At 69.5% G+C, this 57,671-nt stretch carries 48 protein-coding genes, 1 tRNA gene and 5 pseudogenes (1 of these 54 running past the window's edge); 19 read left to right on the plus strand and 35 right to left on the minus strand.

Translation table 11 applies throughout. The features are described 5' to 3' along the window. Positions 1-487: 487 nt before the first annotated feature. Positions 488-2,707 carry a GTP-binding protein gene (locus tag AXW62_RS40880; protein ID WP_060944755.1) on the minus strand — a complete coding sequence of 740 codons (2,220 nt, stop codon included), beginning with the start codon at positions 2,705-2,707 and terminating at the stop codon, positions 488-490. A 431-nt stretch (positions 2,708-3,138) separates the two neighbouring features. Further along, positions 3,139-3,744 (minus strand): TetR/AcrR family transcriptional regulator, encoded by a 606-nt coding sequence (locus AXW62_RS13650; RefSeq protein WP_060944756.1) that lies wholly within the window; start codon positions 3,742-3,744, stop codon positions 3,139-3,141. A 162-nt stretch (positions 3,745-3,906) separates the two neighbouring features. Here AXW62_RS13650 and AXW62_RS13655 point away from each other — a divergent pair, with 162 nt between their 5' ends. Further along, on the plus strand, positions 3,907-4,728 hold the full coding sequence (locus AXW62_RS13655) for an NAD(P)H-binding protein (RefSeq protein ID WP_060944757.1): 822 nt from the start codon (positions 3,907-3,909) through the stop codon (positions 4,726-4,728). 464 nt (positions 4,729-5,192) lie between these two features. Here AXW62_RS13655 and ku read toward each other — a convergent pair whose 3' ends face one another. After that, positions 5,193-6,368: a non-homologous end joining protein Ku gene (gene ku / locus AXW62_RS13660; protein WP_060944758.1), complete on the minus strand. Its 1,176-nt coding sequence runs from the start codon at positions 6,366-6,368 to the stop codon at positions 5,193-5,195. Positions 6,369-6,398: 30 nt separating this feature from the next. On the opposite strand from ku, the pseudogene ligD reads away from it, so the two are divergent. Beyond that, positions 6,399-7,283: pseudogene (ligD, locus tag AXW62_RS13665) on the plus strand (non-homologous end-joining DNA ligase); the annotation flags it as partial. A gap of 233 nt (positions 7,284-7,516) precedes the next feature. Further along, complete coding sequence (locus AXW62_RS13670; protein ID WP_060944759.1) at positions 7,517-8,470, plus strand: ATP-dependent DNA ligase; 954 nt, start codon at positions 7,517-7,519, stop codon at positions 8,468-8,470. 114 nt (positions 8,471-8,584) lie between these two features. Here the strand turns inward: AXW62_RS13670 and AXW62_RS13675 are convergent, their stop codons facing one another. From AXW62_RS13675 to AXW62_RS13735, 14 genes are all read right to left on the minus strand, one after another. Then, positions 8,585-9,565, minus strand: a complete 981-nt coding sequence (locus AXW62_RS13675) for a 1-aminocyclopropane-1-carboxylate deaminase/D-cysteine desulfhydrase (RefSeq protein ID WP_252368595.1) — start codon at positions 9,563-9,565, stop codon at positions 8,585-8,587. Positions 9,566-9,613: 48 nt separating this feature from the next. Then, the gene (locus tag AXW62_RS13680; RefSeq protein WP_060944760.1) at positions 9,614-10,450 is read right to left on the minus strand and encodes a transporter substrate-binding domain-containing protein; all 837 of its coding nucleotides are present in this window, start codon (positions 10,448-10,450) and stop codon (positions 9,614-9,616) included. A 72-nt stretch (positions 10,451-10,522) separates the two neighbouring features. Further along, a complete protein-coding gene (locus AXW62_RS13685) occupies positions 10,523-11,263 on the minus strand; it encodes a cytochrome c oxidase subunit II (RefSeq protein WP_060944761.1) in 741 nt (246 codons plus the stop codon). Between the two features lie 325 nt (positions 11,264-11,588). Further along, the gene (locus tag AXW62_RS13690; RefSeq protein ID WP_060944762.1) at positions 11,589-12,437 is read right to left on the minus strand and encodes a class I SAM-dependent methyltransferase; all 849 of its coding nucleotides are present in this window, start codon (positions 12,435-12,437) and stop codon (positions 11,589-11,591) included. Between the two features lie 383 nt (positions 12,438-12,820). Continuing rightward, a complete protein-coding gene (locus AXW62_RS13695; RefSeq protein ID WP_030835274.1) occupies positions 12,821-13,294 on the minus strand; it encodes a thioesterase family protein in 474 nt (157 codons plus the stop codon). Continuing rightward, positions 13,291-14,304 carry a 3-hydroxyacyl-CoA dehydrogenase NAD-binding domain-containing protein gene (locus AXW62_RS13700; RefSeq protein ID WP_060944763.1) on the minus strand — a complete coding sequence of 338 codons (1,014 nt, stop codon included), beginning with the start codon at positions 14,302-14,304 and terminating at the stop codon, positions 13,291-13,293. Before AXW62_RS13700 ends, AXW62_RS13695 begins: the two co-directional genes overlap by 4 nt. 101 nt (positions 14,305-14,405) lie before the next feature. Continuing rightward, positions 14,406-15,293 (minus strand): beta-keto acid cleavage family enzyme, encoded by an 888-nt coding sequence (locus AXW62_RS13705; protein WP_060944804.1) that lies wholly within the window; start codon positions 15,291-15,293, stop codon positions 14,406-14,408. 65 nt (positions 15,294-15,358) lie between these two features. Continuing rightward, a complete protein-coding gene (locus AXW62_RS45760) occupies positions 15,359-16,486 on the minus strand; it encodes a TetR/AcrR family transcriptional regulator (protein WP_060944764.1) in 1,128 nt (375 codons plus the stop codon). Between the two features lie 129 nt (positions 16,487-16,615). Beyond that, entirely contained in the window at positions 16,616-16,771 is a 156-nt protein-coding gene (locus tag AXW62_RS43910; RefSeq protein WP_159060875.1) for a hypothetical protein, read from the minus strand. 96 nt (positions 16,772-16,867) lie between these two features. Beyond that, the gene (locus AXW62_RS13715) at positions 16,868-18,160 is read right to left on the minus strand and encodes a serine hydrolase domain-containing protein (RefSeq protein WP_174556388.1); all 1,293 of its coding nucleotides are present in this window, start codon (positions 18,158-18,160) and stop codon (positions 16,868-16,870) included. 329 nt (positions 18,161-18,489) lie between these two features. Continuing rightward, the gene (locus AXW62_RS13720; protein ID WP_060944765.1) at positions 18,490-19,161 is read right to left on the minus strand and encodes a response regulator; all 672 of its coding nucleotides are present in this window, start codon (positions 19,159-19,161) and stop codon (positions 18,490-18,492) included. After that, entirely contained in the window at positions 19,148-20,347 is a 1,200-nt protein-coding gene (locus AXW62_RS13725; protein WP_060944766.1) for a sensor histidine kinase, read from the minus strand. Before AXW62_RS13725 ends, AXW62_RS13720 begins: the two co-directional genes overlap by 14 nt. 156 nt (positions 20,348-20,503) lie before the next feature. Continuing rightward, positions 20,504-21,163, minus strand: coding sequence for an O-methyltransferase (locus AXW62_RS13730; RefSeq protein ID WP_060944767.1), 660 nt, complete (start codon positions 21,161-21,163; stop codon positions 20,504-20,506). Positions 21,164-21,714: 551 nt separating this feature from the next. After that, entirely contained in the window at positions 21,715-22,716 is a 1,002-nt protein-coding gene (locus AXW62_RS13735; protein WP_060944768.1) for an alpha/beta fold hydrolase, read from the minus strand. Positions 22,717-23,169: 453 nt separating this feature from the next. Here AXW62_RS13735 and AXW62_RS13740 point away from each other — a divergent pair, with 453 nt between their 5' ends. Next, a complete protein-coding gene (locus AXW62_RS13740) occupies positions 23,170-23,466 on the plus strand; it encodes a GYD domain-containing protein (RefSeq protein WP_060944769.1) in 297 nt (98 codons plus the stop codon). Positions 23,467-23,673: 207 nt separating this feature from the next. Here the strand turns inward: AXW62_RS13740 and AXW62_RS13745 are convergent, their stop codons facing one another. The 4 genes from AXW62_RS13745 to AXW62_RS45100 form a co-directional block, all read right to left on the minus strand. Further along, positions 23,674-26,460, minus strand: coding sequence for a SpoIIE family protein phosphatase (locus AXW62_RS13745; protein WP_252368596.1), 2,787 nt, complete (start codon positions 26,458-26,460; stop codon positions 23,674-23,676). A 451-nt stretch (positions 26,461-26,911) separates the two neighbouring features. After that, complete coding sequence (locus tag AXW62_RS13750) at positions 26,912-27,970, minus strand: 2,3-butanediol dehydrogenase (RefSeq protein ID WP_060944770.1); 1,059 nt, start codon at positions 27,968-27,970, stop codon at positions 26,912-26,914. A 78-nt stretch (positions 27,971-28,048) separates the two neighbouring features. Next, positions 28,049-28,249, minus strand: coding sequence for a hypothetical protein (locus AXW62_RS45095; protein WP_060944771.1), 201 nt, complete (start codon positions 28,247-28,249; stop codon positions 28,049-28,051). Then, entirely contained in the window at positions 28,246-28,686 is a 441-nt protein-coding gene (locus AXW62_RS45100) for a hypothetical protein (RefSeq protein ID WP_214516859.1), read from the minus strand. The genes AXW62_RS45095 and AXW62_RS45100 overlap by 4 nt, the downstream gene beginning before the upstream one ends. 470 nt (positions 28,687-29,156) lie before the next feature. Here AXW62_RS45100 and AXW62_RS13760 point away from each other — a divergent pair, with 470 nt between their 5' ends. From AXW62_RS13760 to AXW62_RS13785, 6 genes are all read left to right on the plus strand, one after another. Further along, positions 29,157-30,353 (plus strand): sigma-54-dependent transcriptional regulator family protein, encoded by a 1,197-nt coding sequence (locus AXW62_RS13760; RefSeq protein ID WP_211282376.1) that lies wholly within the window; start codon positions 29,157-29,159, stop codon positions 30,351-30,353. 577 nt (positions 30,354-30,930) lie between these two features. Beyond that, positions 30,931-31,971 carry an ATP-NAD kinase family protein gene (locus AXW62_RS13765; RefSeq protein ID WP_079115613.1) on the plus strand — a complete coding sequence of 347 codons (1,041 nt, stop codon included), beginning with the start codon at positions 30,931-30,933 and terminating at the stop codon, positions 31,969-31,971. Positions 31,972-32,016: 45 nt separating this feature from the next. Then, on the plus strand, positions 32,017-33,012 hold the full coding sequence (locus tag AXW62_RS13770; protein ID WP_060944773.1) for a thiamine pyrophosphate-dependent dehydrogenase E1 component subunit alpha: 996 nt from the start codon (positions 32,017-32,019) through the stop codon (positions 33,010-33,012). A 24-nt stretch (positions 33,013-33,036) separates the two neighbouring features. Beyond that, the gene (locus tag AXW62_RS13775; RefSeq protein ID WP_060944774.1) at positions 33,037-34,050 is read left to right on the plus strand and encodes an alpha-ketoacid dehydrogenase subunit beta; all 1,014 of its coding nucleotides are present in this window, start codon (positions 33,037-33,039) and stop codon (positions 34,048-34,050) included. Between the two features lie 8 nt (positions 34,051-34,058). Next, positions 34,059-35,180 (plus strand): acetoin dehydrogenase dihydrolipoyllysine-residue acetyltransferase subunit, encoded by a 1,122-nt coding sequence (locus AXW62_RS13780; protein ID WP_060944808.1) that lies wholly within the window; start codon positions 34,059-34,061, stop codon positions 35,178-35,180. Between the two features lie 384 nt (positions 35,181-35,564). Further along, entirely contained in the window at positions 35,565-36,212 is a 648-nt protein-coding gene (locus tag AXW62_RS13785; protein ID WP_252368597.1) for a DUF4352 domain-containing protein, read from the plus strand. Between the two features lie 232 nt (positions 36,213-36,444). Here AXW62_RS13785 and AXW62_RS13790 read toward each other — a convergent pair whose 3' ends face one another. Then, on the minus strand, positions 36,445-36,759 hold the full coding sequence (locus tag AXW62_RS13790; RefSeq protein WP_060944775.1) for a hypothetical protein: 315 nt from the start codon (positions 36,757-36,759) through the stop codon (positions 36,445-36,447). 40 nt (positions 36,760-36,799) lie between these two features. Further along, entirely contained in the window at positions 36,800-37,288 is a 489-nt protein-coding gene (locus AXW62_RS13795; protein WP_306305054.1) for an ATP-binding protein, read from the minus strand. A 202-nt stretch (positions 37,289-37,490) separates the two neighbouring features. Here AXW62_RS13795 and AXW62_RS13800 point away from each other — a divergent pair, with 202 nt between their 5' ends. Together AXW62_RS13800 and AXW62_RS40890 are read left to right on the plus strand one after the other, a co-directional pair. Next, a complete protein-coding gene (locus AXW62_RS13800; RefSeq protein ID WP_060944810.1) occupies positions 37,491-37,913 on the plus strand; it encodes an Hsp20/alpha crystallin family protein in 423 nt (140 codons plus the stop codon). 81 nt (positions 37,914-37,994) lie between these two features. Further along, positions 37,995-38,393: a DUF2267 domain-containing protein gene (locus AXW62_RS40890; RefSeq protein WP_079115615.1), complete on the plus strand. Its 399-nt coding sequence runs from the start codon at positions 37,995-37,997 to the stop codon at positions 38,391-38,393. On the opposite strand, the gene AXW62_RS13805 is transcribed toward AXW62_RS40890, so the two are convergent. The 3 genes and pseudogenes from AXW62_RS13805 to AXW62_RS13810 form a co-directional block, all read right to left on the minus strand. Beyond that, positions 38,361-38,903, minus strand: a complete 543-nt coding sequence (locus AXW62_RS13805) for a phage terminase large subunit family protein (protein ID WP_060944776.1) — start codon at positions 38,901-38,903, stop codon at positions 38,361-38,363. The genes AXW62_RS40890 and AXW62_RS13805 overlap by 33 nt on opposite strands. Positions 38,904-39,215: 312 nt before the next feature. Next, positions 39,216-40,203, minus strand: a pseudogene (locus tag AXW62_RS40895) (IS481 family transposase). Positions 40,204-40,290: 87 nt separating this feature from the next. Continuing rightward, positions 40,291-40,656, minus strand: coding sequence for a VOC family protein (locus AXW62_RS13810; RefSeq protein ID WP_060944777.1), 366 nt, complete (start codon positions 40,654-40,656; stop codon positions 40,291-40,293). 96 nt (positions 40,657-40,752) lie between these two features. Between AXW62_RS13810 and AXW62_RS13815 the strand changes: the two genes are divergently transcribed. The 4 genes from AXW62_RS13815 to AXW62_RS13830 all read left to right on the plus strand — a co-directional run bounded on the left by AXW62_RS13815 (position 40,753) and on the right by AXW62_RS13830 (position 45,228). Beyond that, complete coding sequence (locus AXW62_RS13815) at positions 40,753-41,718, plus strand: helix-turn-helix transcriptional regulator (RefSeq protein ID WP_060944778.1); 966 nt, start codon at positions 40,753-40,755, stop codon at positions 41,716-41,718. A gap of 120 nt (positions 41,719-41,838) precedes the next feature. Then, positions 41,839-42,450 carry a hypothetical protein gene (locus AXW62_RS13820; protein ID WP_060944779.1) on the plus strand — a complete coding sequence of 204 codons (612 nt, stop codon included), beginning with the start codon at positions 41,839-41,841 and terminating at the stop codon, positions 42,448-42,450. Beyond that, a complete protein-coding gene (locus AXW62_RS13825) occupies positions 42,447-43,769 on the plus strand; it encodes a 7-cyano-7-deazaguanine synthase (RefSeq protein WP_060944780.1) in 1,323 nt (440 codons plus the stop codon). The genes AXW62_RS13820 and AXW62_RS13825 overlap by 4 nt, the downstream gene beginning before the upstream one ends. A gap of 310 nt (positions 43,770-44,079) precedes the next feature. Next, the gene (locus AXW62_RS13830) at positions 44,080-45,228 is read left to right on the plus strand and encodes a PDDEXK family nuclease (RefSeq protein WP_060944781.1); all 1,149 of its coding nucleotides are present in this window, start codon (positions 44,080-44,082) and stop codon (positions 45,226-45,228) included. 262 nt (positions 45,229-45,490) lie between these two features. On the opposite strand, the gene AXW62_RS13835 is transcribed toward AXW62_RS13830, so the two are convergent. After that, on the minus strand, positions 45,491-46,657 hold the full coding sequence (locus AXW62_RS13835) for a hypothetical protein (protein ID WP_060944782.1): 1,167 nt from the start codon (positions 46,655-46,657) through the stop codon (positions 45,491-45,493). A gap of 207 nt (positions 46,658-46,864) precedes the next feature. Here AXW62_RS13835 and AXW62_RS45765 point away from each other — a divergent pair, with 207 nt between their 5' ends. Beyond that, positions 46,865-47,095 (plus strand): site-specific integrase, encoded by a 231-nt coding sequence (locus tag AXW62_RS45765; RefSeq protein WP_252368598.1) that lies wholly within the window; start codon positions 46,865-46,867, stop codon positions 47,093-47,095. On the opposite strand, the pseudogene AXW62_RS47105 reads toward AXW62_RS45765, so the two are convergent. Next, positions 47,096-47,356, minus strand: a pseudogene (locus tag AXW62_RS47105) (hypothetical protein); the annotation flags it as partial. It abuts the gene before it with no gap. Between the two features lie 625 nt (positions 47,357-47,981). Between AXW62_RS47105 and AXW62_RS40905 the strand changes: the two are divergent. Beyond that, positions 47,982-49,688, plus strand: a complete 1,707-nt coding sequence (locus tag AXW62_RS40905; protein ID WP_079115617.1) for an AIPR family protein — start codon at positions 47,982-47,984, stop codon at positions 49,686-49,688. 222 nt (positions 49,689-49,910) lie between these two features. After that, positions 49,911-50,063, plus strand: a pseudogene (locus tag AXW62_RS40910) (site-specific integrase); the annotation flags it as partial. A gap of 80 nt (positions 50,064-50,143) precedes the next feature. Here the strand turns inward: AXW62_RS40910 and AXW62_RS13840 are convergent. The 7 genes and pseudogenes from AXW62_RS13840 to AXW62_RS13875 form a co-directional block, all read right to left on the minus strand. Continuing rightward, positions 50,144-50,216, minus strand: a tRNA-Arg gene (locus AXW62_RS13840). Between the two features lie 149 nt (positions 50,217-50,365). After that, positions 50,366-52,174 carry an IucA/IucC family protein gene (locus tag AXW62_RS13845; protein ID WP_060944783.1) on the minus strand — a complete coding sequence of 603 codons (1,809 nt, stop codon included), beginning with the start codon at positions 52,172-52,174 and terminating at the stop codon, positions 50,366-50,368. 251 nt (positions 52,175-52,425) lie between these two features. Then, a pseudogene (locus AXW62_RS13850) lies at positions 52,426-52,995 on the minus strand (GNAT family N-acetyltransferase); the annotation flags it as partial. Then, the gene (locus AXW62_RS13855; RefSeq protein ID WP_102865555.1) at positions 52,992-54,299 is read right to left on the minus strand and encodes a lysine N(6)-hydroxylase/L-ornithine N(5)-oxygenase family protein; all 1,308 of its coding nucleotides are present in this window, start codon (positions 54,297-54,299) and stop codon (positions 52,992-52,994) included. The pseudogene AXW62_RS13850 and the gene AXW62_RS13855, both read right to left, overlap by 4 nt. A 26-nt stretch (positions 54,300-54,325) precedes the next feature. Further along, entirely contained in the window at positions 54,326-55,903 is a 1,578-nt protein-coding gene (locus AXW62_RS13860; RefSeq protein ID WP_289306005.1) for a pyridoxal phosphate-dependent decarboxylase family protein, read from the minus strand. A gap of 275 nt (positions 55,904-56,178) precedes the next feature. After that, on the minus strand, positions 56,179-57,069 hold the full coding sequence (locus tag AXW62_RS13870; RefSeq protein WP_060944786.1) for a siderophore-interacting protein: 891 nt from the start codon (positions 57,067-57,069) through the stop codon (positions 56,179-56,181). A gap of 61 nt (positions 57,070-57,130) precedes the next feature. Next, positions 57,131-57,671 carry the 3' portion of an ABC transporter substrate-binding protein gene (locus AXW62_RS13875; RefSeq protein WP_060944787.1) on the minus strand. Its footprint extends 485 nt past the window's final position, so only the last 541 of its 1,026 coding nucleotides appear in the window; its start codon lies beyond the right edge, outside the window; it ends in the stop codon at positions 57,131-57,133.

Here is a 57,671-nt window from a genome sequence, read left to right on the forward strand (position 1 = left end):
GCCAGAGGGAGGGCGTGCCGGGGTTGGGAGGGGCGTGCCGGGGGCGGGGCCGGGGTGCCGGGCTGGGGACGGTGTGGCGGGGGCGGAAACGGCGTGCCGGGGCTGAGAGGGCGTGCCGGGGGCCGGGTAGGGGCGAGGCGGCGGGCCCGGCGCACACGTTGCCCGGCCCCTCCGTCCCGCACGCCCGGCCATTCGGGTGACGTGGCGTCACCCTTCTTGTGGTGGCCTACGTCGGATGGATTACTGAAAGTGTGCGGTGGAGCCCCCGCCGGTTTCTTGCGGCGCTGGGGTCGCCGCGTCCTCGCCGGTGCCGGGCGCCAGGCGTACCGCGAGGAGGGCCGGGCGGGCGTTCCGATGCCCGTGGTCGCGCGCCGGACCGCCGTGAGCGCGAGCGGGTCCAGCCCGTCCGGTCCCGTCCGGGCCCATCCTCCTTTCCCGTCCTCCTTCCCGCGCAGGGTGCTTGTGCCCGCGTCGCCGCGCCGGGGAGCTAGGACCCGAGGGCCGGGGCCGCTCCGGCGCGCAGCGGCCGGTCGGCACACGGCCGGGACCACCACACGCCCTGGCCGTGCGTCAGCCGCGGCAGGACGCGCTCGAACCCGTGCACCCGGCGGACCGGGATCTCGCCCCGGAGCAGCCGGCCCGTGGCACCGTCCACGCTCTCGCCGATGTCCGCCTCGGCGGCGGCGAGACGGGCGGTGACCGCGGCGAGCGCCTCCGTCGGGATCTCCAGCTCGAAGGCGTGGTACGGCTCGTACACCCGCCACCCGGCCCGCTCCAGGGCCTGCCCGAGCACTCGTGGGGTGACCTCGCGGAAGTCGCCCGCGGTGCTCACGGGGCCGATGAACCCGGAGCGGACGAGCACGACCCGGCAGTCCGTCACCGAACGCCCGCGCGGCCCGCGGAACAGCGTCTCATGCACGGTCTCCTCGATCGCGGTGTGGAACGCGCGGGGCAGCGCGCCCAGTTCGGTCTCGTAGCCGAAGACCACCCCGGCGCCGCGTGCGGTGGGTTCGACGCGCAGTCCGACGGTCGCCCACGGCCCGGTGTGGCCGGTGCGGGCGATCTCGTGATGGGCCTCGCCGACCCCCGAGGGGCGTTCGACGAGCACCGGGCGGCTCGGTTCGAAGTCGGCCTCGATGCCGTAGTCCTGCACCAGCGTGGCCGCGATGATCTCCTTCTGGACCTCCCCGTACAGCAGCACCGAGGTGGCTCCGCCCGGCATCGCCCGCGCGTGGATCAGCGGGTCCTGATCGGCCAGGTCGAGCAGCGCGGTGTGCAGCCGGGACGCGGCGGCGGCGCCGGGCTCGCGGGCGTGGACGAGGGTCTGGAGGCTGGGCGCCGCGAAGTGCGGCTGCTGGGCGCCGTCCCTGTTGTCCCTGTGGGAGCTGTGGGCGCTGCCACCGCTGTCGTCTCCGATGGACCTCTGGGTGCTGTCATCCCTGCCGTCTCCGTTGAGCCTGTTGGCGCTGTTGGCCCTGGCGGCCCTGCCGTCTCCCTCGTCCCCCTCCTCTCCACCGGCGGACGGTCCCGGGGCGGCTCCCAGCCGGTCGCCGACCCGGACCCCGGGCAGCCCCTTGATCCTCGCGATGTTGCCGGCGGTCAGCGGTCCCCGTGCGGACTCCGCCCGCCCGATGACCTCCAGGGCGGTGATCTGCCCGGTGTGCTCGGTCACGGCGCCGCCGGGCTCGCGGCGGTACAGCGTCACCCGCTGCCTCAGCCGCACCTCACCGGAGAACAGCCGCAGATACGCCGTACGGCCGCCCCGGGCGCCGCCGCTGGGGTTCCCGCCGCGGTTGCCCTTCCCCTTGCCGTTCCCGCCGCCTTTGCCGTTTCCCCTGGCCGTGCCGTGTCCGCCGTGCCCGCTGTGCCCGCCGGGTCCGCCGCCCCCGTCGCGCTCGACGGCGAAGACCGTGCCCCGCGGCTCCGGCCCGCCCGGTGCGGGCGGCACCAGCCGCGCGACCCCCTCGACCAGCGCCCCGACACCCTGTCCGCTGAGCGCCGAGCCGAAGAAGACCGGATGCGCCAGCCCCTCCGCCGTACGGGCCGCCAGCGCGGCCCACACCTCCTCGGCCGAGGGGAGCGGACCGTCCACGACCCGCGCGAGCAGCGCGTCATCGGTCTCGGCCAGCACCTCGGCCGCCTCGGTACGCACCCCAGGATCGTCCAGGGAGCGCGGCCGGACGTGGGCGTTCCGTGTGCCCAGGTCCCGTACCTCCGTCAGGGGGACGAGATGCGGTGCCAGGGTGCGCCGGATGTCGGCCAGCAGCCCTTCGTCACGGGCGCCCGCACGGTCGATCTTGTTGATGAAGAGCAGCACCGGAAGCCGCAGCCGCCGCAGCGTCTTCATCAGCACGCGGGTCTGCGCCTGGACGCCCTCGACGGCGGACAGCACGAGGACCGCGCCGTCGAGCACCCCGAGGGCGCGTTCGACCTCGGCGATGAAGTCGGAGTGCCCGGGGGTGTCGATCAGGTTGATCTGGGTGTCCCCGGTGGTGAAGGACGCGACCGCGCTCCGCACGGTGATCCCGCGCTGCCGCTCGATCTCGCCCGTGTCGGTCTGGGTGTCCCCGGCGTCGACGCTGCCGAGCCGGTCGATCACCCCGGCGTCGTAGAGCAGCCGCTCGGTGAGGCTGGTCTTACCGGCGTCGACATGGGCGAGCACGCCGATGTTGAGGGTCGTCCGTGAGACCCGTGGAGAGCTGTGCATGGATGCTGATGTCCTCGAAAACGGTCGTCCGGTGGGGGAGTTGAGTCGTTCCGAGGAATCGGCGCATCTGATGCTCTCCTGCTCGTGGGGTTCCTGGTCGCCGGACATCCTGGACAGGAGGGCGGGCGGAGGCAACCGATTTTTCACCCGTGGGCGGCCCGTCGGCAGGCGGGACGGAATCACCAGCCCTGTGGCCAGGTCACCGGGGGGTACCGGCGGGCCGGTGCCGCGCTGGTCCACCCGGACCTCGGGCACCCTCGGGCACCGGCGACCTCCGCACCGCGCGTCAGGGCGCGGCGCTCGACGGCATGCGGCTGACTGAGTGTTGCCGTTCACCGAAAGGCCGGTGCAGACGTTCCAGATGGTGGGGCGACGGCGTGATGGCGTGACGAGGTGAGGGGGGAGCGCGGGCGCGTCGGGGGAGGGTGGCGCTAGGAGGCGAGGCGGCGGACGATCCGGCGCAGTTGGTCGGCGTAGTGCTCGCGGAACTCCGGTGAGTCCGGGTCGGCGCCGAAGAACCGGCGCACGGCGTGCGGCATCGTCGCGGGTGCCGCGACCATGCTGACGCACAGCAACATCGCCATAGCGGGGTCGATCTCCTCCGCGATCTCTCCTTCCGCCTGGCGGCGGCGCAGGTCGGAGAGGTCTTCGGGGTCCTCCTCCGGTACGGCTCCGGCCAGACCGCACCAGGCGTTGAGGCGGGTCCCCCGGGGGTCGGCGAAGGCTTCCTCCAGGTAGCGGGCGACGAGCTGATCGAGGGGGAGCGCCGGATCGTTGAACGCCGCCTCGCGCCGCAGCCACTGGCGGCCCAGCTCCTTGTAGAGCCCTTCCTTGCCGCCGAAGTGGTAGGTGATGAGCTGCTTGTTGAGGCCCGCCCGGTCCGCGATGTCCTGGACGCGGGCGCCCGCGTAGCCCTTCTCGGAGAACTCGTCCATGGCCGCCTCCAGCAGCAGCCGCCGGGAGCGCTCGGGGTCCAGTTTGCGCTCCTCGGGGGCGGGGGCGGGGGCGCGGCGGGGCCTCTTCGGCGTCCCCTGCATCGTGGTCAGCTCCTCTTCTCCTGCTCGGTCCGGACAGGCTAGCCGGGGGCGTCCGGGCGGCCCCCCACCATGGTCTCATCTATGCGTTTGACAAGATCATCCAGTTGGATGAAGTCTGCCTCCGGGTATCGACGGAACGCAGGAGAAACGAGGAGGCACAACATGTTCGTGGTGACCGGAGCCACCGGGAACGTCGGCGGCCATGTGGTGAAGGAGCTGGTCGAGGCGGGCGCCGAGGTGGTCGGGCTCACCCGCGACCCCGAGACGGCCCGGCTGCCGGAGGGCGTCCGGGCGGCCAGGACCGAGGAACTGCCCCTGGAGGGCGCCACCGGGCTGTTCCTCAACCCGGCGGTGGTGTGGCAGCTGGGCGCGGACCCGCTGCTGACGCGGGCCAGGGAGTGCGGGGTGCGGCGGATCGTGATGCTGTCGTCCTCGTCCGTCCTGGACGCGGGCCCGGACAACCCCATCGGCACCCGCCACCTCGGGCTGGAGCGCGCGATCGAGGGTTCGGGGCTGGAGTGGACGTTCGTCCGGCCGGGCGCGTTCGCCGCCAACGCGATGCAGTGGGCGGATCAGATCAAGGCCGGGGATGTGGTGTACGGACCGTACGCCGAGGCCCAGACCGCCCCGATCCACGAGGCCGACATGGGCGCGGTCGCGGCCCGCGCGCTGCTCGACGACGCGCTGGTCGGCCAGGCGCCCGTGCTGTCCGGACCCGAGTCGCTGACCTTCGCCGACCAGGTGCGCATCATCGGCGAGGCCATCGGACGGCCGCTGCGGTACGAGGAGCTTCCCCGGGAGGTGGCGCGGGAACGGATGCTGGGCGGGCACCTGACCCCGGACATCGCGGACTCGCTGCTGAACATGTTCGCGGAGTGCGTCGGCCGCCCCGCCGAGATCTCCCAGGAGACCGAGCGCGTCACGGGCCGCCCCGGGCGTACCTTCGCGCAGTGGGCGGAGGACCACGTGGCCGCGTTCCGCTGAGGCGCTCCGGCGCCGACACCCCAGCCCCGGGCGCGCGCTGGGGCTGGGGTGTGTTCGGGGGCTGGGGTGCGCCCTGGGGCTGGGGCGTGTTCGGGTCGGGGGTGCGCATTGGGTCTGGGGTGGTCCGTGGCTGGGGTGTGCCGGTGGGCCTGGGATGGTCCGGGGCTGGGTTGCGCATCGGGTCTGGGTGCGCTCGGGTCTGGGGTGGTCCCGGGCTGGGGCGTGCCGGTGGGCCCGGGGGCATGCCGGTGGGTGCTGACGTTCCGTTCCCCTGGGAGCCGCCCGGGGGAGCGCCGGGGGGAGCGACCAGGGAGCGTGGGGAAAGGGCTGGACGCGGGGCGCGTACGGCGGGTGTGGCGGGTGTGGCGGGTGCGGGTATCGCGGGGGCGGGGCGGGGGCGGTCGTGGGGCTGGGTACGGGCATACGGCTAACCCGGCGGGGCGGAACAGGCCCGTGCGTCCGTGTCAGGAGGCGGTGCGGGTGCCCCGCTTGCCCGGCTGCTTCTTCGCGGTGGTCTTCTTGGCCGCGGTCTTCTTCCCGGCCCCGGTCTTTGCCCCGGTCTTCTTCCCGGCGGCTTTCTCCGCGGTCTTCTCCGTAGGCTCCTGTGCCGCCTCCTCCGCGGACTTCGTCCCGCTCTTCCTCGCCCCCGCCGTCTTCTTCCCGCCCGCGGGGGGCTTCTTCGCGGCGGCGGCCTTCTTCGCCGGGGCCTTCTTGGCGGCGGCTTTCTTCTCCGGCTTCTCCGCCTTCTCTGGCTTCTCCGGCTTTTCCGGGGCTTGCTTCGCGGCGGCCTTCTTACGGCCGCGCAGATGGGTGACCGTCGCCTTCTCGCGCTCCGCGCCCTCCTCCCCGGCCTCCTCCTCGCCCCGGGCCCGCCGGGCGCTGCGGACGCTCTCCTGCAGCGCCGCCACCAGGTCGACCACCTGCGCGCCCGCGGGCTGCTCGCCGGGCTCGGCGACTGGGACGGCGCCGGACATCTTCGCCGCCACCAGTTCCTCCAGCGCCTCGTGGTACTCGTCGCGCAGGTCGCCCAGGTCCACCTCGCCGAGCGTCTCCATCAGAGTGTCGGCGAGGTCCAGTTCGGCCGGTTTGACGGTCACCTTCTCCTTGGGGGCCACCCCCGTGGACTCGCGCACCTCGTCCGGCCAGACCAGCCGGTGCAGCGCGAGGGTGTCGTCCACGACGCGGAGCACCCCGAGCCGCTCGCGGCCACGGTGGGCGTATTTGGCGATGGCGACCTTCTGGCTGCGCTTGAGCGCCTCGCGCAGCAGGGTGTACGGCTTGGCCGCGGCGGCGCCACCGGTGCCCAGGTAGTAGGCGTCGCCCATCTGGAGCGGATCGATCTCCGAGGCGGAGACGAACGCCTCGATCTCCAGGGTGTGGGTGGTGGGCAGCGCCAGCGCCGCCATGTCCTCGTCAGTGATGGGGATCAGCGCGCCGTCCGCGTCCTCGTACGCCCGCCCGATCTCGCTCGTCTCGACCGGCTCGTCCTCCAGCTCACAGACCTTGCGGTAGCGGATGCGACCGCTGTCGCGGGTGTGGATCTGCCGGAACGAGATGGAGTGATCCTCGGTCGCCGGATACATCTTGATCGGAATGCTCACCAGACCGAACGAAATGTTCCCGTTCCAGATAGATCGCATACTTGATCCCTTTCATGAGATTCTTATCGTATGTCCCCGATCGCGGAGGTGGAGGGGCGGCGGATCGCGCTCAAGAACCTCGACAAGGTCATCCATCCGGCCACCGGCACCACGAAGGGCGAGCTGCTGCACTACCTGGCGTCGGCCGCGGACCCGCTCCTCGGCCATCTGCGGGGACGGCCGCTGGCGTTCCTGCGCTACCCGGACGGGCCCGACGGACAGAAGTTCTTCACCAAGAACCCGCCTCCGGGCACCCCCTCCTGGGTGACGACCGCCGAGGTCACCCGCCATGAGGGGGAGACCGCGCGGCAGGTGCTGGTGCAGGACCTGCCCTCGCTGATGTGGGCGGCCAACCTGGTGGTCGAGTTCCACGCCCCGATGTGGCGCGACGACCTGGGCGTGGGCATCGCCGACCGGCTCGTCTTCGACCTCGACCCCGGACCGCCCGCCACGATCGTGGACTGCCGCGCCGTCGCCGTCTGGCTGCGCGAACGGCTGCGCGCCGACGGCCTTACGGCTTACGCCAAGACCAGCGGCTCCAAGGGGCTGCATCTGCTGGTGCCGGTGGAGCCGACCGCTTCCCGGCGGACCACCGCCTACGCCAGACGGCTGGCCCAGGAAGCCGCGGTCGCCCTGCCGGACCTGGTCGCCCGCAAGATGACCCGTTCGCTGCGGCCGGGGAAGGTGTACGTGGACTTCAGCCAGAACGCGGCCGCGAAGACCACCGCCGCGCCGTACACCCCCCGCGCCCGCCCCGAACCGGCCGTCTCCACGCCCGTCACCTGGGAGGAGGTGGAGGAGTGCCGCACTCCCGAGGCGCTGTCCTTCCTGATCGACGACATCCCCGGGCGGCTCGACCGCCACGGGGATCTGCTCGCCCCGCTCCTTGACCCCGCGCGGGCGCGCCCGCTGCCGACGGGCGGCGGGAGGGGTGCCGACTTCGGGGGCGGCGGCGAGGAGATCGACGACGAGGACAGCGGAGAGGGCTGGGACGAGAACGGCGCGGACAGCGGAGAGGGAAACGAGGAGGGCGGCGGCGCGGAAAGCGGCGAGAACAGCGGCGGCGAGAACAGCGGCGGTGACGACAATGGCGAGGCCAGCGGTAAGGACAGCGGCGGTAAGGACAGTGGCGAGGGCGCGGCCGGCCGATGACCCCCCGTGAACTGCCTCTCCAGCCGCCCGTGGACGTGGCGCTGGCCCGCGCCGTTCCCACCCTGCCGACCGCCCCGCCCGGACGGCGGCTGGCGTACGAGCCGAAGTTCGACGGCCATCGGCTGCTGATCTTCCGGCTGGAGGACGCCGTAAGGATGCAGGCCCGCTCCGGCCGCATCATCACCCGCGCCTTCCCCGATCTGGAGACCGCCGCCCGGCCGCTTCCGCCCGGCACCGTCCTCGACGGTGAGGTGGTGGTGTGGGCCGGCGGCCGTACGGACTTCGCCGCCGTCCAGAAGCGTGCCTTCGCCGCCTCCGGGTCCCGGGCGAGCCGGCTCGCCCGGGAACTGCCCGCCTCCTACGCCGCCTTCGACCTGCTCGCGACCGGTGCGGAGGATCTGCGGCCGCTTCCGTACGCACAGCGCCGCGCCCGGTTGATGGCGCTCCTCGAACCGCTCGGCCCGCCGTTGCAGGCCGTCCCGATGACCACCGATCCGGGCCTCGCCGCCACGTGGTACGAGGCGCTTCCGGAGATCGGCGTGGAGGGCCTGGTCATCAAGGACCTCGACCAGCCCTACCGGCCGGGCCGCCACTGGCGGAAGGTGCGCCATTCGGAGACCCGGGACGCCGTCGTCGTCGGCGTCGTCGGCCCCCGGCTCCGCCCGCGCGCCCTCGCGCTGGTGCTCCCCGGCGACGACCAGCCCGTGATCTCCGCCCCGCTCTCCCCGGGCGTCCGCGCCCAGCTCACCACGGCCCTGCGGGAACGGCCTGACCGGCCTGACCGGCCCGCACCCCAGCCCCCGCCCGGCGAACTCCCCACCGCACCGGACCGGGTCGGCGCCGAGATCGCCTACCTCCCGATCGCCCCGGACCTGACGGTCGAGGTCCGCCAGGAGAGCACGGTCCGCCACGCGGCGACGACGGTCATCCGCCTCCGTGTCCCCGACTGACATCCCCGCTCCGCGCTGCCGCCCCGGGCCGAGCGGCGGGTCGGGTCCCGGGCCGAAAAGGCGACCCGGGCGGCGGGCCGGGCCTCGGGCCGAGGTGGCGACCCGGGCGGTGGGTCAGGGGCCGGGCCGGGTACCGGCCGCCGAAGCCTCCGGTCCTTCCGGGTCCGGCGGCCCGGTGACCACCGCCGTCACCCGGCTGCCCGGGGCCAGTTCACCCCGCTCCACCAGCCCGTGGACCCCCCACAGCATCTTCGCCACGTACCGCCGCTCCAGCCGCACCCCGTGCCGCTCCTCGAACCGGGCCGCGAACGCCTCCAGCTCCGGCGGGACCCGCCCGTAGCCGCCACCGTGGTAGCCGTGCTCGATCCGCCAGGTGCCGAACGCCCGCCCCCACCCGCGCCGGTGCAGCTCGGCCACCTCGCCGTCCAGATACCCCTCCGCCCCCTTCAGCACGGCGAACCCCACCGCCCGCGCACCGGTCGGGAGCGCGGCCGCGATACCGGCCAGCGTGCCCCCGGTGCCCACCGCGCAGCACACCACATCGCCCGGCCCCAGGTCGGGCAGTTCCGCGACGAGCTGCGCCGTGCCCTGTGCGGCGAGCACGTTCGTACCGCCCTCGGGGAGGACGTAAGCGCGCCCCCACCGCTCTTCCAGCCCCCGCAGGAGGTCAGGATCACCCTCGCTCAGGCCGCGCAGCGTCTCGCGGTAGGCGGAGCGGGTGACGAAGGCCAGCTCCATACCGTGTTCCTCGGCCCGCGCCAGCGACCAGTTGCGCGGCGCGTCGGCCAGCTCGTCCCCCCGGATGACCCCGACCGTCGACAGCCCGTACGCGGCTCCCGCCGCCGCCACCGCTCGGATGTGGTGGGAATACGCACCGCCGAAGGTGAGCAGCCGGGTGTGGCCCCGCTCGACGGCCGCGCGCAGATTCGGCGCGAGCTTGCGCCATTTGTTGCCGGGCACCAGCGGGTGGATGAGATCGTCACGTTTCAGCCGCAGCTCCACGCCCCGGTCGGCGAGCCACGGGTCGGGCACGTCCCAAACCGGGGACGGCAGCCGGGGCCGCAGCGGGGCGGCGGTGTCTATCGGACGTCTCACCTGTCCATTCTCACCGCTGCGCTCGTTCACCGGCCCGCTCGGGGGCGATCAGGTCTCGCACGAGGAGTAGCGGTTCAGGTCCTCGGGGTCGGGCCGGAACCGGTTCTCCCAGTCACCGGGATAGGCGTGGACCAGCGCCTGCAGCTGGACCTTGACGTCGGCGGCCCACTCCTCGGTGAGGTAGGTGCGCAGGGCCCGCAAGAGCTTCTTGCAGTCGGCCGTGTGGCCCTTCCGCAGTCCGATGCCGTAGCGGTTGATCTGGCCCGAGGTGATGCCGGGGGCGACTTTGAGCGGGACCTTGCTGTTCTTCTGCTGCTCCACGAAGCCGTAGAGCAGCGCCTCGTCGGTGAACACCGCGTCGACCGCCTCGGCTTGGAGCTTGCGGACGCAGGTCGAGTAGTCCGTTTCGATGTGGCGGGTCGTACCACGGGGCAGCTGCGCCACGGCCGATGTCGATCCCTCGGCGGTACAGATGACCTTGCCCGCGACGTCCTTCTCGGTCTTGAGGCCCTGATAGTCCTCGCGGATCAGGAAGCCCTGTCCGGTGACCAGGTAGGGCCCGACGAAGTCGACCTGCCTCTCCCGGTCCGGGGTGATGGAGTAGGTCGCGATGACCAGGGTCGAGGATCTTTCCTTGAGCTCCTGCTCCCGCTTGGCGGAGACGATGTCGTGGAACTTGGGATTGAAGTCGAGTTCCCTGCCCAGGTAGTTGGCCAGGTCGACCTCGAGGCCGCGGTCGGTGTGCGCGGCGTGCAGATTGAACCCCGGCTGGTCGGTCTTCCCGCCGATGAAGACCGTGTCGTGCAGGACGGACTTCTCGTCCTTCCCGTCCGAGCTTCCGCTCGGGCCGCATGCCGTCACGGTGGCCAGCAGTAAGGCGGCCACCGTCCGTACGGGTCGTCGAACACCGGGCCGTCTGGAGTCCCGGGCGTACGTCGTGTGTATCAATGGGCGTTCCTATCCATCCAGATGAGCCGAGACGACCGAGAGGTCCAGTGCGCAGTTCTGTTCCGCGGTCAACCGGACGCTGAGCTTGATTTCCTTCTTGCCCTCTCCCAGGTCGAGCACGAACCTCTCGCCGGCCGCCCGAGTCTGCGGGAGGTCCTGCCCGGCGCCGGTCGGGAGGGTCACGGTGAGTTTGCTGCCGGGTGTGCACAACGGATCGGCGCGGTTGTGCTGGGTCAGGCCGAAGGTGATCGTGAGCCGCGGTTGCGGATCGTCGGTATGGGCCAAGGCGACAACGGTGTCCCCGTTCTCCAGCGGGCGGGCCGAGGAGAGGGTGAAGCGGATGTCCACCGGGCGGCTGTCCAGGTACATCCATACGCCCCAGGCAGGCAGGCCGACGATCAATATCGCCAGAGGGATCACGACCAGGATGAGCGGCGGCCACAGGGGCCGCTCCCCCTCCGCGTCCCGGTGCCTGATGAGCGGCAGCATCGCGGCGACGAAAGCCAGGAGTGCCCCGGCGGTCACCCCGACCACTCCGGCGTCCCCGCCGAGCGCGAGCCAGATCGAGGCCGATGCGAGAAGGGTGACGAGATCGACGAGGATCAGCAGGGCGAGCAACCGATCGTCGGTGAGGGCGTCGCGAAACCGGATCGCCCTGCCCGACAGCCACGCCGGGAGCCGCCGGCCGGCGCCGGAAGCGGTCGCATCTCCCGGCGGGTCCGGCGGGGCAATGTTCGTATCGTCGGTCACGCGAACAGATTACGGTCGGGGCATACCGGACAACAGGCTTCCGCCGTAACCGGGTTGGGCGCCCACGGGGCGGGCGTACACTGCGCGGCGCCCGGGCCTGGCGACCCCGTCACGATGTGATCCCGTCAGGGGTGACTCCGTCAGGAGTGACCCAGTAAGGATGGGGGCGCGGACGCCGACGGGTATGACGGTGCCGATGCCGATGCCGATGCCGATCGCGTCCGGGGCATCGGGGCCCTGGGCCGCCTCGCGAGGGCGCTCGCCGAGCCCGCCGCCCGACGGCGGGGGCCGACGATCAGGGGGTGAGCCCGCGACCGCGGGGTCCTCAGGAGAAGCGGGCGATCGCCGTCATCGTCGGCCGCAGGTTCCGTACGGCGGGCAGCCACCGCATCAGGGGCGCCACCGCCCCGTAGTAGAAGCCCCGCCCGCGCGGCGGCGGCACCTCGCGCACGTCCGTGATCGCCGGATGGGCCGTCCGCACCTTCGGCAGCTCGCCCGCGTCCATGCCCCACGGCATCGGCGGGGTGCGATAGCCCTGCGCGGTGCGCATCTCGCCGCGCATCGTGCGGGCGCTGAACCACCGCGGCACCGCGTCGAACACCAGCGCCCCGCCCCGGAACCGCTCGGCGCACCCCGCGATCAGGTCCCGCACCTCGGCCGGCCGCAGATACATCAGCAGTCCCTGGGCGGTGATCAGCACCCCGTGCGCCGGATCGACCTCGTCCCGCCAGGACAGGTCGAGCGCCGAGCGGGCCAGCGTGCGCCGCCGCTCCTCGTCCGGCAGCAGCGCCCGCCGCACCTCGGCGGTCTCCGGCAGCTCCACGCCCAGCCAGCGCGCCCGCCCGTTGTCCACCCGCCAGAACTGCGTCTCCAGTCCCTCGGCGAGCGTGACGACCGTGCCGTCCGGATGCTCGGCGAGGAAGGCCCGTACGGCGGCGTCGAAGGTGCGGACCCGCAGCGCATGGCCCTGCGCCAGCAGCGGGCCGGGCGCCCCGAAGGTCTCCTCGAAGGGGTAGTCGATACGGTCGACCAGCTCCACGGCCTTGGGATCGTCGAGCACGGTCCGCGGCCGGCGGGCCTCGGCGGCCCGCATGTAGAGGTTCCACAGCAGGGTCTCGGGCACCCCGCTCAGCTCGACACGCCGACCCTGGCCGTCCGGCCCGGCGTCCGCCATGGCGTCGTCACTCCTCGCACGTGCGTCCCTCGGCGTTTCGTCCACCGCTCTCCCACCGCCATTCAACCTCACCCGGCGCCTCGGCCGGTACGACGAGATGCCCCGACCCGTTCGAGGTGCCTCAGCCGGTACGAGGAGGTGCCCCGCCCGTACGGAAATGCCCCGCCCGGTACGGAACGGTGAACGTCTCGGACGGCGAACGCCTCGAACGGCGGCGCCCCCGGACGGTGAACGCCCCGAACGGCGAACGCCTCGAACGGCGACGCCCCGGACGGTGAACGCCCCGAACGGCGGACGCCCCGAACGGCGGACGCCCCGGACGGCGAACGCCCCGGCCCCCGGACGGTTCCGGGGCCGGGGCGTTCAGGAGGGGCGGCGGTCGTTCAACCCGCCTCGGCCGGGACCGGGCCGATCGCCCGGCCCGCCCACTCGGGGGCCTTCTCGACCAGGTCCGTCAGCCGCTCCCGCACCTCCTCCGGGAACGGCGCCGAGCGGCCCTCCTTCTGGTCGATGTGGAGCGCGAGCAGCTCCGTCGTGGCCACGGGGGCGCCGTCCGGCTCTCCCACGTGCATCTCGTGGGCGAACCGCACCTTCTTCTCGTCCACGCCGAGCACCCGCGTACGGATGGTGAGTTCGGCGCCCTCGTCGACCTCGTGCAGATACCGGATGTGCGACTCCACGGTGTAGAGGGAGCAGCCGGTCTTCTCGCGGTAGGCGGAGTCCAGCCCGGTCTCCACCATCATCTCGTCGGTGCTGTGGCCGAAGACGAGGACGTAGAACGCCTCGCTCATATGGCCGTTGTAGTCGATCCACTCGGGACGTACGGTCTGCCGGTAGTCGGGGAGCGTGGTGCTCACTTCTCGTCTCCCATGCTGCTGGTGGTGCTTGCGTTGCCGTCCGTCCCCTCGGTGCGCTGCCGCGGCAGCCGGCCGGTCGCCCGCAGGACGTCGATGACGCCCTGGTCGCGCTCCGCGACGAGCTGCGCGATGGTACGGCCGCCCGCCGCCTCGTCACAGCCGTCGACCATGGCCGTACGCAGCGTGTCGTCCAGCTCAGGCGCCTCGAGGCGGGTCCACGGAGACTTCAACGAGGGTCCGAAGTGGTCGAGCATATGTGCCATGCCTCCCTCGCCGCCCGCCAGGGCGAAGGTGAGGCAGGGGCCCATGAACGCCCACCGCAGCCCCGGCCCCTCGGTGATCGAGTCGTCGATCTCCTTCACCGTGGCCTCACCGTTCGCGACCATGTGCAGCGCCTCGCGCCACAGCGCTTCCTGGAGCCGGTTGGCGATGAAACCGGGCAGCTCGCGCTCCATGGTGATGACGGACTTGCCCGCCGCCTCGTAGAAGTGCGAGGCCCACTCGACCGCCGCGGCGTCGGTCTGCTTCCCGCCGACGACCTCGACCAGCGGAATCAGGTACGGCGGGTTGAAGGGGTGGCCGACGACGAGCCGGCCGGGGTCGGCGGCCTCGGTCTGCATATCGGTCATCGGATAGCCGGAGGTGGAGGACGCAATGATGACGCCGGGCGGGGCCGCCGCGTCCAGCTGGGCCAGCAGCGACCGCTTGAGCTCCAGCTTCTCGGGGGCGCTCTCCTGGACGAACTGGGCGTCGGCCACGGCCTCCGCGACGGTCGCGGCGACGGTCAGCCGGTCGGGGGAGGCGCCGTCGGCGAGGCCGATCTGCTCCAGGGCGGGCCAGGCGGCGGCCACGAGGCGGCGCAGCTTCTCCTCGGCGTCGGGGGCGGGGTCCCAGGCGGTGACGTCATAGCCACGCGCCAGGAAGTGGGCGACCCAGCCGCCGCCGATGACTCCGGCGCCGACACAGGCGACGCGGCGGACATGGTCGGGGGCGCAAGGGGACGAGGGCATACCGGTCCTCAGAGTGGGAGTGGGAGTGGGGATGGGGAACGAAGAGGGGGTGGGAGTGGGGATGGGGAACGAAGAAGGGTGGGGCGAAGGGGGACGCGGGCTCATCCGCGGGGCTTGAGGCCGAGCCGCTGCCGGGCCTCGTCGGGCGTGGCCACCTTCGCGCCCAGCAACTCGGTGATCTGGACCGCGCGCTCGACCAACTGGCCGTTGGTGGCCTTGACGCCCCTGCTGAGGTAGAGGTTGTCCTCCAGCCCGACCCGTACGTTGCCGCCGAGCAGAATGGACTGCGCCACCCACGGCATCTGCATCCGGCCCAGCGCGAAGCTGGCCCACTGGGCGCCCTCGGGCAGCATGCCGACCATCGCCTGGAGCACACCCGGGTCGGCCGGGGCGCCCCACGGGATACCCATGCAGAGCTGGAAGACGGTGGGGTCGTCGAGCAGCCCCTCGGCCAGCAGCTGCTTGGCGAACCACAGCTGCCCGGTGTCGAAGATCTCCAGCTCGGGGCGTACGCCCAGCTCCTGGATGCGCCTGGCGCCGGTGCGCAGCATGTCGGGGGTGGAGACGTAGAGGTTGCTGCCGTCGCCGAAGTTGAGCGACCCGCAGTCCAGGGTGCAGATGTCGGGGAGCAGCTCCTCGACGTGGGGGAGCCGGTCCAGGCCGCTGACCAGGTCGGTGCCGGGGAGGTGGGTGAGCGGGTGCTCGGGGTCGATGACCAGGTCGCCGCCCATGCCCGCGGTGAGGTTGATGACGACGTCGGTGCCCGTCTCCTTGACCCGCTCCACGACCTCCCGGTAGAGCCGCGGATCGCGGGCGGGGGCGCCGGTCTCGGGATCGCGCACGTGGATGTGGACCACGGCCGCCCCGGCCTCCGCGGCCTCGACGGCGGAGCGGGCTATCTGCTCGGGGGTGATGGGTACGTGGGGGCTGCGGCCCACCGTGTCACCGGCGCCGGTGAGGGCGCAGGTGATGATGACGCTGTCGTTCATGGGCATGGGCGTGTCTCCCTCTCTCGCGGTGCGCAACCTCTCTCGCGGTGCGCAACGGCCCGGGCTCAAGGCTCGGGCCGGTCGGACGGCCCGGCCTGATCGGTCCGGGGCCGCCGTGCGGTCAATTCGGTGTCCACGTAGGCGTTGCAGGCGATGTCCATGTCCTCGGGGCTCGTCCCGCGCTCGCCGGGCGCGGTGGCCAGCACCTGGGTGGCCAGCCCGTCGATCAGGGCGGTCAGGCGCAGCGCGCTGAACTCCGGGTCGACGGTGCGGAAGACCCCCTGCTCGATCCCGCGCCGGATCACCTCGGCGACGGTCTGCCGCCACTGCCGGTAGAAGTCGGCGTGCAGCCGCCCGATGGCCGTGGACCGCGCGGCCTCGGCCCACAGGTCGAGCCACACCAGCCACTGCTGCCGCTGCCGTTCGCTGTACGGCACCTGGAGCGCGATCAGCTGCCGCAGCTCCTCCCGCGCGTCGTCGGCCTCGGCGATCCGGGCGGCGCGGCGCACGGTGTCCTCGTCCATGCACCAGCGCACGGCGGCTTCGAGCAGTTCGGCGCGGCCCGGGAAGTGGTAGTGGATGGTGGCGGTGCTGGTGTCGCAGGCGGCGGCGATGTCGGCGACGCGTACGGCGTGGAAGCCGTGCTCGGCGATGAGCCGCACCGTCTCCCGCACGATCTGGAGCGGCCGCCCGCCTTCGGGCGGCGCGGTGGCCGGGGCGGGCGGCCGGGGCGCACCGGCCGCCGCGTGAGCTCCCCCGCCGGCTCTGCTGGCTCCGTCGGTCCCGCTGGCCCGGCTGGCCCCGTCGGCCCCGCCGTCGGTCGCGCTGGTCCCGTCTGGCCCGTCGGCCCCGTCTGCCCCGCCGTCGGTCGCGCTGGTCCCGTCGGTCGCGCTGGTCCCGTCGGCCCCGTCGGTCGCGCCGCCGCCGACCGTGGTGTCGGTCGTCGTGGTGCCGACCGAGCCGCCGCCGGTCGTGCTGTCGGTCGCCGTGGTGCCGAGCAGCCACCCGGCGTCCACGTTCCCGGCATCGGCGATCCGCGCCAGCTCGGCCACGGTGAAGCGTCGGCTCCCGCTGAGCGAACGCGAGAGCTTGGACGGGTCCATCACGACCCGCCGGGCGAATTCGCGCTGGGTGCAACCGGCTTTCCCGATCACCTGGCGTACGCGTTCCGCCACGTCGAACTGTTGCCGCATGGCCGCCACCGTACGGAGACGTTGAGATAAGCGCAATGAGTGCGGGGAATGAAAAGCCCGGTTCGTCTGCATTTATTCAGCATTCGCACCGGAATTTCACCGGAGTAATACCCCCGGCTGACTGACTCGTCAGTTGAGATCGACGGTTCGACGCAGCGCGCGGGCCGGACCGCGCACGGCCTCGGTGAGCCGTTCGTTCAGCGCCCTGATCCGGCCTGAGCGCGTACGGCGGATCCGCCGCCGGACCGCGACGTACGGGGTCCCGTCGGCCACCCGCTGGGCCACGACTCCTCGCCTTCCCGTCGGCGAAACGGTCCGGGCGGGGGCGCCCGCGGGCCCACCGGCCCGGTCCTCTGGTACTCGACTGGTACTCGACGGCGGTCACTCGCCGGAGCGCTCCGCGGGCAGCGGCTTGCCCAGCATGCGGCAGGTCGCCGCTTCGACGAGGGCCTTGTTCGCGGTCGCGGCCGTCTTCTCCTTGATGCCGAAGTTCGTGCTGGTCAGGACCGCGACGCTGCGGTGTCCGCCGGCGTCGGTGTAGATCTCGCTGGAGTAGCCGGGCAGCCCGCCGGTGTGCCCCCAGACGGTGCCGCAGGACGTGTTGACCTTCATCAGGCCGAGTCCGTAACCGCCGCCTTCCTCGGGGGCGGCGACGGTGGTGCGCATCTGCTTCATCTGGGCCTTGGGCAGCAGCTCGCCGGACATCAGCGCGGTCAGGAAGCGCTGCCAGTCCTGTGCGGTGGAGACCATGGCTCCCGCCGCCCAGGCCCAGCTCGGGTCGATGGCGGTGGTGTCGATGTTGCCCTCGGGGCGTTCGGGGCCCTTGAATCCGACGCCTTCGGGCAGCTCCACGGTCGGGGAAAGGATGTCCTTCAGGCGCTTCGCGTCCGGCTCGTAGCCGGTCACATGCTGCTTCCCGGTGGGCCAGTCGGCGTTCGTGGCCAGGAACGAGTCCTTCATCCCCAACGGCTTGGTGATCTTCTGCTCGATCAGCTCGGCCATGCTGCTCCCGGTGGCCTTCTCCAGGATCAGGCCGAGGGCCGCGTAGTTGGCGTTGCTGTAGGAGTACTTCCTCCCGGGCTCGGCCGGCGGATCCTGCTCGGGAGTGATGGCCAGGAGGTCCTCCGGCCGCCAGGTGCGCTGCTCCTGGCCGGTGAGGGAGGGCAGGAACTCCGGCGTCAACAGGAAGTCGCCCAGACCGCTGGTGTGGTTGAGCAGCATCCGGACGGTGATGTTCTCACCGCCCTTGACCAGTCCGGGCAGCCACTTCTCCACCGAGTCGGCCAGGCTGATCCTGCCCTCGGCGACCTGCTGCAGGACGAGGGTCGCGGTGACCGTCTTGGTGTTGGACCCGACTCTGAACTGGTCGGTGGCGGCGATGCGGTGGTCGTCCTTCGTCCAGGCGGCCTGCCGAGCGATCTCCACGGGCGTCCCCTTGCCGCGGTCGACCCGGACGATCACCCCCAGGGAACCCCCGTCCGCCGCCTTCTGCGCGAGGTCGGCCAGCCGCTCGTCAGCCGAGGCGCCCTGCTCGACCGACGTCTTCGCCGCGCTCGACTCCGCCTCCGACTCCGCGTCCGAGCAGCCCATGAGGGCCGCGCTCATACCGGTCGCCAACGCCACGGTGAGCGCCGCGCGCAGGATCCGGTGGCGGGACGACGTGTGTGCGGACATGGCAGTTCCCTTCGGCACATGACGGTTGCTTCGCGCGGCGGGACCCGGGTGTTCTTCCCGCTGCCTGGCCTGGTGGCGGCCCGTCCGCACACCAACCATTCAGCCAGCGGCAGCCACCTGGTACATCGCTCGATGGCGGGCTTCCCGCGGGCGCCGGGTCACTCCTAGGAATGACGAGACATGGCAAGGAGTGACGTGGCCGGGCGCGGCATCGTGCACGCCCCGTCCACCGGGCAGGGTCAGGAGCGTGCGGACGCGTGAGGACGGGGCCTGATCCGGCAGGAAGCGGGTCAGGAAGGTCAGGGCGCCCCGAAATCTGTCAGAACGCGTCAGGACAGCGTGTTCCTGGCCAGCACCGCCGCCTGCGCCCGGCTCTGGCACCCGGTCTTCGCGAGTATGCGGCTGACGTGCGTCTTCACCGTGTGCAGGCTCACCACGAGCCGGTCGGCGATCTCGGCGTTGCTCAGCCCGTCCCCGACCAGCCGCAGCACATCGCGCTCCCGCTCGGTGAGGTCCCTCAGCCGGGCCAGTTCCTGGTCACTGGGTCGCTGCCGGCCGCTCAGATGCCCCTCGATGATCCGGCGGGTCACCGCCGGGCTCAGCGCGCTGTGTCCGGCCGCCGCCGCCCGCACCGCCCCGGTCAGCTCCTCGTACGAACTGTTCTTCAGCAGGAATCCGGACGCCCCGGCCGCCAGCGCCTCGTCGACGTACTCATCCAGGTCGAACGTCGTCAGCATGAGCACCTGGCTCCGCCCCGGTCCGAGGAGCCCCCGGCGGCCCAGCTCGGCCAGCGCCCACAGCCCGTTCCGGCGCGGCATGCGGATGTCCACCAGCAGGACGTCCGGCCGCAGCCGCGCGCACGCCTCGACGGCCTCCTCGCCGTCCCCGGCGGTACCGGTCACGGTGAGGTCGGCCTGACTGTCCAGGATCGCGCTCAGACCGGCGCGGATGATCGGCTCGTCGTCCACCACGAGCACGCTGATCTGCTCAGGCACCGGCATGCTCCCACGGCATCGTGGCCACGACGCGGAAGCCGCCGTCGCCGGTCGGTCCAGCGGTCAGTTCGCCGCCCAGCGCGTCCACCCGCTCACGCATGCTGACCAGGCCGAGCCCGATCCCCGCACCGGCCGTGCCGCGCCGCACCCCGCGGCTGTTCTCCACCTCGCACCGCAGTCGGCCGGCTGTGCCGTCGACGGTGAGCCGGACCGGCGCGCCGGGCGCGTGACGGCGGGCGTTGGCCAGCGCTTCCTGCACGATGCGGTACCCCGCCGTCTGCACCGGAGTCGGCAACGACTCCAGCGCGGTCTCCGCCGTCCCCATCCGCACCTCGACCGTTCCCCCCGCGGCGCGGTGGCTGTCCAGCAGGGCACCCAGCTCACCGAGTCCGGGCACCGGTTGCAAGGGGGCCGCCTCCGCGGGATCGCGCAGCATACGCAGCAGGTCACGCAGCTCGCCACTGCTCTGCCGACCCGCCGCCGCCAGCCCGTCGACCTGGGCACGGGCCCAGTCGGGCAGCTCGTCGCCGCGGGCCCGCAGGGTCTCGGCGTGCACGACGAGCAGGGTGAGCGAGTGGGCGACCACGTCGTGCATCTCGCGGGCGATCCGCGCCCGCTCCCGCTGCGTGGCCTGCGCCGCCTCCAGGCGCTGGGCGCGCCTGGCCTCGACCGCCCGCTGCTCGGCCGCGACGAGCAGCGCCCGCCGGGAACGTGCGGCGAAACCCATCGCCCACGCCAGTGGCATCGGAGCCAGGGCGGCGAAGACGTCCAGACCGCCCCGGAGCTCACTGGCGCCGACCGTCATCCAGTTCACCCACAGGCCGACCAGGACCATCACCCCACCGCCGAGCAGCGCCGACCCGGTGCGCAGCCAGCTGGTGTAGCGGCTGCCCAGGTTGTAGAGCAGCGCGGCGAGCGGCACGAAGACCAGCGGGGTCAGCTTGCCCCCCTCGCCGGCACTCGTCACCAGCGCCGCCACGAGCGCACCGAGCCCGGCGACGAAGGCCGTCACCGGCACCCGCCGTCGCAAGCCCAGAACCACCACGGCCACCGCCTCGTAGCCGATGAGGGACGCCCACGCCGGCCCCGACGTGTCGACGTACGGCTGCGACAGCAGCGGCGGCAGCAACGCCAGGGCAGCCAGTCCGGCATCAGCGCTCCACCTTGGCCACTTGCCGTCAACCACATTCATCCGCCCGACACTATGCGCCCGCGCGTCGCTCTTCATCGCTCCTAAGAGCGACTCGCGCGGTCCCGGGCCGGTGTGCGGGCTGGGTGGCGTCGCGCCGCTCGGTGGGCCCGGCCGCGCGGCCGCGATGGGTGCGGCCGCGATGGGTGCGGCCGCGGCTCAGAGGCGGCAGCTGATCTCCATGCCGTCCTCGATGGGGAAGGTCACGTTGTGGTAGCCGTTCGCGGGGTCGCGGACGTACTCGAGATACGGCCGCAGTGCGCCCTGGCACTGGTCGACGTCGTCGGCCACGACGAGCGTGCCGGGCCGCAGGCGCGGTTCGAGCAGCCGCAGCACCGGCCGGCACAGGTCCTTCCAGCCGTCGAGCAGGACGAAGTCCACCGGGCCTTCGAGGTCGGCGAGGGTCTCCTGGGCGTCCCCCTCGAGCACGGTGATCAGGTCGTCCAGCCCGGTTTCGGCGAAGGTCTTGCGGGCCGCGGCGATCTTGTCCTTGCTCATCTCCGTGGTGAAAACGTGCCCGGTGCCGTTGTCCCGTACGGCGGCGGCCAGGTGGAGCGTGGAGATCCCGAAGGACATGCCGAACTCGACGACCGTGGCCGGGCGGACGGCGCGGACGAGGTTGTAGAGCAGCTTCCCGCCTTCGGCGGAGATCGGCATGTAGATCTCGGACGCGGCGTCGGCGAGTTCCTGGTGGGCCCCCGACCCGGGCGTCACACCCCCGAGGCGCGAGGCGACGTCCCCGTCCTGCTCGGCCAGTTCGAACATGCGGGTGATGGCCGCCGCGACCCGCGGATCGGCAAGCGTGCTGGTGTGTGTCATGAGCGCCAGAGTAGACGCGACGTTGAGTCTTGTCTAGCGAGCAGACGTAGGCCGGGAGACGCATGCGTTGTTCTGGGGGAGGCGAGATGACAGGCCGCGACAGACGACACCGGGGCCGTCTCCAAGGCGCTGATCGCCCGGGCACGGCACGACTCGGTGTCCGCCCGGGACTTCCCGCCACCTCGACGGGCAGCGCCACCGCGACCGTCGTCCGTCGTCCGCCGGACTCTGGACGCCGCCCGCGCCGTGGGCCGGGGGAGCCGCCGAGACCGGGGCACCGACGGCCAAGACCTGGGTCTGCCAGTCGGCCGGGACCCGGGTCTGCCAGCCGACCGAGACCTACCTGCCGGCCGGGCAAGACCTGAGCCTGCCAGCCAGTCGGCCGGGACCCGGGCCTGACGGCCGAGACCGGGGCCGGCTCATGGGCCCCCGTCTGCTTCCGTGCGCTGATGACCGAAGAGCCGGTCGGTGAGGAGCTAGCTCACCGACCGGCTCTTGGTGACATGCGCCCCGGGGCGTACGCGCAGCGCCCCGGCCGTACGCGTAAAACGTCAGGCGGCGGAACTGGGCCGGGCGGGGAGCGAGACCAGCCAGTCGACCAGCAGCCGGTTGATCTCCTCCGGGTGCTCCTGCTGGATCCAGTGGCCGCAGTCCTCGAGGATGTGCGAGCCGACGAGACCGGGCAGCGTGCTGGGGTACGCCTTGATCGCGTCACCCATCCAGGTGGTGGAGGCGTCCTGGGCGCCACCGATGAACAGCGACGGCTGGGTGATGGGCGCCCCGTCGAACGCGGCCATGTCCTCCCAGTCCCGGTCCATGTTCCGGTACCGGCTCAGCGCCCCGCGCATCCCGGTCCGCTCGAACTCGCCGGCGTAGACATCGAGGTCCCGCTCGCTCAGCCAGCCCGGCAGCCGCCCGGCGGGGAACCGCTCGCGCAGCGTGCCGCCGCGCGCCAGGAAATGCGGGTCGGGCAGGTCGGGCCCGGGCATGGTGTCGGCGGACAGTGCCGCGTAGATGCCCGCGAGCCAGCCGCGGACATCGGGCTCGATCTCCGCCTCGGCCCGGCCCGGCTCCTGGAAGTAGGAGACGTAGAACTCCTCCTCGCCGCCCATCTGGGTGAAGATCTCACTGGGCCTGGGGCCACCGCGCGGGGCGTACGGCACGCTCAGCAGCCCGACCGCCCGGAACACGTCCGGCCGCAGCAGGGCGGAGGCGGCGGCGATGTTCGCCCCCCAGTCGTGACCGATCACCACGGCGGATTCCTCGCCCAGCGCCTCCACCACGGCGGCGTTGTCCGACACCAGCTCGCTCATCCGGTACGCGTCCACCGCCTCGGGCTTGGACGAACGCCCGTACCCGCGGACGTCGACGGCGGCCACCCGGTACCCGGCCGCGGCCAGCACCGGCAGCTGATGGCGCCACGAGTACCAGGATTCCGGAAAGCCGTGGACGAGCAGCACCAGTGGCCCCGTGCCCTGCTCCACGAGGTGGATCCGCCCGGCGGGCGAGGGGACCAGGCGATGGGTGAGGTCGGTCATGGGCGTCTGCGGCATGGATGCCTCCGGGAGCACTGTGCTGGGTGGCCACGCGGCGGCGGCCGTCCGCACCGATCATGCCGCGCGCTCCGCCGTGCGGGCGACGCATGTTGCCGGTTCGGCAAACGGTCGACGGCCGGTCAATCGGCGCGCAGCCGAGAGCGCGGCTCGCGGGAGCCTGGTCTTCCCCGCTCCCCGCCGTAGACACCGGCCACCGGCGGCGCGGGGCTCGGCCACCGCCGGCGCGGGGCTCGGCCGCGTCAGGACCTCGTCCGCCGGTCACGGCCCGTGGCGCCCACGGAAGACCCAAGCGGGGTAAGCGCACGACGTCGCAGGCTCCTTGCGGGCACCGACCGAAGCCCGCCCCTCGTGGCCGTAGCCGACCCGTTCCCCTCCGTGCATATAGTGCGCTTTCTATCCAAACCCCACAAAATCGTCCTGACGGGATTCCTCTCATGGAGGTGAGGCGCCGTGGCGACCTACATCACGCTGCTCAACTGGACCGAGCAAGGGGTTCGCGCCTACAAGGACACCGCGAAGCGCACCGAGGACTTCTCCGCGGCACTGAACAAACTCGGCGCGCGGCTCGTGGACATCTACTGGACGATCGGGCCGTACGACCTCGTGTGCGTCATCGAAGCCCCCGACGACGAAACCGCCACCGCGGCGTCCTTGCAGCTCAGCGGCCTGGGCAACGTCCGCACCGCGACTCTGCGGGCCTTTGGCCGCGAGGAAATGGGGCGCATCATCGCCAAGACCGGCGACTGAGACGGCGCGATCATCGTCAGCGTCTCGCACACCCCTCTCGCTCGGTGCCCTCCTCTCGCACACCCCTCTCGCTCGGTGACCCCCTCTCACCACCCCCGAGCCTCGCCAGCCCGCCGCATGCGTACTCGCACATGGGTCAGCCGACTTCCGACCGAGGGCGAGCCCGCTCGTCATTCCCGTCCAGCAAGGCTTGTCCCGATTGACCGTTCAGGGCGGGATGTCCTGCTCGGTCCAGATGATTTTGCCGTTGGCGGTGTACCGGGTGCCCCATCGCTGGGCGAGCTGGGCCACGAGGAACAGGCCGCGTCCGCCTTCGTCGGTGGTGGCGGCATGGCGTAGGTGGGGCGAGGTGCTGCTGCCGTCGGAGACTTCGCAGATCAGGCTGTCGGCGCGGAGCATGCGTACCTGTAGGGGGCCGGTCGCGTAGCGAATGGCGTTGGTGAGCAGTTCGCTGAGGATCAGCTCGGTGGTGAACTGCAGCTCTTCCAGGTCCCAGTCAGCCAGTTGCCGGGTGACGGCGGTGCGCAGAGTGGAGACGACTTCCGGGGCGGAAGGCAGCTTCCAGGTGGCGATCTGCCGGGTGTCGAGTCTGCGGGTGCGGGTGACCAGCAGGGTGACGTCGTCTTGCGGAAAAGCGGGGAGCATGGCGTCCATGACTGCCTGACAGGTCGCTTCCGGCGGTCGCTGCGGATGAGCCAGGGCCTGGCGCAGGCGCTCGACTCCGGCGTCGATGTCACGGCGGTGGTCCTGGAGCAGGCCGTCACTGTAGAGCACCAGTTGGCTGCCGGTGGGCAGTTCGAGTTCGGCTACTTGGAAGGGCAGCCCGCCAAGGCCCAGGGGTGGTCCGGGGGGCAAGTCGGCGAGAGTGACGTGTCCGTCGGGGGTGACCAGGGCGGGAGGGGGATGGCCGGCACGGGCCATGGTGCACTGGCCTGAACTGGGGTCGTAGATGGCGTACAGGCAGCTGCTGCCGGTGATGCCGTGGCCGCCGCCTGAGGCGAGTGCGTCGTTGTCGAGGCGGATGACCAGATCGTCGAGATGGCTGAGCAGTTCGTCCGGGAGCAGGTCCAGAGCGGCGAAGTTGTGGATGGCGGTGCGCAGCCGGCCCATGGTGGCGGCCGCCTGGATGCCGTGGCCGACGACGTCGCCGACAACCAGCGCGACACGGGCACCGGACAGGGGGATGACGTCGAACCAGTCGCCGCTGACGCCCGCGAGTGCCGGCAGGTAGCGGTACGCGGCCTCGACCGCGCCCTGCTGGGGGAGCCCTTGGGGGAGCAGGCTGCGCTGCAGGGCAACGGCCATGGTGTGTTCGCGGGTGTAGCGGCGGGCATTGTCGATGCATACCGCGGCGTGGGCGACGAGTTCCTCCGCGAGCGACAGGTCGTCGTTCTCGAACGGGTCCGGTTTCTCCGACCGGTAGAACGTGACCACGCCCAAAACGATGCCCGAGGACCGGAGCAGAACCGTCATCAGGGAGTGGATGCCCTGCTCGACCAGCAGCTTCTCGGTGCGGACCGGATCCTGGGCCAGCCAGCCGGGGGCGAGGGTGAGGTCCGGTTCGAGGATCGACTGCCCCGTGGCGAGGCATCGCGCCTGGGGAGTCGTCGGGACGAACTCGAACTGTGTGTCCATGTGGTAGAAGGGGCAGTCCGCCCGGATACTGCCCACGGCCATGCGGTGCAGTGGTCCGCCGGTCTCGGCGGCTTCTTCCCAGCTCAGCACCGACTGCAGCAGGTCCACCGTGACGAAGTCGGCGAGTTGCGGCACTGCCACGTCAGCCAGTTCCGCAGCGGTTTGAGCGACGTCCAGGGTGGTGCCGATGCGCACACCGCCTTCGCTCAGCAGTTGCAGCCGCCGCCGCGTCTGCATGGCGAATCGACCCACCGTCGGCTCCCCGACGAGCAGCAGACGTCCCGCTTCGCCGCTGCCCGGGTCCGATGTCTCGGCGGCCTTGGGTGCCTTGGTTGCCTTGGGCGCCTTGGGTGTTCCGGCAGGCTCGGGTTCGGGGCGCTGGGGACTCCAGCGCGCGGGCTCGGCCGTTTCCGGCTCCGCGGGGCGTGGAAGCCGCGTGCTGTGCCCGGACGTAGAAGGCAGGAGAGCCTCGACGGCGGCTCCGCTGATTCCCGAAGGGGTGGTCACCGGTCGGCACAACAGCATCGCTGTCCGGCCGGTGGACAGCATCACCTCGGCAGCGGCGACCGCGCCGGAGCAGAGCAGCTCGGTGGCCTTTTCCTGCAGGACCTCCTGGTCGCGCCGGCTCAGACCGGTGTCGCCCAGTGCTTCCACGCTTGCCGCGCCCTCGCCGGTGACCGCGACGGCCGTGCAGCCACGACGTCTGGCCTGCACGTATGCCTGAAGCACGGTGCGTTCCCGCTGTGAGCAGGTGTCGAGGATCTGCTGCTCGATGGAGTTGCGTGCCTTCTGGATGAAGGACTCCATCGCCGGACGCGCGTCCGACGCCCGGCATGTGAGGTTGACGGCGCCGTCGATGCGGCCGCTGAGCGGGTTGAGCACGGGAGCGGCGAAGCACGCGAACCCCTGCAGGCACTCCGCGAAGTGCTCCGGCCCTCGCACGTGGTGCAGCCTGCGTTCGGCGAGTGCGGTCCCCAAGCCGCAGGTGCCCGCCAGCCGCTCGGCGTACCGGAAACCAGGGAGGAGCTGGATGGCGTCGAGGAGTGGGTCGAGTGAGCGGTCTCCGGTTCGCCGGACGAGCACCGTTCCGTCACTGTCCGTGATGATCAGGCTCACCGGGCCCAGGAACGCGGGCTCGACCCGGCCCAGGACGGGCAGGGCCGCGCGCACGAGAGGGGACTCGAGATCGAGGTTCGCGTCATAGGGCAGCTCAAAACGATCCGGGCGGAGCCCGAGGTCGCGGCAGCGCTGCCACGACTGCAGGATCGGCGCCCTCACGCCTTCGACCCGGTCGCCCGAGGCGAAGCGCTCACGCGCCCGTGCCATGGGATCGTTCCGCTGTGCCCAGAACTCGACCACCCCCGACTACCTCCTCGCCCAGGACCCCCAATCTGGGCCAGTCTAACTTTTGGTGCTTTTCTCCGTAAAGAGACATTTCATGGGAAATGTGCTTGAGGGGCTGCTGACGGCCACGGCGGGGGGCTGTCCAGCGTCGTCGGGGCGGCCCCGGCCGGCCGACCGGGGCCGGGGCGCGGGGAGAGAGGGGACTCCTCCGGTGGATCTCGACAGCGGGCGAGGGGCGGACGGCGGGATCAGGCGGCAACTGTGACCGGATCGGGTGGCGGGAGCTGGGCGGGCACCGTGCGATGACGGCCTCGGACGCGCCGGGCGACCGACCCCCCTTCGGTGTGCTCGGCCGGGCGACCGACCCCCCCTTCGGTGTGCTCGGCCGGGCGACCGACTCCCCTGCGGTGTGCTTGGCGGGGCGGCCGGCACCGGCTCGTGGCCTGGGCTCGGACCCGGTCGGTCCTCACCGCGGGCGCACCAGGATCTTGACGTTCTCCTCCTTGTTGTTCACCAGTTCGTCGAAGCCGCTCGTGACAATGTCATCGAGACCGATGCGGCCGGTGATGAACTGGTGCGGGTCGACCCGGCCGCCCGCGACCAGCGCGATGGTCGCCGGGTGGTCGTTCGCGTAGGCGAGGCTGCCGACCACCTTGACCTCGCGGAACACCAGGTCGTTCAGCGCGACCTTGGCCTCGTGTCCCCAGATGGCGACGTTCACGCAGGTGCCGCCCGCCCGCGTGGACCGGATCGCGGACTTGAGGACGGCGTCGATGCCGGCGCATTCGAAGGTCACATCGGCATTGCGGCCCTTGGTCAGTTCTGACACCGCCGTGGCGATGTCCGTAGTGGTGGGATCGAGTACGTGGTCGGCGCCGGCCGCGACCGCTTTGGCCTTGCGTACGTCCGCCGGCTCCACAACGATGATCGACTCGATGCCGACCGCGCGCAGCACACCCGTGGTCACCAGGCCGATCGGTCCCGCACCGAACACGATGGCGGTGTCGCCGGGGCGGGCGCCGGACAGCCGTACGGCGTGGTAGGCGACCGCGAGTGGCTCGATGAGCGCGCCCACGTCGGTGCCGAGCTCACCGAGCGGATGGATCCAGCGCCGCTCCGCGACGACGAATTGCGAGAATCCGCCCCCTCCGCCGGAGAGGCCGACGAATCCCAGCGACTGGCAGACGTTGTACATGCCACGCCGGCAGGGGTCGCACCGGCCGCATACGAGGTAGGGCTCGACCACGACCCGGTCGCCTACGCGCAGGTCTTCGACACCGTCACCGAGTTCCCGGACCACTCCCGCGAACTCGTGACCGAGAGTAATGGGTACGGTCTCGCCCGTGAGGGGGTGCGGCGCGCCTTTGGCCGGCGCGAAGATGGGCCCCTCGAGATACTCATGGAGATCGGTGCCGCAGATGCCGCACCATTCGACCTCGACCTTGACGGTGCCCGGCCGTGTCGCCGGTTCCGTGACATCGTCGATCCGGATATCGCCCGGACCGTAGAAGCGTGCTGCCTTCATTCTCGGCTCCCTTGCCGGCGGATAGCAGTGGTACAGCGGGGGACGTCCTATGGGGCGGTCGTGGTTTTGGTCGTCGCATCAGCCGGCTCCGGCAGGCCATCGGCAGGCCATCGGCAGGCCATAGGAGCGGAACCCGACGACGTACAGCGGCGTCACGAGGGCGAATCGGTCCATGAACCCGAGCGCGCTGCCGAGCGCGTTGTCGTGCGGGTTTCCGGCTGCGACCGGTTCATGGAGCAGCGTGCCCGCCGCGAACCGGTAGTAGGTGAGAAAAGTCAAGATGCCAAGGGCCAAGGGCCAAGGCGACGGCGACACGCGCTGCCGGATTGGCGGCAAGGCCGATATTCGTATTCGTGGGCTTGTTGCCGAAGGTGTCGGCCCATGCAATCAGCCACGCGACAGTCCGACCAGCCTATCACCGCGAGCACCCAGGCCGAGAAGACGAAAAGCACGAAGAGCGCAGCCGCGAAGTAGCCGAGACCGCCTTTCCATGAGGCCGTGAAGTCGGCGCCGAGGTGCCCGAAACCCGCCGCGAAAGCGTAGGTGACCCCCACCGCGAACACCGCGGTCGATGCCGTTTTCGCTGCTCCTCTGAGCGGCCGGCGCAGTAGGCCGAATCCGAAGAACTCGTGGTTGGCCCCCGACCGGACGACGAATAGCAACGCCCAGAACAAGGCGGCATCGAAGGACGGCGGGTAAAGCTCGAACGGGCTCACCCGCGGGTCGCCGAGCAGGTAACCAGCCGCCGAACGTGCCGCCGAACGTGATGACGAGCACTACGGCCAGATCGCCGATGCCGTGCATCAGCGAACTCACGGTTCGCCTGGTGGGGAGGGGCTCGGACATGGCCGCACTGAGCTTTCTATGAGCGGAGGAGGAAGGACCCGGTGCGCCGCGGAACTCCCGCCCGGTGGAGTAACACGAGCCCCCGCACCCGCTGCCGTCCGTACGCGGGTGCCGGGCTCTCCGCGGAGCGCACCTTCATTGCAGGGACCGCCGGAATCCTCTGAGACCGCCTTCGCGGAGTCGCGGATCACCGCGCAGTCGCGCTGATTACACGCCCTTCCGGACGAGCGCGACAGGGTTGCACGGAATTGCATGGAGTTGTTGCACGGCGGTAGCGCGTGGTTCATACGGCGGATACGCTCCCCCCGACTGGCGCGAAGGTGCGGGAGGTGCGGTGAGCATGCACAGTGCGATCCCTCAGGGCCGGAGCTTGCCTGATTACGCCCGCGACCTGGTCCGGATGCATGAAGCCGTCATCGGCGGAAGCCGCCCCCCGCTGACGCCCCGCCCCCTCGTCTCCCGCTCCTGGACGCGCATGCTGCGGATGGGCCTGGCGGTGCAGGGCGGGAACCCGCGCGTTTCCGTGACGGAAGAAGAGATCGCACGCCGGCGGTACGCATCGCCCATGCGGAGCGCTGCCCAAGAATTCATGCACGTATTCGCGGCGAATCCGGACGCCTCACACATGCTTTTGGTGGTCGCGGACGCAGAGGGTGTCGTCCTCTGGCGAGCAGGTGCGGCATCGGTGCGGCGCCGTGCCGACGCGCTCGGTTTCACCGAGGGCGCGGTCTGGACGGAGGCGCAGGTGGGCACCAATGCGATCGGCACCGCGCTCGCCGAGGCCGCACCGGTGGAGTTGCTCTCCGGTGAACACTTCGAGCAGGACCAGCACGCGTGGTACTGCACCGCCTGCCCGGTCCACGACCCCCGCACCGGGGATCTGCTGGGCGTCGTCGATATCAGCGGCCCTGCCCTCACGCTGCACCCGGCGATCGGCGCATTGGCCGAGACCGGGCGCCGTCTCATGGAGGCCCGGATCTGGCGGTGTCACCAGGAGCACCTTGAGCGGCTTCGGCAGTCGGCCGAACCGCTGCTGGCCGCCACTTCGGGTCCGGCGCTGGTGGTCGACGATCACGGGTGGGTTGCGCACAGCTCCGGCGTCGCCGTGGGCGCGCGGATTCCCGCACCGGCTGCCAGGCAGACCCTCGCTGTGCCCGGTTATGGCGCCTGTGTGCCCGAGCGTCTGCCGAACGGCTGGCTCGTCCGGCCATCCAGCGGCGGCCGGAAGGTGCTGCTCGAACTCGATCTGTCCAGCACCCCGTCGCTGCAGGTGCACGCCGGTGACACGGCATGGCGCCGGCTCATCACCAAACGGCACGCCGAAATACTGGCGCTCCTGCACCGTGCGGGTCCCGCCGGCATGTCGGCCGAAGCGCTCAGCCAGGCATTGTTCGGCGATGCGGGACACCTCGTGGCGGCGCGGGCCGAGGTGTCGCGCCTTCGCCGCCGGCTCGGCGGGATCGTGGCGACCCGGCCCTACCGTCTCACCGACGGCGTCCACCTGACCGTCACGCACGGCGACCACGGTGAGCCCTGACACCGGGACCAGAGCGGGAGCGGCATGCATCTGCGGTTGGTGACGCCACCGCCCACCGCGCTGCGCAGGTACCGGTCCGATCACCTGCGACGCGACTGATCTGCTCGCCGCGCCGCGGTTAGCGGCTGATCTGCTCGCCGCGCCGCAGTGAGGCGCACGGCACCGGCCGTGCGCCGGTACCGGTGTGCGGTCGCCTGTGGCGCACGAGTTCCCGCGGCTCGGTGCATTCCGTCCCCGGCCGTATGCGGGCCGGTGATCCAGGGAGGCTTTCGCTCGACCGGGACCGACGAGGTCGCGATGCTGACCGTCCATGAACACGCGTTCGCGGAGGCGGCCCTCATTGACGAAGCCATCGCGGACGTCCCGCCGCGGGAGCCGCCGTGGCGTCCGGCCGCGCACGTGTCATGGGCCCACGGTCGGATCACCGCGCTGTCCACACAAGGCGTTGCGCCCGATTGCGTTCACCGCTGTGTGCAATGTCGTGCAACCCTGTCCCGCCGATCCGGTTCCGCAGTCCCATGACATCCGTGGCCGGAGGACGCCGGCCACACATCGGATCGTGAAGGGGCCCTGCGGCATGACTGCGGTGGGCATTGTGGCCAACCCTGCCTCCGGCCGGGACATCCGGCGGCTGGTATCCGGCGCATCGGTTTTCCCGACGGCCGAGAAGGCCAGCATGGTGCGGCGCATGCTCACGGCGCTGGGCTCGGTCGGCGTCGAGACGGTACTGGTATCCGTCGATCTCGGAGGGATCTCCGCGGCCGTCCTGAGAGGCGTGCGGAACCGGGCGGCGAAGGAGACGCCATGGCCGCACGTCCGCTTCGTCGATGACGATGCCGTCACCGACAGCGCCCAGGACACGGCCAACGCGGTCCGCCGCATGGTCGCGGCCGGCGCGAAGGTGATCATCTGCCTCGGTGGCGATGGAACCGCTCGCGTGGCCACGGCGGCGTTGCTCGCCGGCCCCGGGTGCGACGTGCCGTTGTTGTCCCTGTCCACCGGTACCAACAACGCCTTCCCGCAGATGCGTGAGGCCACCGTCGCCGGCCTGGCGGCCGGACTGGTGGCCACCGGCGCCGTCGACCACGGCATCGCCACCACCCGGGCTCACGCACTCGAGGTACGCACCGGGCAGCGGACCGCGCTCGGACTGGTCGACGTCGCGGTGTCCACAGAGCCCTATGTCGGCTCCCGCGCACTCTGGCACCCCGACGCCCTCACCGAGCTGTACTGCACCTTCGCCGAGCCGGACGCGACCGGCTTGTCCTCCATCGCGGGCCTGCTCTGCCCCAGCCCGCGGGACGAACCCGGGGGTGTCGCGGTGCGTCTGTGCCCGGCGGAGCAAGCACCCACCGTGATCAACGCGCCGATCGCCCCGGGTCTGGTGCTGCCCGTCGGGGTGGTCGCCTGGCGGCCCCTGCGCACCGGCGAGCTGGTGGAGATCGGCACCACCCGCGGCGTGGTGTCCTTCGACGGCGAGCGCGAACTGGAACTGGTGGGCACGACGGGTGCCACGGTGCGGCTCGCAGAAGACGGGCCGCTCTGTGTCGACGTCACCGCGGTGATGAGCCAGGCGGCACGAGCCGGCCTGTTCCGCAGCGATCGCCCCGTGGTCTGAGGACGACCGGACCGACAAGAGCCCTCGAAGAAAGGACCGTCAACGATGACACCCACTCAACCGGCCAAGGCCACGTCGGGGCTCGACCAGAAGGCACTGCTGGAGGCGTATCGCACCATGCGCACCATCCGCGAGTTCGAGGAGCGGCTGCACCTCGAGTTCGCCACGGGTGAGATACCGGGGTTCGTACACCTGTACGCGGGCGAGGAAGCCTCGGCCACCGCGGTCTGTGCCCACCTCGACGAGCGCGATTCGATCGCCAGCACGCACCGCGGCCACGGGCACTGCATCGCCAAGGGCGTGGACGTCAAGGAGATGATGGCCGAGATCTACGGTCGTGTCACGGGGTCCTGCCGGGGCAAGGGCGGCTCGATGCACATCGCTGACCTGTCCAAGGGCATGCTCGGCGCGAACGGCATCGTCGGCGGCGGTCCGCCCCTGATCTGCGGCACCGCCCTGGCCGCCAAGCACCAGGGGACCGGTGGCGTCGGCGTGGCGTTCTTCGGTGACGGGGCGAGTAATCAGGGGACCACCCTGGAAGCGCTCAACCTCGCCTCGGTGTGGAACCTGCCCGCGATCTTCGTGGCGGAGAACAACGGCTACGCGGAGGCCACGGCGGCCACCTGGTCGGTGGCCTGCGACAACATCGCCGACCGTGCCGTCGGATTCGGTATGCCGGGCGTGATCGTGGACGGCTTCGACTTCTTCGCGGTGTACGAGGCCGCGGGTGAGGCGATCGAGCGGGCCCGCGAAGGCGGCGGACCCACCCTGATCGAGGTCAAGTTCACCCGGTACTACGGCCACTTCGAGGGCGACCAGCAGACCTATCGCGCCGATGAGGTGGCGCGGGCGCGGGCGTCGCTGGACTGCCTCAAGCAGTTCCGTGAGCGCGTCACCGCTTCCGGCCGGCTGGACACGGCCGCGCTGGACGGTGTCGACGGGGAAGTGGCCGGTCTCATCGAGGCCGCGGTGGCGGAGGCCAAGCAGGCCCCGGTGCCGACCGCACACGACCTCACCACCGACGTCTACGTCACCTACTGACCCCCGACTTCCAGGAGCACGGTCATGGCACGCACGATCAGCTATCGCGAGGCGGTCAACGAGGCGCTCAGGCAGGAGATGGAGCGCGACGGGTCCGTCATCATCATGGGCGAGGACAACGCGGGCGGCGCGGGCAGCCCCGGTGAGGACGACGCATGGGGCGGTGTCCTCGGCGTGACCAAGGGGCTGCAGCAGCGATTCCCGGGACGGGTGCTGGACACGCCGATCTCGGAATCGGCGTTCGTCGGCGCCGCGGTCGGCGCCGCGACACGTGGCCTGCGCCCGGTGGCCGAGCTGATGTTCATCGACTTCATGGGCGTCTGTTTCGACCAGATCTTCAACCAGGCCGCCAAGTTCCGCTACATGTTCGGCGGCAAGGCCGTCACACCGGTGGTGGTGCGGACCATGTACGGAGCCGGTCTCAACGCCGCCGCACAGCACTCCCAGTGCCTGTACCCGCTCTTCACCCACATCCCCGGCCTCAAGGTCGTCCTGCCCTCCAGCCCGTATGAGGCCAAGGGCCTGCTCATCCAGGCAATCCGCGACAACGACCCGGTCATCTTCTGCGAGCACAAGGCGCTCTACGACATGACCGGCGAGGTACCCGAGGACAGCTACACCATCCCGTTCGGCGAGGCCGACGTGGTCCGGGACGGTGACGATGTCACCATCGTCGCCCTCGGCCGCATGGTCTCGGTGGCCGAGGAGGCGGCGGCCGAGCTGGCGCGGCAGGACGTCCAGGCGGAGATCATCGACCCGCGCACCACCAGTCCCCTCGACCGCGACACGATCCTCGAGAGCGTCGAGAACACCGGCCGGCTTGTCGTGGTCGACGAGGCCACCCCACGCTGCGGCATGGCCGCCGACATCTCGGCCCTGGTGGCGCAGGAGGCGTTCGGCGCCTTGCGGGCGCCGATCGAGATGGTCACCGCCCCGCACACTCCGGTGCCCTTCGCGCAGCCCCTGGAGCAGCTCTACATCCCGGACACGCAGAAGGTGGCCAACGCCGTCAAGAAGACCCTGGACTGGAAGAAGTGACGGACCCCGTGAGCACCGAAGACACCATCACGAAGGTCACCATGCCCAAGTGGGGCCTGTCGATGAAAAGCGGCAAGATCACCAGCTGGTTCGTGGCCGAGGGCGACGAGGTGGCCGAGGGCGACGAACTGGCCGACATCGACACCGACAAGATCACCGGAGTGCTCGAGTCGCCGGTACCGGGTGTTGTGCGGCGGGTCCTCGCCGAGACGAACGAGGACGCCCCTGTCGGCGCCACTATCGCGCTGATCGCTCCGGCCGACGTGCCCGAGGAACTGATCGACGAGGCCGCCCGCGCGGCGCGCGAGGAACTGGACTCCGGCGCGGTCGACGAGGTCGCCGGGCCTGCCCTCGGGACAGTGCGGGTGGACGGCCGTACGCTCTCCTACGCGACCCTCGGCACCGCGGCGGAGACCGTGCTGCTCATACACGGCTACGGCGGCGACAAGAACTCCTGGCTCTTCGTACAGGAACCGCTGTCGGCCCGCGCCACCGTGCACGCGATCGACTTGCCCGGCCACGGCGACTCCACCAAGGACGTCGGCGACGGTTCCCTCGACACCCTCGCCGGCGCGGTGGCCGGTTTCCTCGACCAGCAGGGCATCGAACGCGTCCACGTGGTCGGGCACTCACTCGGTGGCGCCGTGGCCACCGCTGCCGCCGCCCGCGAACCTGGCAGGATCGCGTCGCTGACCCTCGTCGCACCCGCCGGCTACGGCGACCAGATCAACGCCGACTACCTGCGCGGATTCGCCCGCGCCTCGTCACGGCGGGAGCTCAAGCCGCACCTGACCCAGCTGTTCGCCGACCCGGGACACGTCACCCGGCAACTCGCCGACGACCTGATGAAGTACAAGCGGCTCGACGGCGTACAGCAGGCGCTCGACAGCCTGCTCGGCACGCTTCTCAATGGCGACCGCCCCGGAATCGACGCCGCCGGTCTGCTCCGGGAATTCACGGGCCCGGTCAGGGTGGTGTGGGGCCGCGCGGACCAGGTACTCCCGGCGGCCAACGCGGCTGCGCTGGAAGGCCGCGCCCAGATCGCCTATGTCGACAACGCCGGGCACATGGTCCACATGGAACAGCCCTCTGCCGTCGTCGACGCCGTGGCCGGGACCCTGGACGGCTGAGGATACGAGTCGTCGTCCTGGCCGACGGCCATGAGCACGTCGCGCGCACCCTGACTCATGCCGTCGGTGCGGCGACCTGCCCGGAGTGTGAGCAGCGCTTCGTGGCCGTCGAGCAGGCCGTCGCCCGTTCCGCCGGAGGACCGCGTCGGGCCGGCGGGGCTCGAACCCACGCCCGGAACCGGGCCGGCGGGGTTCGAACCCGCGACCGGAACCGGGCCGGCCGGTAGACCGCGCGACGGGCGGCGGCAGGGCACGCCAAGCGCTCCGGACGTCAGATGCGGCCTTCAGGTTGCTTCCGCCTCAAATTTTTTCGAATGTGGCATACAACCGTATGGCTCCTTCATGGGTCCTTCACACGCAAGCCACAGAACCCTTGGGGAGAACGTGTACCACCGCACCCGTATCAGACGCACCCGTATCAGACTCGTCGCCACCGTCGCCGCTGCCGGCATCTGCGCGCTCGGCCTCACCGCCTGCGACTCCGGCGACTCCGGCGACACCGTCACCGACAAGCCCAAGGCCAAGGCGTCGGCCAGCGCTACGACCGGCGAGAAGCCGGCCGCCGAGAAGCCGGCCGCCGAGAAGCCGGCCGCCGAGAAGTCCGCCACGCCCGACGTCGCCAAGGTCGGCGACACCATCGCGCTGAAGGGCCTGGAAGACGGCAACAAGCTCGACGTCACTGTCGTCAAGATCGCCGACCCGGCGAAGTCCAGCGATGAGTTCACCACACCCGGGTCCGGCAAGCGATTCGTCGGCGTCCAGTTCAAGCTGGTCAACACGGGCACCGCCGCTTACAGCGACAGCCCCGCAAACGGCGCCAAGATCACCGATGTCGACGGCCAGCAGTTCGATTCCACCTTCGCCGACATCACCGCGGGCCCCTCCATGTCCAGCGCCGTGAGGCTGAAGCCCGGCGGCAAGGCGTTGGGCTGGATCGTGTTCGAAGTCCCCAAGGCATCCAAGACGGACACGATCCAGTTCGCCATGAACTCCGGGATGGCCAACCAAACCGGTGAATGGAAGCTGTCCTAGCGTCCGCTGACCGACCCGGCAGCCTCCACTGCTCTGACCTCGACAACCGTGTCGTCCACACCCGCCACGAGGGCCGGCGCCACGGACGCCCTCTGCGGCGACCCCAAGAGGGGTCGAGCCCATAAGGCCCCGGACCATGATCGGTCCGGGGCGTTTGGCTGGTGCCCCCGGCAGGGCACCACGCAGCAGGATGACCCCACTGACCTGCGGAATCTGATCGACAGGCTGGTGATCAAGGGCAGTTTCGTACCCGTGTCGTGGGGTGGAGCGGGTCGACGAATGGCGAGAGGTCAAGCTTCGCGGCGTCGCACAGCTCCCGCCGCTCGATCCCCGCTTCATCACCCGAGGCCGCCGCAAGCTGGTCAGCCTGGTTGTTGTCATAGGCCGACAGCACCTTGTACGCGGCCAGCCGCCGCAGTTCCTCGGGCGGCAGCCACACGGCAGTCAGTTCCGGGAACGACTGGTTCCCCGGCCTGCCGGCCTCGGCCATCACCGGCTTGTAGTTCAGCCACGACCACGCATCGATCACGAACTGGCGCAGGCCCATCTCCACTCCCAGGAAGTCGGCCCCGCGCCAACATCAAACCCTAGCCGCCGTCCACCAGGCCCGCCGTCGCGCTGTGGGGCAGTCCGTGACGAGTCCGAGGAGTGCGCCCCGCGCCACAGGGCACCACCGCGCGCACCGTCTTGCCACCGCCTGCCCTGCCGGTCACGGTCACCGAGCGAGCCAGCCGGTGAACCATCGGCCAGCCGAAGCCCCCGCCGCCGACCCGGTCCGAGATACGCCACTGCGGACGAACCAGGCTGGAGTCGCCCACGGCCACCTCGACGGCGTCCGGCAGAGCAGCCAGGCTCAGCACGCAGCGGCCTCCCGCGTGCCGCAGGGCGTTGGTGACCAGCTCCGACACCACCAGCGCCACGCTGTCGGCCGCCTTCCTGCCAACATCGAATCGCAGACACTCCACGAAGGCGCGGGCGCCCTCACGGGCCATGGCGATAGAGCCCGGCCGGTTCATCGAGACAAAGATCGTCAGCGTCGCCGGTCCGGCCACCGGCAGGATCTCCACCTCATCCATCAGCCTCACCCCGTACTCCGGCGCGTTCACCACGGCAACTGCCTGCCCTGTGTCGTGTGCCCCGCACAGCCGGTCACTCACACAACAACCCGCCACGACGGACAACAGGAAAGTTGCGCCCAGGCTTGTCAATTTTCGCCGGGCGAGCTATACCGGAAAACGCGGTGAACGCACTGGCATCCCGACGAAGGGAGTGATGACGATGCTGATGCGCACCGACCCGTTCCGTGAGCTGGACCGCCTCACCCAGCAGCTCCTGGGCACACCAGCCCACCCCGCGGCCATGCCGATGGACGCCTTCCGAGCCGGCGACACCTTCGTGGTCGAACTGGACCTCCCCGGCGTCGATCCCGAGACCATCGACCTCGACGTCGAGCGCAACGTCCTGACCGTCAAGGCCGAACGCCGGCCCAGTGCAGGCGAAGGCACCGAAGTCGTGGTCGCCGAGCGACCCACCGGCTCCTTCAGCCGCCAGCTGTTCCTCGGCGAGACCCTGGACAGCGAGCGCATCGACGCCTCCTACGACGCCGGCGTGCTGCGCCTCACCATCCCAGTCGCCGAAGAGGCCAAGCCCCGCAAGATCGCCATCAGCGGCGGCAGCAGCCGCAAGCAGATCAGCAGCTGACCCCCTCAGGGGCGGGGGCCATCGCCCCCGCCCGCGCCCCCGACCACCACACCCTTCCGAGACGCGGGACCGGGAGGAACCATGCCCATGCACTGGGACGCATTCCTGGCAGCCATCCAAGAACGCGGCGAGTACGACTCACCCGAAGAAGCCGAACGAGCCGCCCGCGTCGTCCTCGCCCTACTGGGCGCACACCTGGTCGGAGAAGTGCGCGCCGAACTCGCCGCCCGCCTCCCCGACGCCTTGGCACTGGTACTCCTCAACCCCCTCCACTGCCACGAACCGCTCCCACCCGAACGATTCATCCGGGCAACAGCCGCATGGATCGAAGGCGCCACCGAACGCACCGCCACCTGGGACGTCAGCGCCGTGCTCAGCGTCGCGGCCGACCTCGCAGGCGAAGAACTGATGAACCAGATCCTGCTCCAGCTCCCCCCGGGCTATGACCTACTCTTCGGCCGCCCACAACCAGTCCGATGACCGCCTCTGCCGACGACCACTAAGCCTCTGATCATCCCCACCCCGCGGAGACGGCATCGTCGGATCCAGGAACAGATCCCACAATGCCCACACCGCCGAGTCCAACAGGTCCGGAGAGTCCTCCGTCTCGCCCTGCCCGACAAACATCGTCATCTGCTCTTCCAGCTCCGCAAACACCCTCGCCAGACCCGCATGAGAGACCCGAACCTGCTCGTACAACTGCGCTACCGGAGCCGCCCTCGCCCGCTTTCCACGGGTCGCGTGAACGATTCGCCAGTTCACCGTCGGGTCGACCTGCTCCCACAGCGCGGGGAGGTAGTCGCCACCGCTGTTGGCCTCGATCATCACGCAGTCCGCCCGGTGCTCGTGGTACAGCGCGGCGGCCCGCTTCATCGCCTGCGTCGGCGTGTACCGGTCCTGCTCGCAGTGCAGCAGATACCCGCGGGGACGGTCGTCACCGAACATCGTCTCCGCCGGCCAGCCGCGCCCGGCGACGGTGGAGGCGGTCATGTCCGCGTTCTCTGTGCGATGTGCGTGACTCAACGTTACGTCTGATGACGTTCCTCGGTGTACATGTCGCAGACGGTGATATTGCTGGCCAGTTGGCCGCTGGGCAGGTCCGCGCCGCCTTGGCCAAGTCGCGCCCTACCTGGGGATCGTCCGGTCTGGTGCCATGGTTGGGAGGCCGGGTCGGGACACCATCGGGTTGGGGGTGCTGTGGGGACATCCACGCGATGGAAGGGACCGAACGGCGACCGATGGAGCTCCGCGGCGAGGCGGCTGGCTCGCTGGCGGGAGGACTCGCGCAACGCGGATCAGCGGCTAGGTGTACTGACCGGGCACGTTGATCAATCGTGAGAATGGCGGCTGGTTGCCGCACGCGGTGTGGGGCCGGTGGTGGTTGTACTGGTGGAGCCAACCGGCCAGTGCGTCGCGTCGTTCTTGCTCGCTGGTGTAGCAGCGGGCGTAGGCCCAGCCATCGGCCATGGTGCGGGTGGAAGCGCTCGACCTTCCCGTTCGTCTGCGGGCGGTAAGGGCGCGTGAACTTCGAGGTGATCGAAAGCGCTTCGCAGTTGTCGCGCCACAGGTACGAGCGGTACGCGCCGCCGTTGTCCGACAGGACCCTCTCAATGGTGACGCCACGGTCAGCGAACCAGTCGACAGCCCGGTGCAGGAAGCCGACGGCGGTGACGGCTGTTTCGTCGTCGTGGACCTCGGTGTAGGCGACGCGGGAGTGGTCGTCGATGACGGTGTGCACGAATGCGTATCCGACCCTCGGGCCGCCGTAGGCGTTGCGTGACTTGCTCTGCGTCGCGGCGCGGTGCTTCTCGCCTTGGTGGCGGCCGACGTAGCGCCAGCCGCCACCGTCGGGGATGTTCCCGAGCTTCTTCACGTCCACGTGCACCAGTGATCCCGGATGGTCGTGCTCATACCGGCGGACGGGCTCACCGGTCTCACGGTCGACGTAGGCGAGTCGGTTCAGGCGGGCCGATCGCAGGATTCGATGCACTGTCGACGGGGCGATATTGAGTCTCGCAGCGAGCTGGACCGGCCCTTCCCGCAGACGTAGTCGCAGGCTGACGCACCTCTTTGTCACGGTCTTGGGTGTCTTGGCCGGAGAGCTCCGCGGTCGTGAGGATCGGTCCTGCATGGACTCGCCTGCGAGGTAGCGATCGACCCAGCGCTTCACGGTCGGCCAGGACACCTGGAAGCGGGCCGCGACTTCGCTGACTGGCCAGCCGTCGTCAGCGACGAGTCGAGCGACTTTCAGCCGGTGGCGCGGGGTGAGGGCCGCGTTCGAATGCGACATTTCTGAGCTCCTAGACAGGCTGAAGGGCCGGCCATGGTGTGTGGCCGGCCCTTCAGCTTGGAGATATGCGGGGAGGGATAGTGCAGGTCAGTCGACCGGGGAGACTCGGATGAGGTTGCCGTCAGGGTCCGTAATCACGAACGTGCGGCCGAAGACAGCATCATGCGGCTCCTGCACAACGTGGACCCCCTTCGAGGCCCACCTCGTGAAGATCTCGTCAATCGCCTCCGATGGCCCCGGCACCATGAGTCCGATCTCTGTCGTACGAGGGAGGCTCGGGACCGCGTGCTCGCTGTAGCCCGTCCACAGTGCGAACAGGACACCGGGGGCAGCTTCGAAGGCTACGTAGTGGGGACTGGTGAAGGTCGGTTCGATCTCGAACAGGTCGCTGTAGAAGGCGGTGGCGGCCTCGGCGTCGCGGACGCCGATCAGGAACAGGTTCGGTGCGGGCATGGAGTGCTCCTCAACTCGTTGATTTCTCGGTCCAGCACCCAGTGGATCAACCAATCGCGACGGAACCTGTCACCTTTTCTGAGAACATGGGTAAGCATGAAGGCTTCAAGGCTCCTGCATCTCCTGCTGCTCCTGCAGACCCGTCAGCGGCTCACTACCACGGAGCTCGCCGCGCGTCTTGAGGTGTCCCGGCGGACTGTGCTGCGGGACGTCGAGGCGCTATCGACAGCGGGCGTGCCCGTCTATGCCGAACGTGGGCGGAACGGCGGGATCGTCCTGCTCCCCAGTGCACGGCTCAGCGCATCCCATCTGGAACCACCAGAACTGGAGGCCCTATCCGTGGCCGGCTTGGACAGCGCACTACGTGAGCGAATGGGCCTAACTGCGGTGTGGGAGTCGGCCGAGCGCAAGATCGCCGCCCGCCAGGCTGCAGCACCTGAGTCGCCGAGCCCGCTGCGCCTGGCTGACCTTGTGCTTGTCGACAGCACCGCGTGGTTTGCTGCCCCCGAGGCAGCGGTCGAAGTATCGGATCTGGCCTCGACCCTGCGACACCGGCGACGCCTTCGAATCCTGTACCGGCGCAGCGCCGAGAGCCAGGCCTCGACACGGGTGGTCGACCCGTACGGGATCGTGGCGAAATCAGGTCGCTGGTATCTCGTCGCCGATGACCAGGGCGACAGCCGGCTGCTCGCTCTGGAACGACTGTCGGCCTTCGAACAGCTAGACGCACCAGCCGTGCTCCAACCAGGCGAAACCCTCCGCACCAGATGGGCCGAGTTGAAGAAACGCACTGAGGAGCAAGATCGCGTGAGCGTGACCATCCGCCTGCCGGAAAAGGGTCTCGACCTGGCGCGGCGCATCCTCGGCACCCGCATCCACCATGTCTCCGACGCGGAAAAAGGCTCGTGCGTCGTCGTCGTGCGCTACCCCGACATCGAGTCGGTGCGTCAGCTTCTGCAGTTCGGCGACCACATCGAGGTGCTCGCCCCTGAGACGGCCCGCGCACGCATCAGTCAGCTCGCCAGGGACCTGGCTGACAGGCACTCAACCCCCGCATCGTGATTGCCGATCAGGTCCCCTGTTCTCAATCAACGTGCCCGGTCAGTACAGCTAGAAGAGATCGCCGCAGACCATTTGCGTGCCCTGCACGAGACGCTCCGCGCCGATCGATCGGCTTTCGGGTTGTATGACACGGCCTGTGTAGCCGGTGAACGGCTCGCCGGGGTCCTGGGCTCGCTGGCCACTGAGGGCGCCGAGTCCTCGGACGCGCTCGTCGCACGTCTCGTCTCGGAAGTCGGCGGAGACGGTGGCACACTCGCCGACGCCGCGGTGCGCAGAGGGGTGGCCGCGGCGGTCCGCGATGTCCGGGACAGGCATCCCGAGATGGACGACGCCATGAACGGGAATGGCGCGGGCGGTGGCTTTGCCTGGGACATCCTGTGCGATCTCTACCAGGTGTTCTTCGCCGATATGGTGGGGGAGTTCCTCCGGTCCGTTGTTGCCGAGCACGTCAAACTGGCCGTACCGGTGCTCATCGCGACCGATCCGGAAGGCAGGATCGCCGACTGGGTCGCGGAGAATGTGGTGGACCTGGTACCGAATCCCTGCGAGGCGTCCGCCGAAGTAACGGGCCACGCGCAAGCCGTGGACACCGCGCAATCGGTGGTGGGCGTTGCGCAGGATCCCCCGACCGCACTGCCCAAGATCGCCGAATCACTGGTACCGCGGGCGGTCGGCAAGGTACTCGGTCTGATCCTTGAGGAGACCACCGGAGAAGCGGGAGCCGCGGCATGACCGGTTCCGACCATTTCCTGTGGTGGCGTGGCCACAGCGCGGACCGGCCTCGCGATGACCGCTGGACGGAGATCGGCGAGGAAGCCTTTCAGGAAAAAGAGCGCCGCATCACCGGCCGGCACCACCTGCCCGGTCCGGTCCCCGACTGGGCGGAGGACCTGTTCCGCGTCGCCAGGGCGGCGTTCATTGCCGGCAAGTACGTACGCCGTACCGGCGTGCGGGACCGGTGGACCCGCCGCATCAGCCTCGCCGTGCCCGTCACGGAACACGAGCGATGGCAGAGCGCAGCCGTCCGTACCCATCTCACCGCACTCCTCCAGATCCTCACCGGGGACCTCTGGCATGTGGACTTCCGGCCTCTCACCGGTCACCAGGTCGAGGAGGCGATGATCTTCCCTGACGACCCGCGTGCCTCCGAAGTCGCGTTGTTCTCCGGTGGACTGGATTCCCTCAGCTGGGCAGCCACCCGCTCGCGCGCCGACGACCCCCGACCGCTGCTGCTCGTGATGTTCCGCGAAATCGGCCTACTACGTCTCCAGCAGCGGGTGTACAAGGCCGTCGAGCGACTGGGCGGACACCGGCAAGTAATGCTGCTACCGATGAGCCAGACCCCGGCGGGTGACGGCTCCGGACTGCGGCTGGAAACCTCGTCCCGCACCCGCGGTCTGCTGTACGCCGCCGGCGCGATCCGCGCCGCTACCGCGCACGGAGTAACCACCGTCCACATCCCCGAGAACGGTCAGCTCGCCCTCAACCCCCCCTTGACGCCAGCACGTTCGGCGGCCTGCTCCACCCGTTCCGTGCACCCATGGACGCTGGGCCGTCTGAACGCCTTGCTAACCGCCGTGGGTGACGCCGGAACTGTGGTACGGGTGGTCAACCCCTTGGGGCGGCTGACGAAAGGCGAGGTGTGTAAGGCTGGGCGTGATGCAGGTCTTACCCCGTCCGACCTGGAATCCACCCTGAGCTGCGGCAAGCCACCCGCCCGCCGCAGCGGCGGCCCTCGCATTGCCAATTGCGGCGTTTGCTTCCCGTGTCTGGTACGTCGCTCCGGGCTGCTCCACGCAAACGGCACGGACGGCACCCAGTACGAGGCATTGCCATGGGCGGATGACCTACCCTTCGACCGGGGCACCGACTGGCGCGCACTGCATCTGTGGCTGCTCGACCGGTACAGCCTCACGGATGTCCTCACCGATACTCCGCTGCCGCCGGATACAGACCCGGCGGTGGCGTTCGATTTGATCAGGCGCGGGCCGGAGGAGCTGGCCCGGCTGCTTCAGATCGCGGATTCGGCCAAGGCTGCTGACGCGGCGTAGGCGGCGATGTGGGGCGCGAGTCACGACTCCCCCAGACCTGCCGTCATCCGAGTTAGCGACCGAGCCTGGGCGGCCGCCTGGCGAATATTTAGCCCCTGCCAGCACTGTGCCGCGAAGGATCCGTGTGATCCCGATGTGCTCCAGTCACTCCTGCACGCCAAAGCGAGGCTCCGGACCGGCTCGGCACCGAGCTGCTCGGGCAGGCGACCGGTCGCAGTGCGGGCGGGGTCGCTGTTGTCACTGGCTTCCGGTATCAATCAATGCGGAATGATCGCTGAACACGGTCGTGGATCACAGGGTGGGGTAACAAGTGACTGATCAGCCAGTATTCGTCCTGGGAAATGCTCTGCAGGCCCTGGAGCCGACCGCGTTCGAGACCGAGGCGGAGTTCCAGGAGCTCCTCGCGCGCCATCCACGGGTACTGGATTTCGGCTCGCTTGCCGATGGGCAGTCGTTGCGGCTGGTACTGGTGGCACGGGAGATGGGTGTTCCGACGAGTGGGGAGAGTGGTCCGGCGTACTGGCTGGACCATCTATTCGTCGACGCTGACGGGGTGCCGACGCTGGTGGAGGTCAAGCGAGCGAGCGATACTCGTATCCGGCGTGAAGTGGTGGGCCAGATGCTTGACTACGCGGCGAACGGAGCGCGCTACTGGCCCGGAGCGCTGCTTCAGCGCTCTTTCGAGGAGACCTGTAGTGCGGACGGACGACCGCTGGACGAGGCGTACGGGGAACTGCTCGGTGACCGCTCCCCTGAAGAGTTCTGGTCGACGGTCGAGGAACGGCTGGTCGCCGGGCAAATGCGGCTGCTGTTCGTCGCGGACCGGATTCCGCTGGAGCTGAGAGCGATCGTCGAGTTCCTCAACCGGCAGATGCGGCAGACTGATGTGTACGCGGTCGAATTGACCCAGTACCGAGGCAACGGAGACCTCCGCGTCCTCGTCCCGCGTATCCACGGGGAGGTCGCCACGGCAGCGAAGTCCCCTTCCGGCCGCCGCACCAAGCAGCGGACCACGCGTGCCGACATGGATGCGGTCATCCGGGCTCGGCTCGCCCCGGAACTGAGTCGGATAGCAACCGCTCTGCTCGATCATGCGACGGTCAGGGGACGGCTGGAGGGCGGAACGGCCAAGTATCCCAGCATGTCGGTCTACTATCCGGTCGCCGGTCGGCAGGTGCCGTTCTGGACGTTATCGTTGTACGACAACCCCGTGAAGGAGGAATTGGCCTTCAGCTTCGGATCGATCACTCATCACCTTGGTCTCGACCGCGCTGCGGCGTTTGCGAGGTCTCTGCCGGCTGTCCCCGAGCTGGCGAAGAAGCTCGAGGTGCAGCGGGAGAAGGGCTACAAGGGCTGGCCGTCGGTCCCTCTATCCGCCCTCGCAGCCGAATCCGGCGCGGTCGAAGGGATCCTGGCGGCAATCCAGGAGCTCATGGACGACCAGGAAACCTCCGCCTGAGTGGCTCGGTGAATGGACGTCGGCAGCAAGAAGCCGGGGAGGGTGATTCCGGGATGTCCTCAACGTATTATTCCCTCGTGGCCAGCGTGTGGCTCTACCTGGAAGATGACCTCCGGGGCCGGTCGCAAGCCGGCGCTAACGGAGACGAATGAATGCGCCGCATGGAGTGGCGTATGTCGGCTGTGAGGATTGTCGCGCAGCTCCTCCAGATGGGCAGGTGCACCCTGTTCCCACGATCAATTCGTGCCGTGCCTACCGCGCTTCACTCATGGGCTCGTGTTGCCTCCGGAATCTGTGACGGAGGCGGTACCGAGCGCGGCCATTTGCCATCTTCCAACGCCCCCAGAACTTCCTGCTTGATCTGAGCTCGCTGACCGCTGCTGACGAGTTCTCTGGGCAGATAGCCATCGCGTACCTCGTAGGGGCGCAGTGCGGATCGGATGAGCGCGTATTCAGCCGGGTGCATATCGACGAGAAGCTGGCTGGCTGCTTCTTTGGCCTCGGCCAGGGCGACAATGAGAGGGCTTTCCCGCTCACGCTCGCGCAGCGCCTGGCTGAGCTGGCGAACGCAACGCTTGTACTCCATGCGTCGCTGCTGGACCGCTGCGAGGAAGCGCCGGGCGTTGAGTACTTCCAGGGCTTCCGCTTGGGGGATCGTGTAGAAGCTGTCCGGAAGACTTCCCAAACCATGCGGCGTCTTGGCTCGTGCACGCCCCACGACCATGTACCCGAGGGCTCTCAAGGCGTTCTCCCATCGGCCCAAAAGCAGCGGATGGCGCAACGCCATGTTGCGTTCTTCCTGGTCCTTGGCATCCTTGGCGGCGGCGTTCCGCACCGCAAGGTCCGAGGCCGCTATCAGCGCCTCAACGTCCGGGCTACGTGGTGCCGTGATCAGGCCATTGGAACAGGCGTAGGCGAATTCCTCATGTACATCGTGGAAAGCTGGGGTCTCAGGCACGTCGCCCAGTTGTCGGCGGGCGCGCTCCTCTTGGACAAGACCGGCGTACTCATCGGAGAACACCTGCCTCAGCCAACCCTGTGCGGTGCGGTGGGAGCTTGTGCCGTTCTTTCTTTCCGCGCTGTTGTTGAAGTCGTTGCGGCGTAACTTCTTGGCAAGTACTCCAGCCTCGTGACAGCGGTTGCGTACGCGGCGGAGGCGGTACTCGGTGCGCTGCAGGCGAGGATCGTTGGTGTAGCGCATCCGTTCGCACGCGACCTGGAGCTCTCCGCAGGCGCAGAGCAGTGCGTCCTGCCAGTCCAGGCGCCATTCCGCCTTCCGCAGCAGGCGACGGGTCTTCTGCGGGATGTAGCCATTGGTGGCTTCCGCGATGGATACGGTCACGAGGTTGTCGAAGCTGCGCGTGATCAGCGGCACGAGCTCGTCGCTGGGGATGTGCTCGACGTCGACAAGCTGCAGTCTCTCCACCACGCCGACCTTCCTGCCTCCGGCTAGTACGCCTTGGCGGGACGCACCATTTGCCCTTACTGCTGCATCAGGCTAACGAGAAGGCTTACAGGACGCAGCCAGAACGCTGCAGTCAGTGAGTGGAGTTGTGCGTCGCCCCGCTCCGGTGGTAGGCGCGTTCGGCAGGCCACACAGTGGGCCGCTGCCGGGTCGGACTGGCGGGCCGGCGATTTGGTGTTCACCACGCGCAGCGGTCTGCCGTTAGAGCTGCGCAACCTCTACCGGTTCGGCTGGATCGCGGTGGCTGCTGGACCGCCACGGGTGCGTCTGCACGACACCCAGCATGGATGCGCCTCGCTGTTGTTCGCGGCCGGGTTCGCCCCGCGCGTCGTGATGGAGATCCTGGGCCACTCGCAGATCGCGGTCACGATGAACCTCTTGATGGCAAGGCCTACAGAGTAGGAGCAGGTTGCTCGCTTCGTCTGGCCCACCGAGGCTGCTGGGGGTGATGTGGGCTCGTTCGAGATTGGCGCGTTGCCATGAGGCTTGAGCAGTGGCCCGCTTCTCTCGCTCAGAGAACCACCCGCAGGCGAAGCAACGCGGCTCATCAAGCAACAGGTGAGGTGCGAAATCACCTTTTCTCGGACTTTCGTTCCAATGTCGAGAAATATTCCATTTACTCGGTACGGACATAGGCCCCCCTCTGGCTGCTGCCCGCAGCATGCCAGCCGCCTATGACATCACAGCCTGGGCTTGGGCGAGCGGCTCATGGTGTTAACCCGCGAGGCGGGACGTTTTCAGCACCGCTTCAGGAGAGAGGCTGAATGATCTGCGGCTTTGCAGGTCGAGGAAGCAAACGGCTACCCGACCGCGGGACGCCGGTGTTGACCGTTGTTGTCCCCTGCATCTGGCACGTTTGTGGCACGAACCTCAGCCGGCGACAGCCAGCCACGACGGCGGGTGCGCCGGCCGACCGGGCGCGCATGTGTCTCGTTGCACCCCCACCGGCGTCCACCACGCTGCCAGAGCCGTCGACCAGAGCAAGCTACGACGGCCAGCACGCGATGACGGTGCCTGGGCCCTCAGCTTGGGAGGCTCGGGGAAAACCTCACGGGCGGTTGCATCGCCGAGCAGCGGTGGGGCGGTCCAGTGCCTCCTGCTCAGCCACCTGCCCCCGGTGTTCCCCGCCAGTGCCCGTGATCCGGCACGGAGCTGGCACACCTGTCCGTCGTCGACTGTGACCTCAGGCCGGAAACTTCGCTTCCGGACACGTAAGTGCGGAAACGTAGGTACTGTAGGCATTCATCGCCAGGCTCGGCGGGGGCGGGTGTAGTGGCACGGAGGGGCAATGGACAGGGTTACTCGTGGGCTGATGGAGAGCTGGGTAAAGGATGCGGGAGTTGGGCATCTGAAAGAATACGTCGCCTTCGAGCGCTTCGTTAACTTCATCGTCCTCTCCCGCCACCACGACCAGCAGTTCAGCGTTGAAGATTTCTCATGCGGTGACGACGGAACGCTCGGAATCGATGGCTTTGCACTCTCCATCAACGGTGAACTCGTTTCCGATATGGCGGAGCTGGAAGACGCACTTACGGGTGGCGGGGCAATCGAAGCTTCGATCACGTTGACGCAGGTGAAGACATCGGCGAGTTTCGGCTTGGGCGATCTGAGTATTTTCTCGGACGCCTCGATTACTCTGCTTACAGAGGATGAGCCTCCTCACCCCAACCTGGAAATTCAGCAGAAGATGCTCCACAGGGTCTTTGATGAATCGAGTCGTTTTCGCGAGAACCCCGTATGTCGCCTCTATTATGTGACCCTTGGTGCATGGAACAACCGTGGCCCCATCGTAAGAAAGATGAAGGACACTGAAAAGCGGCTCCTTGGATCAAACTTGTTCTCGCGCGTCGATTTTCACATCTGGGGCGCCAGTGAAGTTCAGAGGAATTGGCGCGCTATCGACTCCGCCCTTGAAGTGACAGTTCAGTTCGAGAATCGAACCACACTGCCTGAGGTAGAAGGGGTGCGTGAGGCGTACCTTGGGGTTCTTCCGGGAAGCGAATTCATCAAACTCGTAACTGACGACGAAGGGGAAATCCGCAAGACGCTCTTCTTCGACAATGTCCGCGACTTTCAAGGTGAGACCGACGTAAACGCGGATATCCGACAGACGCTGGCATCCGGCGACCGTAGCCGTTTTTGTGTCCTCAATAATGGGGTCACGGTAGTTGCGCATGACCTTAAGGCCACGGGAAATCGCCTGACTTTGATCGACTTTCAGGTCGTGAATGGATGTCAGACCAGTCACATCCTTCATTCCGAGCGAGAGAACTTGGACGGCGTTTATGTCCCCTTTCGCTTGATCGTCACTTTGGATGATGACGTAGCTAAGAGCATCACGAAAGCAACCAATAAGCAGGGTCAGGTAACCAAGGAGAACCTTTTCGCTCTATCGGAGCTGCAAAAGAGGATTGAAGCCTACTTCAATTCGTTTGAAGCGGAGCCCGGTAAGCGGATCTACTACGAACGGCGTTCGCGGCAATGGTCAGGTTCTGCTCAGGTTCGTGGTACGTGGAGGGTGATCTCTCTCCGTAACCTAATGCAGGCTTTCGCTTCGCTTTACCTCAGGATTCCTCACACGGCCGCACGCTATTACGGCGATCTTCGCAACCGCGTGGGTAACGACGTCTTCTCCGATTCCCATAACGAGGCCTACTATTATTCCGCCGCTTATGCGTTCTGTAAGCTTGATCACTTCTTCAGGAGCGGGGTGATCGCGCGAGAGTTGAAGCCTGCCCGGTACCATCTTCTGGCCGGGGTGCGAACGATTTATTCTGAGTCGAGCGGTCCGGAAAGAGTTGAAAGTATTGACAAGGAGGCAGAAAAGGACTGTAAGCCTTTCAATGCTTTTTTGTGGGATGACGATCGCTATCTTGAAGCCGTCCAGACTTGCGCCGAAGCGCTGGTGAAACTTGCTGGCGGTCAAGAGATCAATCGTGATTTTGGGCGTACTCGGGACTTCACTGAGCAGTATCTTTCTGAGCTACTCAAATAATGCTTGCACCCAAGGGATGGGTGGGTGAAGCGGATTTGGGTTGGTGCCGCTTTGGCGTGAGTGATCAGGGCCCCGTAAGCTTGCGGCGCGTCGGGCAGCCTGTGTACCTGCCCGTAAGCGCGACGTTGGGGCCATGACCTGCGAGGCTCGCGCCAAAGTGGCCACCCGTGGAGCCGACCGTCCCAGCCGCGACGTATCCCTTCTCTGGGCATCAGGTGGCTGCCCCGCGTGGTGATGGAGATCTTGGGGCACTCACAGATCAGCATCACCATGGACGTCTACACGCACGTCGTGCAGGACACCCAGCGGGAGGCCATGGGCCACATGGACCGGATGCTCAGGACTAGGCGCCCCACTCGACCCGATCGCGGGTGACCGCCCGCGTTGATGTCGGACGTGGACGTCAAAGGCCCCCAACCTACTCACGTGAGTAGGTTGGGGGCCTTTGACCTGCGTGCCCCCGGCAGGATTCGAACCTGCGACACCCGCTTTAGGAGAGCGGTGCTCTATCCCCTGAGCTACGGAGGCCCTGCGTCAGGGCGGCATGGTCGTGCGTGCCGCCGCGTCGCACCGCCACAGTGTAGCGGGTCGGGTGCAGGGGCGTTTCGGGTGCTGGGTGGGGGCGTCCTCGGTCGGCTGGGGTGGTTGATCTGGTGCGACCCGGGTTCGTGGAGTGGTCAAGCGTGTTCGGTGGAGGTGTCCCGGCCCGGGGCGAAGGCCGCGATCGGGTTCTTCAGGGTGCCGATGAGCTGGAGGGCGCCGGCGGGGTCCTGGAGGTCGACCATCTCGCGGTTGTTGCGGAGCTGGAGGCGGTTGAGGCAGGACAGGGCGAAGTCCTCGGCGAACATGTCGTACTGGGCGAACTTGTCCGACAGGTGGGGGACGGACCGCTGGTAGGCCAGCACCGAGTCGGCGACCGTCCGCCAGAAGGTGTCCTCCTCCAGCAGGCCCTCGCTGACCAGGATGCCGTTGAGAAAGCGGAGGAAGCAGTCGAAGACGTCCGTGAAGATCGAGAGCAGCTTCTTGTCCTCCGGCACGTCGGCGCGGATGCGTTCGACGGCCGGGGGGAGGACCGCGGTGGGGTCCATGACCGCGATCTCCTCGGCGATGTCCTTGAAGATCACGCGATGGACGGCGCCGTCTTCGATCACCAGGATGACGTTCTCGCCGTGCGGCATGAAGACCAGGTCGTAGGCGTAGAAGCTGTGCAGCACCGGGGTCAGGTAGGCGTCCAGGTAGCGGCGCAGCCAGGTGGCCGGGGTGAGGCCGGACTCCTCGATGAGGGCGCTGACGAAGGAGGCGCCGTGGGGGTCGGTGTGGAGGAGGGACGCCATGGTGGCCAGGCGCTGGCCGGGTTCCAGGGTCGGGACGGGGCTCTCACGCCACAGGGCGGCGAGCATCTTGCGGTACGGGGAGCCCTTGGCCGTGGCGGCCTCGTACTGGCGGTGGTGGTAGCCGATGGCGGCCCGCTCGCGGATGATCGAGAAGCGGGCGGCCCGGAAGACGTCGTCGGAGGAGATCAGGCCGGCCAGCCAGTCGTTGATGGCGGGGGTCGCCTCCATGTAGGCGGCGGAGAGGCCGCGCATGAAACCCATGTTGAGGACCGACAGCGCGGTTTTCACATAGTGCTTGGAGGGGGCGCTGGTGTTGAAGAAGGTACGGATCGACTGCTGGGCGAGGTACTCGTCGTCGCCGGGGCCCAGGCACACCAGACGCCGCTGGGCGACCTCGGCGGCGAAGCTGACCGACAGCTTGTTCCACCACTGCCAGGGGTGGACCGGCAGCAGGTGGTAGTCGGCCGGGTCCAGGCCGAGGCCGGTGAGGGTGTCCGTGAAGCGGGCCAGGGTCCGCTCGCTCAGCTCGGCGTTGATCAGGGCGTCGTAGTCCAGGTCCGCCGAGGAGGTGAAGGTGGAGCGGTCGCGGCGGGCGGCGAGCCAGATCAGCTGGACGGGGCTTGCGGTCTCGGGGGCGTACGAGAGGTATTCATGCACGCCGAAGCCGAGGCGGCCGTTGTTGGCGACGAAGCAGGGATGGCCCTCGGTCATCCCGGTTTCGATCTCCTGGAAGCCGGACTTGGCGAGCTGGGCCGCGGCCACCGGCTCGGCGGCCAGTTTGTAGGCCGTACCGGAGAGGGTCGAGCTGATCTCCTCGAGGTAGACGGGGAGGATGTCCTCGCCGAGGCCGAGTTGCCGGCGCAGCTCGATGAAGAAGTCCAGTGCGTCCAAGGGGAGTTCGGCGCCGTCGCAGTCGTGGCGGGTGATGCTGTCCGCGTCGACCAGCCAGTGGTCCAGCGAGAGCACCTGGGCGGCGAAGCGGTAGGTCACCGCGGAGTCGTCGCTGGTCACGGCGTAGCGGCCGTCGGGGCCGAGCTCGGGGGCGAGCAGGCGCTCATGGGTGAACTCGGCGAGGGCCTTGCGGATGAGGAGGCGGCCTGCCCGGTCCCACAGGTCGGGGGTGAGGTGGGCGACGGCGTCGCGGGGGCTCATCGGGTCACTCCTTGTGCGGCACGGGCGGTCCGGGCGGCGTGGGCGGCGTGGGCGGTCCGGGCGTCGTCGTCGGTGGGGGCGGCGTGGGCGGTGGGGGATGTCTCGGCGGTCCGGGCGTCGCTCCCGGTTCTCGCGGTTCCTGCGGTCCCCTCGGTCCTGCCGGTCCCCGCAGCCCCCTCGGTCCTCTCGGTTCTTCCGGTTTCCGCGGTCTTCTCGGTTCTTCCGGTCCCCGCCGTGCGGGCCGCGTCCGCGGCGAGGGTTGTGCGGGCGGCCTCGAACCGCTCGCGGGTGCAGATGCTGAGGTAGGCGTCCTTCTCCGGTTTGGTGATCTGCTCGACGATCTCGAAGCCGACCGCCGCGTTGAGCGCGTGCACCGCCGTGTTGCGGACGTCCGGTTCGACGACGATGCGCCGGACGGCCGGATCGGCGAAGCAGAACTCCATGACGGTGGTGATCACGGCCAGGGTGAAGCCGTGCACCGGGGTGTCGGTCGGCGCGCACAGGAAGTGCATGCCGACGTCGCCCGGCCGGGACGGGTAGAGGCCGACGAGTTCCACGTGCGCCGGGTCGTAGCGTTCGGCCAGGAACGCCGGGCGGTCCTCGTGCAGGCCGATGAACGCGTCGTGGTGCGGATGCTCGTGGATCCTGCGGTACTCGGCGGCGACCTCCGCCTCGTCCGCCTCCCGCATCATCCAGAAGGACGCCTTGGGGTGGGTCACCCAGCGGTGCAGCAGCCCGGCGTCGGCCGCCGGGTCCAGGGCGCGGAGGGCGAAGGTGCCCAGGCGGGTGTCGGTGCGTTCGAAGAGGGTGAAGCGGGTCATGACACGGTTCCCTCCGGTGCGCCGAACTCCTGGAAGGCGATGGACTTCTCGACCGGATAGTGCTCGCGCCCCAGCAGCTCACGGATGATCCACGAGTTGCGGTACGGGCCCATGCCCAGGTCCGGGGAGGTGAGGCTGTGGGCGTGGGTGGCGCCGTTCTGGAGGAAGATGCCGCGCCCGGTGGTGTCGATGCTGTAGTTGCGGGCGACGTCGAAGCGGCCGTGGCGGTCCCAGCGGATGCGGTCGCGCACCGGGTCCAGGAAGGCGGGCACCTGGTAGCGGTAGCCGGTGGCCAGGACCAGCCCCTGGGTGGTGAGGGAGAAGTCCCGCTCCTGCTCGGTGTGGCGCAGCCCCAGGGTGTACGTGCCGGTGGAGGCGTCGTAGGAGGCGTCGGTGAGCGCGGTGTTGGTCAGCAGCCGGGTGGGCACCGGGCCGGTCACGCTCTTCTGGTACAGCAGGTCGAAGATGCCGTTGATGAGGTCGGCGTCGATCCCCTTGAACAGGCCCTTCTGCTCACCCTCCAGCCGGTAGCGGGTGTCCTCGGGAAGCGCGTGGAAGTAGTCCACGTACTCGGGTGAGGTCATCTCCAGGGTGAGTTTGGTGTACTCCAGCGGGAAGAAGCGCGGGGAGCGGGTCACCCAGTTGAGCCGGTAGCCGCAGGAGTCGATGTCGGCGAGCAGGTCCTGGTAGATCTCGGCGGCGCTCTGGCCGCTGCCGACGATGGTGATGGTCTCCTTGGCCTGGAGGGCCTGCTTGTGCTCCAGGTAGTCCGTGTTGTGCAGCAGGTCGCCGCCCAGGCCGCGGCACACCTCGGGCAGGTACGGCGGGGTGCCGGTGCCCAGCACCAGGTGGCGGGCGCGGTGCGTGGTGGTCTCGCCGGTGGCGGACCGCAGGGCGCGCACGGTGTAGAGGCCGTCGGCCTCGTCGTACTCGACGCCGGTCACCTCGTGGCCGAAGCGGACGGAGGACAGCTTCGCGGCGGCCCAGCGGCAGTAGTCGTTGTACTCGGCGCGCAGCGGATAGAAGATCTCGCGGATGTAGAAGGAGTACAGCCGCCCCGATTCCTTGAGGTAGTTGAGGAAGGAGTACGGGGAGGTGGGGTCGGCCAGGGTCACCAGGTCGGCCATGAACGGGGTCTGGAGGGTGACGCCGTCCAGCAGCATGCCCGGATGCCAGTCGAAGTCGGGCTTGCTCTCCAGGAACAGTCCGTCGAGTTCGTCGATCGGCTCGATGAGGCAGGCCAGGCCCAGGTTGTAGGGGCCGAGCCCGACCGCGATGACGTCATGGGTGTGCGGGGTGGGCACGAGGGTCTCCGGCGGGGGGAAGAAGGTCAGCTGGCGCGGGGCCGGCTGAGTTCGGGCTCGATGTGGAGGGCCAGGTACTGATCCGCGTGCTCGGCGAGGAGGTCGAGGACGTGGCGGATGTCGCTCAGCGAGGTCTCCGGGTTGAGCAGGGTGAACTTCAGGTGGTGGCGGCCGTCCACGACCGTTCCGGCGACGACCGCCGCACCGGAGGCGGCCAGCGCCTCACGCGCGTGCAGATTGGCGCGGTCGACGAGGTCGGGGTCGCAGGGGCCGTCGGACGGCGGTACGTAGCGGAAGACCAGCGTGGACAGCCGGGGCTCGGTGACGACCTGGTAGCGCGGATCGGTATCCAGCAGGGCCCATGCCTCGGCGGCCCGGTCCACCACCGCGTCGAAGAGGGCCCCGAGCGCGTCCGCGCCCATGATCCGCAGCGTCAGCCACAGCTTGAGCGCGTCGAAGCGGCGGGTGGTCTGGAGGGACTTGTCGACCTGGTTGGGGATGAGCTTCTCGGCGCTGCGCTCGGGGTTGAGGTAGTCCGCGTGGTACGTGGCGTGGCCGAGCGTGGCGCGGTCGCGGACCAGGACGGCGCTGGAGCTGACCGGCTGGAAGAAGGACTTGTGGTAGTCCACGGTCACCGAGTCGGCGCGCTCGATGCCGTCGAGCAGTCCGCGGCGGGTCGGGGAGACCAGCAGTCCGCAGCCGTACGCGGCGTCCACGTGCAGCCAGGTGCCGTGCCGGGCGCACAGCTCGGCGATCTCGGGCAGCGGGTCGATGGAGCCGAAGTCGGTGGTGCCGGCGGTGGCCACGACGGCCATCACGATCAGGCCCTCGCGACGGCAGCGGTCCAGCTCACGGGCGAGGGCGACGGTCCGCATCCGGCGGTCCTGGTCGCAGGGGACCGGGATGACGGCCTCGTAGCCGAGCCCCAGGATGGCGGCGGCCTTCTGGATGGAGAAGTGGCCGGCCTGCGAGGTGAGGATGCGCAGCCGCGGCAGGATCGCGGATGTGGCGATCGTCTCGCCGGCCGCGGTGGCCTCCTTCTCCACCAGCGTGCACGCCTCGTCGCGGGCGAGCAGCATCGCCTGCAGATTGGACTGGGAGCCGCCGCTGGTGAAGACGCCGTCCGCGGCCTCGCCGAGGCCGATGCGCTCGGCGGTCCAGTCGATCAGCCGGCGCTCGATCAGGGTGCCGCCGGCGCTCTGGTCCCAGGTGTCCAGCGAGGAGTTGACGGCGGACAGCACCGCCTCGCCCAGCAGCGCGGGGATCACCACGGGGCAGTTGAGGTGGGCGAGATAGCGCGGGTGGTGGAAGTAGACGGCGTCCTTGAGGTAGACGCTCTCCAGCTCCCTGAGCGCGGCGTCCGCGTCGCCCAGCGGCCGCTCCAGGTCGATGCCGGAGATCTCGGGGGCCAGCTCGGCGGGGGTGATGCCGGTGAAGGGGCGCTCGGTGCGGGCGACGGTGGAGGCCACCAGGCCGACGGCGTCGGTCACGGAGCGCCGGTAGCGCTCCGCCGTACGGCTGTTGAGGAGGTGGACCCTGCCATCCGCCGCCCCGGGTATCGGCTCCGGCGACGGGTCCTCAGCGGTCTGCGCGAGGAAACTCACGGTCTGTCCCTTCTGGAAATGGGCATGCGGGCGCGCGGATCCGCGGGCATGCGGCTGGTGGGGGAGAAGTGGTCCGCGGCCGACGGCGCGGAGGGCGTGCGGGGGCGCTGGACGTGGCAGCAGGGCGCGCACCGGCGCGCGCCCCCGAGCGGTGGCCGCTCGCCGTCCAGTGATGATGCCGTCGGGGATATAGGGGAGGGGGTGGGGATGGGGCTGGGGATGGGGCTGGGTGAGGGGGAATCGAGGAAGGGGAGCGGGAGAGCCCGGGAAGGGGGTCAGTCCTCGGCCGCGGGGCGGGCGCCCGACACGGCCTCCTCGACCAGCTGTTCCTCACAGGCGCCCAGGCGCCAGTAGCCGGTGAAGGTCACGGCCTTGCGGTCGAAACCGCGTTCGCGCACCAGATGGCGGCGCAGCTCCTTGACGGTCCCGGCCTCGCCCGCGATCCAGGCGTACGGAGTGCCGGAGAGCAGCCCGGTGGCGCGTACGGCCGCCACGAGCGGGGCGGAGCGCCGGGTGCCGGGGGCGACGGCGTCCCGCACCAGCCAGCTGATCTCGGCGTTCGCCCGGGTGCGCAGCTCCTGGACGTCCTCGGCGTGCTGGACCTCGAGCCACACCTTGGCGGGCAGGCCGGCGGGCAGCCATTCGAGGATGCCCGCGACGGCGGGCAGCGCGGTCTCGTCGCCGGTGATCAGCACCCAGTCGGTGCCGGGCGGCGGCCGGAAGTCGACACCGCCGTTGTCCTCCATGACCGGGCCCAGCAGGGTGACCCGGTCGCCGGGCTCGGCCCGCGCGGCCCAGCGGGCGGCCGGGCCGCCGTCGTGGTGCAGCGCGAAGTCCACATCGATCTCGTCCGGGTCGTGGCGCCGGGCGCGCACCGTGTACGAGCGCATGATGGCGCGTACGGACGGGTCCATCGCCCGCCAGGCGGTGAACCAGCCCTCCCCGTCCTCGACCGGGACCACCGGGGTGGTCTGGCCGGGGTGCGGCAGGAACAGTTTGAAGCGCTGGTCGCGGCCTCCGCTGACGAAGTCCTTGAGACAGCCGCCGCCGAAGGTGATCCGCGCGATGGACGGCCCGAGCGAGCGGGTCCGCACGACCCGTACGTCGAAGAAGCGGAACGGAACGGCGGTGGGGGTGGTGGTCGCTGCGATGGTGGCGGTGGTCATGGGGGGAGGGTCTTCCCTTCGCTTGCCTGGGGAGGCCGGGTCGGGGTGGTCGTCTGACCGGTCAGCTGACCTTCTTGGCGTCCTGGATGGCCTTGGTGAGGGACTCGACGAGGGGAGCGGCGCCGGCGTACGAGAAGCGCGGCTCGCTGCTCCAGGGGGCGATCTGCCGTGCCTTGACCGCGGGGAGTTTGGACCAGGTCGGCTTGGCGGTCAGGTCCTTGGGCTGAAGGGTCGCGGTGCGATTGTCGAGGAAGAGCACGTCGGCGTCGTACTTGTCGGCGTTCTCCCAGCTGAGGCTCTCGAAGTAGCCGCCCTTGTCGGTGTGCTCGGGGACGACGAAGTCGACGCCCAGCTCGCTGAAGTAGATCAGGTCGGCGTTGATCTTCGGGTCGGAGACGTAGAAGAGATCGGCGCTGGCGGAGCAGGCCATGACCTTGATCTTGTGCGACTTGACGGTTTTGCGCAGCGTCTCGGACGCCTTCTCGAACCGCTCCTTGGCCTCGGTGACCTTCTTGGCCTTCGGGTCGGCACCGAGCGCCTCGGCCAGGGCGGCATAGCGCTTGATGGGCTCGAGCATGGAGATCCGGCCGGTGGAGATGGCG

This window comes from Streptomyces hygroscopicus subsp. hygroscopicus (assembly GCF_001553455.1).
Lineage (GTDB): Bacteria > Actinomycetota > Actinomycetes > Streptomycetales > Streptomycetaceae > Streptomyces > Streptomyces hygroscopicus.

Bases quoted from the DNA above. Each gene is read 5' to 3' on its own strand.
- AXW62_RS40880 (WP_060944755.1), bottom strand. From the start codon at position 2,707: ATGCACAGCTCTCCACGGGTCTCACGGACGACCCTCAACATCGGCGTG.
- AXW62_RS13650 (WP_060944756.1), bottom strand. From the start codon at position 3,744: ATGCAGGGGACGCCGAAGAGGCCCCGCCGCGCCCCCGCCCCCGCCCCC.
- AXW62_RS13655 (WP_060944757.1), top strand. From the start codon at position 3,907: ATGTTCGTGGTGACCGGAGCCACCGGGAACGTCGGCGGCCATGTGGTG.
- ku (WP_060944758.1), bottom strand. From the start codon at position 6,368: ATGCGATCTATCTGGAACGGGAACATTTCGTTCGGTCTGGTGAGCATT.
- AXW62_RS13670 (WP_060944759.1), top strand. From the start codon at position 7,517: ATGACCCCCCGTGAACTGCCTCTCCAGCCGCCCGTGGACGTGGCGCTG.
- AXW62_RS13690 (WP_060944762.1), bottom strand. From the start codon at position 12,437: ATGGCGGACGCCGGGCCGGACGGCCAGGGTCGGCGTGTCGAGCTGAGC.
- AXW62_RS13700 (WP_060944763.1), bottom strand. From the start codon at position 14,304: ATGCCCTCGTCCCCTTGCGCCCCCGACCATGTCCGCCGCGTCGCCTGT.
- AXW62_RS13705 (WP_060944804.1), bottom strand. From the start codon at position 15,293: ATGAACGACAGCGTCATCATCACCTGCGCCCTCACCGGCGCCGGTGAC.
- AXW62_RS45760 (WP_060944764.1), bottom strand. From the start codon at position 16,486: ATGCGGCAACAGTTCGACGTGGCGGAACGCGTACGCCAGGTGATCGGG.
- AXW62_RS13715 (WP_174556388.1), bottom strand. From the start codon at position 18,160: ATGTCCGCACACACGTCGTCCCGCCACCGGATCCTGCGCGCGGCGCTC.
- AXW62_RS13720 (WP_060944765.1), bottom strand. From the start codon at position 19,161: ATGCCGGTGCCTGAGCAGATCAGCGTGCTCGTGGTGGACGACGAGCCG.
- AXW62_RS13725 (WP_060944766.1), bottom strand. From the start codon at position 20,347: ATGAATGTGGTTGACGGCAAGTGGCCAAGGTGGAGCGCTGATGCCGGA.
- AXW62_RS13730 (WP_060944767.1), bottom strand. From the start codon at position 21,163: ATGACACACACCAGCACGCTTGCCGATCCGCGGGTCGCGGCGGCCATC.
- AXW62_RS13735 (WP_060944768.1), bottom strand. From the start codon at position 22,716: ATGCCGCAGACGCCCATGACCGACCTCACCCATCGCCTGGTCCCCTCG.
- AXW62_RS13750 (WP_060944770.1), bottom strand. From the start codon at position 27,970: ATGAAGGCAGCACGCTTCTACGGTCCGGGCGATATCCGGATCGACGAT.
- AXW62_RS13760 (WP_211282376.1), top strand. From the start codon at position 29,157: ATGCACAGTGCGATCCCTCAGGGCCGGAGCTTGCCTGATTACGCCCGC.
- AXW62_RS13765 (WP_079115613.1), top strand. From the start codon at position 30,931: ATGACTGCGGTGGGCATTGTGGCCAACCCTGCCTCCGGCCGGGACATC.
- AXW62_RS13770 (WP_060944773.1), top strand. From the start codon at position 32,017: ATGACACCCACTCAACCGGCCAAGGCCACGTCGGGGCTCGACCAGAAG.
- AXW62_RS13775 (WP_060944774.1), top strand. From the start codon at position 33,037: ATGGCACGCACGATCAGCTATCGCGAGGCGGTCAACGAGGCGCTCAGG.
- AXW62_RS13790 (WP_060944775.1), bottom strand. From the start codon at position 36,759: ATGGGCCTGCGCCAGTTCGTGATCGATGCGTGGTCGTGGCTGAACTAC.
- AXW62_RS13795 (WP_306305054.1), bottom strand. From the start codon at position 37,288: ATGGATGAGGTGGAGATCCTGCCGGTGGCCGGACCGGCGACGCTGACG.
- AXW62_RS13800 (WP_060944810.1), top strand. From the start codon at position 37,491: ATGCTGATGCGCACCGACCCGTTCCGTGAGCTGGACCGCCTCACCCAG.
- AXW62_RS40890 (WP_079115615.1), top strand. From the start codon at position 37,995: ATGCCCATGCACTGGGACGCATTCCTGGCAGCCATCCAAGAACGCGGC.
- AXW62_RS13805 (WP_060944776.1), bottom strand. From the start codon at position 38,903: ATGACCGCCTCCACCGTCGCCGGGCGCGGCTGGCCGGCGGAGACGATG.
- AXW62_RS13810 (WP_060944777.1), bottom strand. From the start codon at position 40,656: ATGCCCGCACCGAACCTGTTCCTGATCGGCGTCCGCGACGCCGAGGCC.
- AXW62_RS13815 (WP_060944778.1), top strand. From the start codon at position 40,753: ATGAAGGCTTCAAGGCTCCTGCATCTCCTGCTGCTCCTGCAGACCCGT.
- AXW62_RS13825 (WP_060944780.1), top strand. From the start codon at position 42,447: ATGACCGGTTCCGACCATTTCCTGTGGTGGCGTGGCCACAGCGCGGAC.
- AXW62_RS40905 (WP_079115617.1), top strand. From the start codon at position 47,982: ATGGACAGGGTTACTCGTGGGCTGATGGAGAGCTGGGTAAAGGATGCG.
- AXW62_RS13845 (WP_060944783.1), bottom strand. From the start codon at position 52,174: ATGAGCCCCCGCGACGCCGTCGCCCACCTCACCCCCGACCTGTGGGAC.
- AXW62_RS13870 (WP_060944786.1), bottom strand. From the start codon at position 57,069: ATGACCACCGCCACCATCGCAGCGACCACCACCCCCACCGCCGTTCCG.